Genomic DNA, 40,536 nt, shown 5'->3' with positions numbered 1-40,536 from the left:
GCTTTCGCGAGCAAGCCCGCTCCCACCGTTTTAAACCGCGCTTATTCAGCGCATTGGCGGCAAGCCGTAAGCGGCCAGATCAAAGTCCGCGAGTTTGCGGATAATCTGGTCGGCGTGCGGGTACTTGCTGTCGGCCATGGCCTCATCCGGCACGGCGATGGCGGTCATGTTGGCGGCCTTCGCGGCGGTCACGCCGAACGGCGAGTCCTCGAACACCAGGCAGTCCTCGGGCGCCATGCCCAGGCGGCGCGCGGCGGTCAGGAAGATGTCCGGCGCAGGTTTGGCAGCGCCGACTTCCGGGTCGTCAGCGGTGACGATGGTGCCGAACAAGCCAAACCACTCGCGGTGCAAGGTGGTCTTGTGGCCAAACGAATTGCGCGACGAGCTGGTGCCCACGGCAATTGGAATATTGTGTGCCTTCAAGTGCCGCACCAGCGCTTCGGCGCCGGGCATGCCCAAGGCCTTGGGAAAACGCTCGCTCATCAACGGTTCGCGAATTTCCAGGAATTCAGCCGGCGTGATCGGCAAGTCCAGCGCCTTGACCACGTAGTCGGCCAGGTCCTGGGCGCCACGCCCGATGATGTGCTGCTTGATGCTCCAGTCGTAGGTACGGCCGTAGCGTTCAGCGATGATCTGCGTGACTTCGGTGTAGATGCCTTCCGTATCCAGCAACAACCCGTCCATATCAAAAATCACGGCCTTGATCGGACCGACTGCAATACGCGGTGCATTCATCACTACAAAACCCTGCGCAAACACTAAAAGGATTCAGCACAATAGCCGTCACACTTGCCGGCAAGCAACCCTTTAGACTGTGCGCCCGTCCTTACGAAGCGTGCGCCATGCTCTACCGTCTAGCCGCCGACAGCCTGGTGCTGTTTCATCTGTGTTTTATCCTGTTCGTGCTGTTTGGCGGGCTGCTCGCGCTCAAATGGCGACCGGTGATCTGGCTGCACTTGCCCGCCGCGGCCTGGGGCGTTGCAGTGGAAGTGTTCCACCTGCCCTGCCCGCTGACGCGCTGGGAAAACCTGTTTCGCCACCTGGCCGGGCAGGATGGCTATGGCGGCGGCTTTATCGAGCATTACATCCTCACGCTGATCTACCCGGCCGGGCTGACCCCGCAGATCCAGCTGGGGCTGGGCGCGCTGGTGCTGTTGATCAATATTGCCGTGTATGTGCGCCTGATCCGGCGTTACGTACAGGCTTGAGACAGCTTCACTGGTGAAGAATCAGAGTCCCTCAGTCCGTTCACAGACGCCACCATGTCCGAAGCCTTCGAAGTCCCCAGCCCCCACGAAAAACACCTCGAACACACCACCGAACATGCCCACGGCCGCGGGGACAATTTCGCCAGCCGCATTGCGGTGATGACCGCGCTGATGGCCACCCTCGGCGCAATGCTCAGCTACCAGGCCGGGTCCACCGAAAGCGAAGCGGCGATGGACAAGAACAACGCCGCCATCATCAAGACCGAAGCCGCCAACCAGTGGAATTACTACCAGGCCAAGTCCAGCCGACAAAACCTCGCGGAACTGGCCACGCATATTCCGGGCGTGGACGCCGCGCACTACAAGGACGAGATCGAGCGCTACAAAAGCCAGAAGGAAGACGTACGCAAGCAGGCCGAGACACTGGAAGCGACCTCGAAGGCTTGGGACGAGAAATCGGAAGAGGCCTTGCACCAGCATCATCGCTGGGCCCAGGCGATGACCGCGATTCAGATTGCGATTTCGCTGGCGGCCATCACGCTATTGACCCGTAAGGAATGGTTGAAGCGTATGTCGTATAGCGCAGGCGGTGTGGCGGTGGTGTTGGGGAGTCTGGCCTGGCTGCATCTCTAGCAATTTTACTTGGGCGCACCGCCCTCAGCGCTATATAGTAAATCGCATAACGCTACCCGAGGAGACACCGGTGTCCGCACAACCCAAAGAAGCCGTGGGCGCCGCCTACAGCATTGACTCCATGCGCTACGCCCAGGCCATGACCTGGCAAGCCATCGAACAACTCGCCCAGCGCATCCGCCCCGGCATGCTTGAATCCGAAGCCCGCGAACTGGGCAAGCAGGTGCTCGCCGACCTGGACATGCAACGCATCTGGCACCCGCTGCTGGTGCGCTTTGGCGCCAACACCCTCAAGACCTTCAAGCAACGCTCCGAAGGCGACCCGGTGCTGGGCGAAAACGATATCTTCTTCATCGATATGGGCGCCGTGTGGCAAGGCCACGAAGGTAACGCCGGCGCGACCTTTGCCACCGGCAACGACCCGCAGATGATCGCCTGCGCCGGCGCCGCCAAAGAACTGTTCGACCGCGTGCAAGCGCGCTGGAAAAACCAGCAGGTCGTCGGCCTTGAACTCTACCGCTACGCCGAAGAACAAGCCCAGGCCATGGGCTGGCAGCTGAACCTCGACATCAAGGGCCACCGCGTCAGCGACTTCCCCCACGCCATCCACCGTGGTGGCGACCTGGGCGACTTCGAGCATTACCCGAATGCCGGGCTGTGGATCCTCGAAATCCAGATCGCCCATCCGACAAAGCCCTACGGTGCCTTTTACGAAGACTTGCTTGCTTAAGCGCGAATGTTTTCAATCTGTTACAGGAGCGATTAAAGTGCAGCCCCCGAGAATTGAATCTCGGGCTTTAGTCCAATGGAGTTACCCAGTGAAGTACGTCAGTAAAGTGGTTGCAGCAGCAGTTCTCGGTTTCGCCCTTGCAGGCTGCACCGGCACCGCCATCAAATCCCCGCAATACGACAGCAGCCAATACACCGTGATCGGCCACAGCCAAGCCAGCGCCACCGGTATCATGCTGTTCGGCATCATCCCGATCGGCCAGAACAGCCGTTTCGTGCGTGCTCAGGATGCGGCCATCAAAGCCAAAGGCGGCGACGCGCTGATCAATACCCAGATCCAGGAAAAATGGTTCTGGGCCTGGGTGCTGAGCGGTTACACCACCAGCATTTCCGGTGATGTGATCAAGCTGAAAACCGCACAGTAAAATCGCCGGGCTTACCCCAAAGCCCGCGACGTATCATGGGCCAACCTCTCGAGGATGGCCCATGAACCTCAGCATCGTTTACGCCCTCGCGGCAGCCGCCCTGTTCGGCGCCAGCACCCCACTCGCCAAAAGCCTCGGCCTGGGCCTCTCGCCCGTGCTGCTCGCCGGCCTGCTCTACCTCGGCAGCGGCGTCGGCCTTGCCGGTTTGCGCCTGCTGCGTGATCGCGGCTGGAAACCCACCGGCCTGACCCCCTCGGAATGGCCCTGGCTGATCGGCGCCATCGCGTTCGGCGGCATCCTCGGCCCGGTGGCCCTAATGTACGGCCTGACCCGCACCGCCGGCGCGACCGCCTCCCTGATGCTCAACCTCGAATCGGTACTCACCGCCGTCATCGCCTGGCGGGTGTTCAGAGAGAACGCCGACCGGCGCATCGTCCTTGGCATGCTCGCAATAGTGCTGGGCGGCGTGGTGTTGTCATGGGGCGGCGTCGGCGGCACAAGTCATGACTGGACCGGACCGTTTGCAGTGGCCGTGGCCTGCCTGTGCTGGGGGATTGATAACAACCTGACGCGCAAAGTGTCGGCGTCGGACGCGCTATTTATCGCAGGGGTCAAAGGCTTGATCGCCGGGCTGGTGAACTGCAGCCTGGCGCTGTATCTCGGCGCGCAGATACCGGCTATGGCGCAGCTGGCGCCTATCTTGCTGGTTGGGTTTCTGGGGTATGGCATCAGCCTGGTCATGTTTGTGCTGGCGCTGCGCGGGCTCGGCAGTGCACGTACCGGCGCCTACTTCTCGACAGCGCCGTTCCTCGGTGCGGCGGTGGCGTTGCTGGCCTTCGGCGAGTCGGTGACGGTGGCGTTCTGGATCGCGTCGGCGTTGATGGCCGTGGGCGTGTGGCTGCACCTGACGGAGCGGCACGCGCATGAGCATCTGCATGAGGCGACAGAGCACGGGCACCGACATGTGCATGATGAGCATCATCAGCATGAGCATGGGTTTGAGTGGGATCCGGCTCAGCCGCATAGTCATGTGCATGTTCATAGTGTGGTGCGGCATAGCCATGCGCATTTCCCGGATGTGCATCATCGGCATAGGCACTGAGGGTGACAGAGAGTCACCCATACTTCGAGCAGATTAGGTTTTTAAGAAAAACCAACTGATCGTCATACCTATGATGGATATCACGGCAACGAGCGGCGGTATCACCATCCAGCACTTGAGGTGTCGTGGGATTTTTTCAACGTCCTCAACCCGTACCAAACGTCTCCATTGGAGTACTTTTGGCATGAGGATGACGATAGCCATGGCGACCACACGCACGTGCCGCCCCTCACACGGAGCATTGCGAAAAATGTGCCTGTGCCCAATCACATAGTCGCTTTGCTGCACGTAGAATTCTGCTGCGTCTAGTTTTTTGAACATGACATAAAATGTGAGCGGGATACTGAGTAACATGAGGGCGCACGCGCACATGCCAATATATTCGAAGACCATTTAATCCCTCACAACATTGTAGAGAATAACTTACCTACGGTTCTTGCGACCGCTCCCGAAGGCGGCAGAGAGTCGCCACATAGCAGGAGAATGAGCGTTATATGAATAGCCAACTGATACACATACCCGAAAAGGATATGAAAGTAATAAGAACCGGTATGACCATCCAGCACTTGAGATGCCTTGGAATTTTTTCAACATCCTCAACCCGTACCAGATGTCTCCATTGAAATATTTTTGGAACAAGAATGATAATAGCCATAGCAACCAGCCGCTGAGGTCTTCCATCAAAGGGTGCATGACGAGAAATATCTCTGTGTACGACGATGTAAGCGCTGTTCTTCACATAGCGCTCTGCTGCGTCGAGCTTTTTGAACATGGCACAAAAAAATAGCGGGAGACTTAATATCATGACTGCCCCAGCGCCAATGCCAATATATTTAAAAACCATTCAATCCCTCACCACCCTGTAGAGAAATTCCCCTGTGCCTTCTCCCAAAACGCTTCCAATCTTACCTCCAGCAAATCCGCCTGCGGCACTGCCTACAATGGCACATGCCAACGCTCCGGCACCCGCTGTAGGCATGCCAAAAACAATCATGCATGCGGCGACACCTAGAGGCATTCCAACCACCCCACCCGCGGACGCGCCACCAGCCCCCAACACTAACTTACCTCCTTCAACATACTTCGCCTGCGTGCACTCTTGCTCACGCCCTGTGGTACACGCCTCCGCTATGTCCAGCGCCGTTGCCCCCACATCCAGCGCTATACCAATATAAGTTCCCTTCTTCAAAATCTGCGAAGCCTTGGCTACGCGCCTGACCCTCTCCTCATAGCCGCGAATCTCTCCATGATGCCAGTAGCTCTTACTGGAAATCCCCAGCATCTTTTTAATCGATCCTTCGTTTTTCAACCCCGTCCCAAAGCGCGCCATCCCCGATATTTGGGTATCCAGCCTTGCGAAGAGCGCTTTACGCTTGGCCAGAAATTCATCCCTCGCCCCCAGTGTGCCCTTGCTTAGATACTGCTTATGCAAATCCTCGATTTCCATAAGGGTCTTCTCGATTTGCGCCAAGTGTTTGCTCCAGACACTGCTGGCGCTCCCGATGCCGAGGGAGGCATAGGACAAAATGGCCTGCAACTGATCATAGTTTTTGACCAGGAACTGGTCGGTTGCAGAGTACGCCAACAGGGCAAGCTTAATATTCAGCGCCGAGCGCATCAGCTGTGCCTCTTCAGCGGTGCAAGATGCGGTGCGGCTATCCCCGATGATCACCAGTTGCCCAGGTAACACCACCGCGTTGCGGATATGCTGGTTGAGAGTGTCGAATTTGGTCTGTGTATGCGGATTAAGCGCCAGGCTCAGTTTAAGCAGCGGATAAGGTTGCGGTCGTTCATTGATAAATGCGTAAGGTCCCTGCATGCGTGCACCTCCAAGTGGCTGAGGTGCACGACTATAAGAAGGCGCTGCAGCGGAGGTAAGACGCGTACAGGGGTGGTTTTGACGTTTCAGAAATGGACCACTTCAATCCAGGCGCATGCCTACGATTGCGGGTTTCGGCTGACCACCTGCCCCCGATCGCTCAAGGGGATTGCATAGGTCTGAGCGAGATTAATTACTTCAGCAATGCCCTACAGCCCATTCAGAAGCGTCGACCTGCCGCTCGCACTACAAAAACCCCTGCTTTCTCTCGAAATCAGGGGTTTTGTTTGCCTGGCATTTGAGGGGATACGAGAACTAAATAAATCCGTCCCCTTTACCCGAAATAAATCCGTCCCCTTTACCCGGGAATAGCGTCGATCGACTGGATCACCGAACAGATGGGACATATCAATGGGAACATGATACCTCAGCATTACGGGACCTGGATTAATGAAGATGGCCCGGATGTAGTAGGGATGCTTCAGTTAGCATTGAAGCTTTAGTCTCCAAGGGCAGCATTCCACTTAAAAGTGAAATTACAATTTAATTGAAAGTTCTTTCCATTCATCAAAATTAGTACGCAATGGTATAGCCCAATTATATTCCCCAACACCACCGAGCTTCCTAATTCCAAGCGATCGAACTCCAGACGACTCCTCAAGTAAATCGGGAATAACTCTCCACAGATCCCCTACTACTTCTGAACTCGGCACGATACCTTCATGCGCTAAATCATTCCGCTTGCGACGTGACTTTTCAAGGACATTAAAACATGTAGAACTAATAATATTTGAGAGGTTGAGCAACTCATGCTTTGCAGAAATCGTATCAAGTCTTCGCTCTTTTTTTAGTTTCGCATGCACACTAGCAACAGCAGCGGAAAAAGTAGCTTTATCTTTTAGATACTTCTGCACCCACAAGTACTCTGTAATCTGCTCTACAGCTATCCAAAGATTGTTCAATGCATCACTGGTATTCCGGTACACCATGGCTGAGTAGCCATTCAAGAGAAAAAACGGTGAAAGATTTTGGATTTCTGCAATTACCCTTTGACCCTGGCCGTAAGCTGCTTGAATTTCTGCTGTCATGAGTACTCGAGGATACATCAGGGGTTCCAAACGATCGATTATGGATGCCATATTAGATCTCAGTTGCGAATGCAGTCCTGGCGCACCGGCGAAAAGTGTTGCTTCGTCTTTTAAGAAACCGGCTACGAGAGCTTCGGAGGAAATTATTTCAGCATGGATACCACCCAATAAAAAGCTACAAAGTAGCTCGTTCAGTTTGTTAATACCGTCTGCTCTAGTCGGAAAGTCTTCACATTGGGGAATGGCTATTCCCCCATCATAGCTAATAAGAGCAGGTATTCCGCTCGGAGTACCTAACGGCAAGCTTGCAACTACGTGAGCAAGCCTGGCGCCATCATAGGAGTTCTCATTAATCTGATCGAGCGTAATTTCCAACCCTGAATTTTGATCACGATGAACTGCCGTGTATGGGTGCAGGTGTGCGACCCATGCTGGGTTATAAGAAGGAACACTTGATACAGGATTTATGTAGCCCGGGGGAGCTTGTTCCGGCATGATCCAACCATCCTCATACCAAATGTATGAATCGTCAGGTTTCGGCTTAACTATTTCTGAAAGTACCGACGGCATATTGCGCGCACTCAGTACTATGGGATCATGGTCGTCCTCAAAAGCATAGATGTCGCCCGTTTCCATATCTTGATAATGCTTCATCTGATCCCTTCTCCATAGAGTTCCAGGTTAACGTCCCTCACTTTTTGATTAAACAGGATTCTGTCACCGGCCGCATACCCCATATCCACAAATATCGTGGGTGATTTCTATTCATCACATGATGGTTTATTGCTGCCCAACTGTGTATGGCAAGGGGAGCTATCGATCCGGCTCGCCCACTGGCCTCTAAAGCGAACAGGGGCGAAATCAGCTTTTCTGTCCCAGATCTGTTCCATATGACCATTTTTCAGGCACCAAAAACCACAAACCCCCGACTTTCTCTAGGAAAATCAGGGGTTTGCGTTTTCAGAATGTGGCGGTGAAGGAGAGATTCGAACTCTCGATACAATTTCTTGTATACACACTTTCCAGGCGTGCTCCTTAAGCCACTCGGACACTTCACCGTATCTCGTCAAACCAGTTCAGTCTGTCGAGGCGCGCTAATGTAGTCGAAAGCCTTTCTGATGGCAAAGGTTTTTTTCAGAATTTTCATGCGGTTAGAGGGGTATGCCGGGATGCGCCCGGCAAGGGGCGGCGAATCTGCCATTCTTGGGCATGGGCGGCATGCGTATGGGGCAGCTGCTGCGCCCTGCCCTGGGCTATTGGGCACTGGCTATGCGGGAAAAGTCTGACTGGGTAGTCAGTCATGGCGCTTTACCGGGCCGGGCATGCTGGGTAACGTCTGCTCATGCTCTTCCATAAACAGCCTATCTATAACAAGCCCTACAAGGAACCGCGTCATGAGTGAGTTGATCTCTTACCACCTCGAAGACGGTATCGCGACCCTGACCTTGAGCAATGGCAAGGTGAACGCCATTTCCCCAGATGTGGTCAGTGCGTTTAATACAGCGCTGGATCAGGCCGAGAAGGACCGCGCGGTGGTGATCATTACCGGGACGCCGGGGATTCTGTCGGGTGGTTATGATTTGAAGGTGATGACGGCCGGCCCTAAAGAGGCGATCGGCCTGGTGACGTCGGGCTCGACCTTGGCGCGTCGCTTGTTGTCGCACCCGTTCCCGGTGATCGTCGCTTGCCCTGGGCATGCGGTGGCGAAGGGTGCGTTCCTGCTGTTGTCGGCGGATTATAGGATTGGTGTGGAAGGCCCGTTCAGCATCGGCCTGAATGAGGTGGCGATTGGCATGACCATGCACCACGCCGGTATCGAGTTGGCGCGGGATCGTTTGCGCAAGTCGGCATTTCATCGTTCGGTGATCAATGCCGAGATGTTTGACCCGCAAGGCGCCATAGGTGCTGGTTTCCTCGATAAGGTGGTGGCGCCCGAGGAGCTGCATGCGGCAGCTTTGGAAGCGGCGCGTCAATTGAAGAAGCTCAATATGAATGCGCACAAGCACACTAAATTGAAAGTGCGTAAGGCGCTGCTGGAAGCTTTGGACGATGCGATCATCCAGGATCAGGGCCACATCCTGAGCTAACCCCTACAACCGAAATACTAAAGCCCGATCTTGAGTCGGGCTTTTTCTTACCTATAAATCCGATCCCTCCTAAACCGCTCTAGCCCGCCGATGGCGGCAGATGTTGAAACATGTACTTAAACATCGCCTATCTCCACCCTCTGTTGGGGTAATTGCTGAATACAGTGCACAACCGTACACTGCGCCACCTTTTGTCCCGATGAGCTGTGTCGATGCTTTTTCTGTTGCGTATGTTGTTGATGGGCCTGCACTTTATGCTCGCGGGTGTGCTGGGCGTGCTCGTCGGCATCTGCCGCCCGTTCAACCCGGACAACAGCCGCCTGTGTGCCCGCCTCTATGCATTGCCGGCGATGTGGATCCTGCGTTTAAACGTAAGGGCTGATGTGGATTCGCTGCGCAACAAGCCCGGTACGTGCGTGGTCATCGCCAACCACCAGTCCAACTACGACCTGTTTGTGTTGGGCAATGTGGTGCCGCATCGCACGGTGTGTATTGCCAAGAAGAGCCTGAAATGGGTGCCGCTGTTCGGCCAACTGTTCTGGCTGGCGGGCAATGTGCTGATCGACCGGGGCAATGCGCACAAGGCGCGCCGCGCGATGCTCACCACCACGCGCACCTTGCAACACGAAGACACTTCGATCTGGGTGTTCCCGGAGGGCACGCGCAACTTGGGCAAAGGCCTGTTGCCGTTCAAGAAAGGCGCGTTTCATATGGCGATTGCGGCCGGCGTGCCGATCGTGCAGGTGTGTGTCAGCAATTATGTGAACCATATGCGGCTCAATCGCTGGAACGCCGGGGATGTACTCATACGCTCGTTGCCGCCGATTCCTACCGTGGGCCTGACTTCGGATGACATCCCGGCGTTGATGCAGGCATGTCAGACGCAAATGGATGGGTGCATTGCAGCGATGGATCGCGAGCTGCAATCCGCCGCAACAATCGAACTCGCTTCACGCTAAGCTGCCCAACACCTGTCCTCCTAATAAAAAGCGATCAGCATCATGGGTAGAGTTGTTGCGGCCGCCGTTTACAGCGGCGGGAAGAAAGTCACGGATATCACCCTTGACGAAGGCGCCGCGTGGGCCGCCAAACCCGACCACTTTGTGTGGATCGGCCTGGAAGAGCCCAATGCCCAGGAGCTGGCCAACCTGCAACGCCAGTTCAACCTGCACGAACTGGCCATCGAAGATGCCCTGGAAAAGCACAGCCGCCCGAAGCTGGAAACCTTCGGCGACGCGCTGTTTATCGTCACCTACTCACCGGTGCGCGAGGACGGCAAGCTGGTATTTATCGAGACGCATATTTTCGCCGGTAACGGCTACATCATTACCGCACGCAACGGTCACTCGGCGTCCTACAAATACGTGCGCCAGCGCTGTGAGGCGCGGCCGCTGTTGCTGGAGCATGGGGAAGATTTCGTACTCTATGCGCTGCTGGATTTCGTCACCGAAAACTACCAGCCGGTGAGCGAGGCGATCCATGCCGAGATCGACGAACTGGAGCGCAACGTGTTGTGCAATTCGTTGAACGAACGCGATATCCAGCACCTTCACGGCCTGCGCCGCGACGTGCTGCGGCTCAAACGTTATGTGGCGCCGATGGTGGAGATCAGCGAGGAGTTGCAGAAGCTGAGCTTCCCGTTTATCGACAAGAACATGCGCCCGTATTTCCGTGACGTGCAGATCCACGTGACGCGGCAGATGGAAGACCTCACCACCCTGCGCGACATTGCCAGCCAGACTATCGAGATTGGTGTATTGCTGGAGGCCTCACGCCAGAGCGTGGTGCAGCGCAAGTTCGCCGCATGGGCGGCGATCCTCGCCTTCCCCACGGCGGTGGCGGGGATTTATGGGATGAATTTCCAGAACATGCCCGAGCTGCAATGGCACTACGGCTATTTTGCAGTGCTCGGGTTTATTGCGGTGGGGTGCACCAGCCTGTGGGCCAGTTTCAAGCGGTCGGGCTGGCTTTAAACCCGGGCCTCGGGCTTGTGGGCCACAAAGCGCATCATCCATTCCGCCACGGTGACGCCGTGGTGGTCTCGCTCCAGGCTCGAGACACCGTTGCTGTAGACCTTTTCGCCAAGGGTTGTCTGAAGAATCTCAAGCAGCTCGCGGGAATAGTCGCTGACAAACTCCGGGTGGCCCTGGAAGCACAGCACCTGGTCGCCGATGTGGTAGGCGGCGAACGGGCAAAAATCGCTGGACGCGATGACCGTGGCATTTTCCGGCAGCGTGGTGACCTGGTCCTGGTGGCTGATCAATAGCGTCAGCTCCTCCACTTCGGGGCTCATCCACGGCGCCTTGGCGTCGAGCTTATAGTCGTGAATGCCCATGCCCCAGCCCTGGCCGGCACGCTCGGCCTTGCCGCCCAGCAGCAGCGCCAATAATTGGTGGCCGAAGCAAATGCCCAGCAACTTGTCGCCGCGCTCGTAGCGCTCGAGCAGGTAGGTCTTGAGGGTCTGGATCCACGGGTCGGTGCCAAATGAGTCGGCCTTGCTGCCGGTCACCAGGTACGCGTCAAACACTTCGTCGTCCGACGGGTATTCACCTTGCACCACGTTGTACACCACAAATTCGGCGGCAATCGGCTGCTGGGAGAACAGGCGTTTGAACATCTGCCCGTACCCTTGGTATTGATCGATCAAGCCTGGACGCAGGATATCGGTTTCCAGGATACAGACGCGTAGCGACATAAAAAATACCTGACACGGTGATGGGAATATTGCACACCCCAGAGCCTGCCTTGAAATACCCCTCCAAGGCAAGCCCCTCCCTAATCACCGGAACACTTCGCCCTGAGCAGCTTTTTCCAGCAACAACGCCGGTGGCGAGAACCGTTGGCCATACTGTTCGGCCAGGTAGCGGGCGCGGGCGATGAAGTCGTTCAGCCCGTACTGGTTGATAAACTGCAACGCGCCGCCACTCCACGCCGCAAAACCGATGCCGAAGATCGACCCCACGTTGGCGTCTGCGGTGGACATCAGCACGCCCTCCTCCACGCAACGTACGGTTTCGATCGCCTGAATAAACAGTAATCGGTCGCGGACGTCCTGCGGCGAAATCTGTTTGGCGGGCTGTTCAAACCGGGTTTTCAGTTCAGGCCACAGGTGTTTCTGCGAGCCTGCCGGATAGTCGTAAAAACCGCCACCCGCCGCCTTGCCGGCGCGGTTGTACTCGTTCACCAATAGGTCAATCACAGCGGTGGCCGGATGGTTCGGTAGGGATTTACCTTTCGCCTGCAGATCCTTGGCCGTTTGCTGTCGGATATGGCTCATCAGGCTGAGGGAAACCTCGTCAGACACTGCCAACGGCCCCACCGGCATACCGGCCTTACGTGCCTCGGTCTCGATCATCGGCGCGGCCACGCCCTCACCGAGCATGGCGATGCCTTCGTTGGTGAACGTGCCGAACACCCGCGAGGTGAAGAAGCCACGGCTGTCATTCACCACAATCGGGGTTTTGTTGATTTGCAGGACGAAATCGAAACCGCGGGCCAGGGTTTCGTCCGAGGTGCGGGCGCCCTTGATGATTTCCACCAGGGCCATCTTGTCCACCGGGCTGAAGAAATGCAGGCCGATAAACTTGCCTTGGTCGGGCACCGCCGTGGCCAGGCCGCTGATGGGCAAGGTCGAGGTGTTGGAGGCGATCACCGCGTCGGCGCCGACTATTTTCTGCGCTACAGCGGTGACCTTGGCCTTGAGTTCACGGTCCTCGAACACCGCTTCGATGATCAGGTCGCAGCCGGCCAGGTCGGCGTCGTCCTGGGTAGGAAGAATGCGCGCGAGGGTGGTTTCCCGCTGCTCGGCGGTCAATTGCCCACGGCCGACTTTCTTCTCCAGCAACGCCGCCGAGTGCGCCTTGCCCTTCTCTGCCGCCGCCAGGTTGATGTCCTTGAGCACCACCTCAATGCCGGCGCAGGCGCTGACATACGCGATACCCGCGCCCATCATCCCGGCGCCGAGCACGCCGACCTTGCGCGTCACGTAAGGCGCAAAACCCTGCGGCCGCGAGCTGCCGGCGTTGATCTGATTGAGCTGGAACCAGAAGGTGCCGATCATGTTTTTCGCCACCTGCCCGGTGACCAGCTCGGTGAAGTAGCGGGTTTCGATCAAGTGTGCGGTGTCGAAATCCACCTGGGCACCTTCCACGGCGGCGCAGAGGATTTTCTCCGGGGCCGGGAAGCAGCCTTGGGTTTTGCTGCGCAAGATGGAAGGGGCAATCGCCAGCATCTGCGCAACTTTGGGGTTGGATGGCGTGCCGCCGGGAAGCTGATACGCCTTGTTGTCCCAAGGCTGCTTTGCCTCAGGATTGGCGAGAATCCAGGCGCGGGATTTGGCCAGCAGTTCATCGCGGCTCGTTGCCAGCTCATTGATCAAACCGGCTTGCAGGGCCTGCTGTGGGCGGACTTTTTTGCCTTCCAGCAAATACGGCAGGGCCTTTTCCAGACCGAGCAAGCGCACCATGCGCACCACCCCGCCGCCGCCCGGCAACAGGCCCAGGGTGACTTCCGGCAAGCCGAGCTGTACGGATTTGTCGTCCAGCGCGACGCGGTAATGGCAGGCCAGGCAAATTTCCCAGCCGCCGCCCAATGCCGCGCCATTGATCGCGGCGGCCAGCGGTTTGCCGAGGGTTTCCAGGCGGCGCAGTTGCGCCTTCAGCTCCAGCACGCTGTCGTGGAAATCCTTGGCGTGGGCTTTGTCGACCTTGATCAGCTCATTGAGGTCGCCGCCGGCAAAAAAGGTCTTTTTGGCTGAGGTGATGATCACGCCGGCGAGGCTGTCCTTTTCCGCCTCCAGGCGCGTAACGGCGGCGGCCATGGCCTCGCGATACACACTGTTCATGGTGTTGGCGCTCTGGCCGGGCATGTCGAGGGTCAGTACCACGATCTGGTCCTGGCCTTTTTCGTAACGAATGGCTTCGGTCATGACGGATTCCTAGGGCTCAGAGGCGTTCGATAATGGTCGAGATGCCCATGCCACCGCCGACACACAGGGTGGCCAGGCCGTAGCGCTGTTGGCGCGCCTCCAACTCGTCAAGCAGGGTGCCAAGGATCGCGCAGCCGGTGGCGCCCAACGGGTGGCCCATGGCGATGGAACCGCCGTTGACGTTGACCCGCGCGGGGTCGATGCGCATGTCCTTGATGAACTTGAGCACCACCGAGGCAAAGGCTTCGTTGACCTCGAACAGATCGATGTCTTCCACACGCAGACCGGCCTTGGCCAGGGCCTTGCGTGTAGCCGGTGCGGGCCCCGTGAGCATGATGGTCGGGTCGGTGCTGGTGACGGCCGTGGCGACAATCCGCGCACGCGGCTGCAGGCCCAGCTCCCGCCCTTTGGCCTCGGAGCCGATCAACATCAGCGCGGCGCCGTCGACAATCCCGGAGCTATTGCCCGGCGTGTGCACATGGTGGATGCGTTCCACATGGCTGTAGACCCGCAGCGCGGTGGCGTCAAAGCCCATTTGCCCCATCATCTCGAAGCTCGGCTTGAGCTTGCCCAGGCCTTCAAGGGTGGAGTCACCACGGATGAATTCGTCATGGTCCAGCAGCACGATGCCGTTCTGGTCCTGTACCGCGATCAGCGACTTGCTGAAGGAACCGTCTGCACGCGCCCTCGCCGCTTTCTGCTGGGACTGTAGGGCGAAGGTGTCGACGTCTTCGCGGCTGAAGCCTTCGAGGGTGGCAATCAGGTCTGCGCCGATGCCTTGGGGCGTGAAGTGGCTGTGCAGGTTGGTTTGCGGGTCGAGCACCCAGGCGCCGCCATCGCTGCCCATGGGCACGCGGGACATGGACTCGACGCCGCCGACCACCACCAGGTCTTCAAAGCCGGAGCGCACTTTCATCGCGCCGAGGTTCACCGCTTCCAGGCCAGACGCGCAGAAACGGTTGACCTGCACACCGGCGACGCTGACATCCCAGTCCGCCACCAGCGCGGCGGTCTTGGCAATGTCGGCGCCCTGGTCGCCCACCGGGGTCACGCAGCCGAGCACGATGTCATCGACCTGGTGGGTGTCGAGGTCGCTGCGCTGGGCCAGCGCCGTCAGCAGGCCGGCCAGCAGGTTGACCGGTTTGACGCTGTGCAAGGCGCCATCGGCCTTGCCTTTGCCCCGGGGCGTGCGTATCGCATCAAAGATCAAAGCTTGGGTCATGACGTCCTCGAAGCACTGTGCATGTGTGCCCTTACCTTAGGCCCGATTGACACGGTTTCAATGACGGATGCGCTCATTGCTTTTGACCTCCACGCTCGGACGAACGGTAGGCCTTTCGGGCAATTGCCTGATTAATCGTTTTAGCTGTCTAGCCAAGGCATTGGCGCCAATATGGCGATGAGCCTCATAACGTTTTAAGCTGAAATTATACTTAGCTGATATGAAATGGATCTAAGCCACGCAGAACGAGGGCTCTAAGGTTCAATCAGTAAGGAGTTGCTGCCAGGTTTTGCCGGAGCAGCTGTAAGAAAAGCGACACGTCATAACGGCATAGTAGATTTTAACGGCACGCATTTGACGCTCAGGAATAACAACAAAAGGCAGTCAGCCATGTTTAAACACTCGAAAGTACGTCAGGCGGGGCTCATTCTGTTCGCCACCACACTGATTCTGATCCTACCCAATTTAACCAAGGTTATTGGGTGACCACTCAACCCTCACATTCCGTGCACATACAGCATCTGGACTGCAGCTTTTGGCAGCTCCTGCCGGGACATTGCGTATAGCGGTCCTGCAGGGGCTGCCTTTTTACGCGTGTATTTCGGGTATCGTGAGCCCTAACGCCACTTCGCACCGGGCCACCGTATTGAAATCGATACTCGCGCTTTTTGCCCTGCTCATCGCACTGCCCGCTGCGGCTGCACAGTTGAGCATCGAACTCGACCACGTAAGCAAGACCTGGCAGACCGCCGACTTGCTCCAGCACCCGGACGCGCAGACGGTGCGGATCATTGATGATGTTTCTTACAAGCGCGACATGACCTACCGCGCAGTGCCGCTGGCAGTGCTCCTACCCAGGCTTAAGCCTGACAGCCATGTGCAGGCTGTTGCCCTGGATGGCTTCGCCGCCGAACTCAGCGCCGCGCCCTTGCTGGAAACCCACGGCGCCCGCGCCTGGCTGGCGGTGGAAGACCCGGCCCACCCGTGGCCCGCGCTGGCGGATGGCAAGCCTAGTGCCGGGCCGTTCTACCTGGTGTGGACTGACCCGCAAGCCGGGGCTGTCAGCCCGGAGCAGTGGCCGTTCCAGATCCGCGCGATCAAACAATTGAAGACCGTGGCCGAGCGGTTCCCGGCGTTGTTGCCCGACCCGACGTTGGCGGCGAATGATCCGGTCAACCAGGGCTTCGCGTTGTTCCAGAAAAACTGCCTGGCCTGCCACCGGCTCAATGGCGCCGGTGATGCGCAGGTGGGACCGGACCTGAATATCCCCTACAGCCCGACCGAGTATTTCGGCGGCGATTTCCTCAAGCGCTATATCCGCGACCCGCAGAGCCTGCGGCATTGGCCGCAGGCGAAGATGCCGGCGTTTGCCGCCAGTATCTTGCCGGACAGTGAGCTGGATTTGTTGGTGGGGTATCTGAAGCATATGGCGGGGCGTAAGCAGCAGCCCTAGGTATCGAGCACCTACCAGTGTGGCGAGCGGGCTTGCCCCGCGTTGGGGCGCGAAGCGGCCCCTTTGAGAGCAGAGTGCGGCCTGTCAGGCACTCCTCAGCGTATGGTTTTGGGGCCGCTTCGCGCCCCAACGCGGGGCAGGCCCGCTCGCCACAACAAACCGAGTCGCTACAACAAGCCTGCTCTCCACAAGATCACACTATTGCTGTTGCACCGAGATCACTGGCGTTGGCGCCACGAACACCTTGGCGTGCATCTGCTCGTGCCCGCCGCCACGGCGCATGCCGCGCACGGGGCAGGCGTCGAGATAGTCCAGGCCCACGGCGAGTTTCAGATGCCGCTCCGGGCGAGCAAGCTGGTTGGTCACGTCGAAGCTGTACCAGGCGTCGTCCAGCCAGGCTTCGGCCCAGGCGTGGCTGGCCAGGTGCGTGCTGTCTTCCGTGTACAGATACCCCGACACATACCGCGCTGGAATCCCCAGGCTGCGCGCGCAGGCCAGGAACGCATGGGCATGGTCCTGGCACACACCCGCCCTGCCTGCGAAGGCCTCGGCGGCGCAGGTGTCGACTTCGGTGGAGCTTGGCGTGTAGACCATCGTCTGGTGCAAGGCATGCATCAGGTCGATCAACGCCGTGCGGTCACGCCGTTGATGGCAGTGCTGTTGCGCAAAACCGCGCAGGGCCTCGTCGGGTTCGGTCAGGCGGGTGCAACGCAGGAACGGAAAGGCCGACTGGCTTTCATGCTCCGCTTCGCGCAGCTCATCGATATCCACCTGGCCCCGGGCACCGATGATGATGGCGTCGTGGGGTTCGTCCAGGGTCAGCACATGCAGGATGTTGCCGAACGGGTCGACTTGCGCACGCACCGGGCGCGGCAGGTCCAATTGCCAACTGATGACATGTTGGCGCTCGCTGTCGTGGGGCGTGAGGCGCAGGTATTGGATACTGTTGCGCACCTGGTCTTCATAGCGGTAGGTGGTTTCGTGGCTGATGGAGAGTCTCATGCGGCCTCCAGGTAGGAACTGTAGATGGCGTCGCCGAGTTGGCGCACCAAGGGGATAAACTCGGTCAGCCAGGCGTGCAGGCCTTCCTCGAGGATTTCATCGATGGCGGTAAAGCGCAGGCGCGCATCCATCTCGGCGGCCAGGCGCTGGGCCGGGCGGCCGTTGAGGCCTGGCAGGCTGGCGAGGATCTGGTCGATTTCTTCACTGCACGCGCGCAACGAGCGCGGCACGTCTGCGCGCAACAACAGCAACTCCGCGACCTGCCGGGCGCCGGGCGCGTCGCGGTAGATCTCGGTGTAGGCCTCGAACGACGACAACGCGCGCAGCAACGCGCTCCACTGATAGTAGGCGTGGGCCGTGCCGTCGGTGACGGCTTCGGCGCGGTCGCCGGCCATTTCATAGCGCGCGTCCAGCAAGCGCAGGGTGTTGTCGGCGCGTTCGATAAACGTGCCCAGGCGAATAAACCGGAAGGCGTCGTTGCGCATGATGGTGCCGTAGGTCGCCCCCCGGAACAGATGGGAGCGCTCCTTGACCCACTCACAAAACCGGCTCATGCCGTAGCGGCTCAAGCCTTGCTGGGCGATGTCGCGAATATCCAGCCAGGTTGCGTTGATGTTTTCCCACATGTCGGCGGTAATTCGCCCACGCACGGCATGGGCGCTTGCCCGCGCAGAGCCGAGGCAGCTGTAGATGCTGGCCGGGTTGGCGGCATCCAGCGCAAAGAAGTGCAGGAGCTTTTCGGCATGCAGTTCGCCGTGGCGCTCGCGGTAATCATCCAGCGTGCCGGTGATCAGCAGCGGCATGGCCAACTCATGCAGACCATCGCCGCGCCCATCCTGGGGCATCAACGACAGCGAATAACTGACATCGAGCATGCGCGCGAGGTTTTCCGCGCGCTCCAGGTAGCGCGACATCCAGTACAAATCCGAGGCAGTTCTACTTAACATATTTCAATCCTCGACCACCCAGGTGTCTTTGGTGCCGCCGCCCTGGGACGAGTTAACCACCAGCGAACCTTCGCGCAGCGCCACGCGGGTCAAGCCGCCAGGCACTACACGGGTTTCCTTGCCGGACAGCACGAACGGGCGCAGGTCGATATGCCGCGGGGCGATGCCGTTTTCGACAAACGTCGGGCACGTGGATAAACACAGGGTTGGTTGTGCGATATAGGCATGGGGCTTGGCCTTGATCCGGGCGCGGAAGGCTTCGATTTCCGCCTTGGTGGACGCCGGCCCGACCAACATGCCGTAACCGCCCGAGCCCTGGGTTTCCTTGACCACCAACTCTGGCAAGTTGGCCAGCACGTGAGACAACTCATCAGGCTTACGGCATTGGAAGGTAGGAACGTTCTGCAGGATCGGTTCTTCATCCAGGTAAAAACGGATCATCTCGGTGACGAAGGGGTACACCGATTTGTCGTCCGCCACCCCGGTGCCGATCGCATTGGCCAGCACCACATTGCCCAAGCGATACGCCGCCAGCAGGCCGGGTACGCCGAGCATGGAGTCCGGGTTAAAGGCCAACGGATCGAGGAACGCATCGTCGAGGCGACGGTAAATCACATCGACGGCTTTGGGGCCGTCGGTGGTGCGCATGAATACATGGTCGTCGCGCACAAACAGGTCGGCGCCTTCGACCAACTCCACACCCATCTCCCGCGCCAGAAAAGCGTGCTCGAAGAACGCGCTATTGAAACGACCCGGGGTCAGCACCACCACGCTGGGGTTGTCGATGGGGCTGGCGCTTTTCAGAGTGTCGAGCAGCAGGTTGGGGTAATGGTCGATCGGCGCGATGCGCTGGGCGGCGAACAGTTCGGGGAACAGTCGCATCATCATCTTGCGGTCTTCGAGCATGTAGCTGACGCCACTTGGGGTACGCAGATTGTCTTCCAGCACGTAGTAAGTGCCGTCACCATCGCGTACGAGGTCGACCCCGGAGATGTGGGAATACAGATCGCGGTGCAGGTTCAGGCCTTGCATCGCCAACTGATACTGCTCGTTGGCCAGCACTTGTTCGGCGGGGACGATGCCGGCCTTGATGATGCGTTGGTCGTGATAAAGGTCGGCGAGAAACATGTTCAAGGCCTTGACCCGCTGGATGCAGCCGCGCTCCACCATTCGCCATTCGCTGGCGGGGATGCTGCGCGGGATGGTGTCGAACGGAATCAGCCGCTCAGTGCCCTGTTCGTCTCCGTAAAGGGTGAAGGTGATCCCAGCACGGTGAAACAGCAAATCGGCTTCACGCCGGCGCTGGGCCAGCAGTTCGGTTGGCGTCTCAGCCAGCCAGCGGGCGAATTCACGGTAATGAGGGCGAACCTGCCCTGCCGCGTCGTACATTTCGTCGTAATAAGTGCGGATCATGCCGTACTCCTTGTCACCCGGACGCTAGAACCATCGCAAGGCCCGTGCCAGCGGCATAAACACTTAAATATCAGTGAGTTGAATAACCAACGAGATCTGACCGCACCGTCCTGGTGCGCAGAATGCCCAGTGCTTCGACGCGTGCTTCATCGCAAGGCGGGCTTTGGCTATCAACAGCATAGTCAGAGTTGATTTCACCGCCCGCCTACACTTGCGGATAATCGCAACCATCTGCTGAACAGGACGCGTCCTACAGCTTCAGCGAACCGATCTTCCCTTTAGGCCACCCTCTTTGGGTGGCTTTTTTTTGGTGCTGAAAAAGACCGTGCAAGTTCCGCGTATTTTCCTGCGGCACAAACAAAATCGGCCGACCCAAAGGTCAGCCGATACGCTGCGTTGCTCATAAATCCAGCTACATGGGTAACCCACGCACCTCTTGCTTGACGCCCCATCCTTCGATGATGCCGCCCAGAGGCTCGACCACCGCCTCAAAGTCCTGCTCGAAGTCTCCTATGCCGTCGTAGGTTGCGAACATGATTTTGCTCAGTTCCAGGTACCAGGCGCCATCGTCGCGCGCACTGACCTGGGCATTCAGCGATTCCCCACGAAACTCACCCGCAGCCCTGCGCGCCCGTTCCTCGTCCGGAAAAATCGCGTAGAACTCGATGGGGTGAAACCGTGAAAAGTCGAAACCGCCTTCTTTCATGCGGCGCAGAACGTTGGTGCTGATGTCTTCTTGATAGGCTGTGCTCATGAAAAGTGCTCCTCGAATTGATGGATAGACTTTCCGTGCTTCCCGAAGCCCACGCCGTACTGGCGTGGGAGCTACGGCAATGACATCACCGCTGGAAAACAAGCATGTAGCTGACAAGACCAGACCTTAGCGATTCATTCGCTGATCTCAATTGCAGAGTAGCGCGAAGCTACCACCTCCACCAGAGGCGCTTTCATTGCTGACAGAGAATGTTCAGGCGGCGGGAGAGATGTCGAGGATCTGGATGCTGTTCTGGTCTTTGAGGATCTTGACCGTTGGCTCGGGTTTACGGCCCTCAAGGTCATTGAGGTCAAGTTCGGCGGCCACGGGCACCAGCTTGTTGCGAATCATGTGTGCCGCGTCTTCGAGGCTGGGCTTTTGATCGCAGGTGAACTGCTCTACGGTCTGAACGCCGTGATCATCAACGAAGGTAATCTGCCACTTTTGCATCGGTGCCTCCTCGATAAAACCCGTGTGTGGGCTTACAACTATCTGGACCTTGAGGGCTCGTCAAACGTTCCACTCAAGGTCTGGGGCACCCGATCAACTGCGCTTATTTTTCAGCGTGTTCCTTCAGAGCTTTCAAGGTGTTGAACGGGGCGTCCACCACGAACTTGTTGGCCAACCAGGAAGGCACGCTGCCGCCTGGCTCGGTGTGCACCTGGTAGGTGACTTCGGTCTGGTTGTCGCCTTTTGGCACCAGTTTCCAGAAGCCATCAACTTGGGCGACACGAATAAAGCCTTTCTCCTCGGGCTTGTAGGTGGGCACACCCTCCAGCTTGCGAGTCAGGCTGCCGTCAGCGGCCTTAGTGGTGGTGATATGCATATAAGAATCACGAGGCGTCACCGGCCAAGGTGTATTGAACTGAGTGTAGGTCCAGGCTTCATTGCCTTTACTGTCGACCAGTTTCTGGGACTTACACTCGTGGATCCATTTGCAGGCACCGGCCACGTCCTCCTGGAGGGCGACGATTTTTGCAACAGGCGCCTTGATCGTGGTGACACCGCGATACGCCTTGTACTTGGAACCGGCGATTTCACTGAGGGACACTTTGATACCGTCTTCGTCCTTGGCGACTTGCCAATCTTCAGCCTGGGCAGTGGCAGCAAACAACACTGTAAAACCGCACAACACAGCCATTCGTTTCAGCGAACCCATTGTTGTATTCCTTATTGTTGAAGTGACCAATAGTAAAGCCCATCAAGCCGCCGTCATCTGCTCCCACCAGCCGATCAAACGGATCGCGTCGGCCTGGTCGGTGCCGCACACCTCAAGGTCTGCCTTGAAATCACTGCACACCGCCGGGCGCTCCGGTTGCCCGAACAGCTGGCACAGCTGTTCGACCGACAAGTGCAGGCAGCGTTCGCCCGCTGGTTTGCCCTGAGGCATTCCCGGCAATGGCGAACTGATGGAGGGGGCGATGCAGCAAGCGCCACAGCCTTCACGGCATTTCATGACCAGCAGGTCCTCGACGACTCAATGGGGATGGCCGGGCTAGAGTACGCCCTTAAACAGCCGTTTTAAAATGGTCTAACAGGGGTTTTTCGCACAAAACAAAAGTGACTGACCAGTCTGCGACAGGTGGTCAGAGGACGACGTCACTTTTGCGGGTAAAGTTTACTGCTTGAACTCGAATTCCAACGCGGCACCTTCCACGTCACGGCGTTCTTCGTTGCGCAGTTGCAGCTTCATTTCATTGCTGAGCAGGCGGCCGTTGATCTGGAAGGCGCTGTTGTCAGTTGGCTTTTCGCCAAACATTTGCGGCAGCAAGGGCACACTCTTCGGCTTGGGCACGGTGCCCAGTGGCTGCAGGTGCCTGACCATGTCCGATGGCAATGACAGGTCCAACTGTGCCGGTGCCAGTTGGGTCTGGGCGACTTCGCGAGACGACTTGGCCTTGGCCGCACGCTTTTTCGCGGCTGCCGAATTCTTTTTAGCGACGGGGGCTTTTTTTGCTGGCGTTGGTTTTTTTGCGGAGGTCTGCTGCGCTGTGCTGGCCGCAGGCTTGGTTTCGCTCACAGGCGTCGCCGCCAGCACCGTGCTGACGTTGCAGAGACCTAACAGGCCAATCACCAAAACAGCGCGAAAAATCTGAGTCATAGTGCCTACAGCATTAACGGCAGAGGGCCATATGCTCGCTTGTTGTGCGCGGCATGACAAGCGCGGTGATTAGCCAGCTATCGGCGTTGTCCCCTTTCAGTGCCTCAGCCGCACCTAAAAATCAGCGGCTGCCGTCTCCTGGCACAACTGGCTGGCCAGCATCCCCAACGTCATCAGCGCCCGCTCTGCCTCGCGGTTCCACGGCGTGCCGCAGTTGAGGCGAATGCAATGGTTGAACTGCTCGGTATTACTGAAGATCAGCCCTGGCGCAATGCTGATGCCCTGTTGCAGGGCACGCACGTGCAATTCCTGGGTATTGACCCGGCCGGGCAAACTGACCCACAGGATAAAGCCGCCGGTCGGACGGGTCATCTGCGTGCCCTCGGGGAAATACTGCTGCACGGCCAGTTGGAAGGCGCTGAGGTTCTTGCGGTATTCCTGGCGGATGTAGCGCAAGTGCCGGTCGTAACCGCCGTTCTCCAGGTACGCCGCAACCCCCATCTGCGTGACACTGCACGCGGAATGGGTGCTGAACATCTGCAGGCGCTGGATTTCCTGCTGGTACTTGCCGGCGATCATCCAGCCGATACGCACGCCCGGCGACAAGGTCTTGGAAAAGCTCGAGCAGTAGATCACCCGGTCCAGCCGATCATAGGCCTTGAGGGCCTTGGTGCGGCCCACTTCGAACATCAGTTCGCCGTAGATATCATCCTCGACAATCTGGATATCGAAATCCGAGGCCAGGCGCAGCAACTGTTTCTGCCGCTCCTCGGGCATGGTGCCACCCAGGGGGTTGCTCAGGCGCGTGGTCAACACCAGGGCCTTGATCGACCACTGGTTGGCGGCCAGTTGCAGGGCTTCAAGGCTCATGCCGGTAGACGGGTCGCTGGGAATTTCGATGACCTTGAGGCCAAGCAAATCGGCCAATTGCAGCAGGCCGTAATACGTCGGGGATTCAGCGGCGATCAAATCGCCTGGACGCGTCAGCACGCGCAGTGACATCTGCAACGCATCCACGCAACCGTGGGTGATCACCACTTCCGACGGGTCCACCACCACGCCGGCGTCGCGCATGCGGATCGCCACCTGGCGGCGCAGTGGCTCGAAACCTGGGCTGAACATGTAACTGAAGGCGCGCGGGCTCTGGAAGCGCGTGACCTTGGCCAACTGCTGGTGCAGCGCGCGCACCGGCAAGTAGTCGACGCTCGGCACGGCGGCGCCCAAGGGAAACACACCTTCACGGCGCGACTCGCCCAATACCTGCTGAATGATGCTGCTGCGGGTGACCAACCCCGGGCGCTCTACCCGTGCGATGTCCGGCGTGGGCGCGGTCAGCGCGGGCGTCTGGTGCACGTAATAGCCCGACTGCGGCCGCGCCCGGATCAGCCCCTGGTCTTCCAGGTTGGCGTAGGCCTGCAACACAGTGGCGTGGCTGACGTTGAGCTGGGAGCTCATCTTGCGCACCGAAGGCACGCGCTCACCCGGTTGATAGACACCGCGCCGGATGTCCTCAGCCAGTTGTTGGGCGATACGTTGGTAAAGCAACAGATTGGTCATGACGCAGCACTCGATTTCACGGGTATTTTATTTTTGTGTGAAACATACCGGCACAGTTTAGAAGTGTACGGGGACAGTTGCCAGAATAGTCGAGCGTAGCGGGCAGTGATAGCAAAAACTGTAGGGGTATACGCAAACAAATGTGGGAGGGGGCTTACCCCCGATAGCGGAGTGTCAGTCACCCAAGAGGTTGACTGAACCACCGCCATCGGGGGCAAGCCCCCTCCCACCTTTTGATCCGCGCAACGTCCCTATCGAGCAGCGCCCAGCTGGCCTTTTTCGTCGGAGAACACAATTTCAACCCGACGGTTCTGCGCGCGGCCGCGTTCGGACGCGTTGGCTTCTACCGGGTATTGGTCGCCATAACCTTCGACCTGGATGCGTTTTTCGTCGATGCCCAGGTCCACCAGCACATCGGCCACCGATTGCGCGCGGTCACGGGACAGTTTGAGGTTTTCCTGTTCGCCACCGGTATTGTCGGCGTAGCCCTCGATCCGCACCACGCGCTTGGGGTTCAACTGCAGGAACTGCACGATCTTCAGCACCGTGCGGTTGGCCGAATTTTTCAGCTCAGCGTCGCCGGTGTCGAACAACACGTCGCCCAGGGTCATCACCAGGCCGCGATCGGTCTGGGTAGTGGCCAGGCTGGCGATCTGTTCTTCGAGCCATTTGCCCTGCTGCTGCACACTGATCAACTTGCTTTCACGCAGAGCCAGTTGCAGGCGCTGGCGCTCCAGTTCGAGCTTGGTGCCGCGCTCTTCGTTAAGCGCCTGCTCGGTGTGTTCACGGGCGATGGCACTGTAGCGCTGGCTCAGGTAGGCGTAATGCACCACGTCCGCCCCGCTCCCCCAGTAGCTGGAGAGGCGATCGGCACGCGCCAGGGATTCACCCGCGCGGATCACATCCTTGGGCGCGAAGCGCAACACGTTGGCGTCTTCCTTGACCTTCTGGAAGTCGCTGCCGGCCTGTTGCAGGGCCTGCTCGCCATTGGGATGGCTGGCGCAGCCGCCCAGCACCGCACTGCCCAACAGTACGGCACAGCTGAAACCACGGATCATCCGGCTCATTGGGCTTCCCCCAACTGCAATTGTTTGCGCAGGCGCGTGATACGCGTGTTGAGCACGTTGAGTTGTTCCTGACTCTTGCGGGTCAGCACTTTGGCCTCGGCCAGGCGCGCGTCCAGCTCGGCCTGTTCAGCCCGCATGCGCGCGTCTTTGTAGGACTCATCGGCCATATCGGCCTTGGCCTGGGCGAATTTATCTTCGGCCAGTTTCAGTTCGGGCGATTCATCGGTGTTGGCACCCACGGCATTGGCTTGTTCCAAGGCTTGCTGGGTGAGGCGTATTTGTTCATTCGGCGCAGGATCGGCTGCACATCCCGCCAGAGCGACAACGGCGAGGGCCGCGAAAAGAGGTCGAAGAGTCACTGAAAATCCCTACTTTGTTGGGGTGCCGACGGGTTGTTGCAGTTGCGCTTTCCAACGTTCGAGATTGCGCTGCAGCGCGGCTTCCGTCACACCAGACGCGGGCAATTCTGTCATCTTTTTGGCGAGCTGTCCGCGCAACCACGGATCATTGCAGGCCGAGTTATGCGAAATCGCCAGGTACAGGCCAGGCCGGTCGATGGGTACATCGCGCGCCACCAGGTCGTTGCTCATGCCCAGTGTCTGGGCCATGGCCATGCCGGAGTAACGCCCGGCCAACACGTAATCCACTTCACCCAGCAGCAGTTTCTGGAAAGCCGGTGTCAAGGTCGGGAAGCGTTGCAGGGTGAGTTGCTGGCTGGCGAGGGTTTCGAACTCGCGACTCAGGCGCGCGCGCTCCGAGACCGCCCCCTTGAAACCGTGCAGGTCGGCGGCGGTGGCGTAGGCCAGCGCCGAGTCCTTGCGGGTCCAGACCAGGTAATCGGTCTGCATCAAGGCGGGGTGGATGTAGTCGAGGGTTTCCAGCTCGCCCAGGTTCAGCGGGGCGTCGGCGAGCATGTCCATGCGCCCGCTGCGCACTTCGTCCAGGGCCACGGAGCGCTTGCCGCCGTAGAGCAGGTCGATTTTCACGCCGAGGTCCTTGGCCACTTGTTGCAACACATCGGCGGTGGCGCCGATCAGGTGCGTGGGGTCCTGGGGGTCGCGCCAGAGAAGGGGCGGTGCGTCCGGGCTGCCGGTGACCACCAGGCGATCACATTTGCCGGCGGCCAGCGACAAGGTCGGCAGCAGCAACAAGGCCAGCAATACGGGACGCAGTTCCATGGCGAAGCTCCAACAAGTCAAAAAAAACCCGGTCGCAAGGACCGGGCTCTTTATAAGTGAAGCGGCTGGATTAGACCAGCTTCTCCAGCTCGGGTACGGCTTCGAACAAGTCCGCCACCAGGCCGTAATCAGCCACCTGGAAGATCGGTGCTTCTTCGTCCTTGTTGATCGCGACGATCACTTTGGAGTCTTTCATACCGGCCAAATGCTGGATCGCGCCGGAAATACCGACGGCGATGTACAGCTGCGGCGCAACGATTTTGCCGGTCTGGCCGACCTGCATGTCGTTGGGTACGAAACCTGCGTCGACGGCCGCGCGGGAGGCGCCGACCGCAGCGCCGAGCTTGTCGGCCAGGGCGTACAGGTGCTTGAAGTTGTCACCGTTCTGCATGCCACGGCCGCCGGAAACGACGATCTTGGCAGCGGTCAGCTCAGGGCGGTCCGACTTGGCCAGCTCTTCGCCGACAAAGCTGGAAGTGCCAGCGTCGTGGGCAGCGGAGACGGCTTCAACGGCAGCCGAACCCCCTTCGGCGGCAACCGGGTCGAAACCGGTGGCGCGTACGGTGATGACTTTTACCGAAGCGTTGGACTGTACGGTCGCGATAGCGTTACCGGCATAGATCGGGCGCTTGAAAGTGTCGGCGCTTTCTACCGAAACGATCTCGGAGATCTGGTCAACGTCCAGCTGCGCAGCAACGCGCGGCAGGATGTTTTTGCCGTTGGAAGTAGCGGCAGCCAGGATGTGGCTGTAGCCAGCGCCCAGCTCTGCAACCAACGGAGCAACGTTTTCCGGCAGCTGATGCGCATAAGCGGCATTGTCAGCATTCAGGACTTTGCTCACGCCAGCGATTTTTGCAGCGGCTTCAGCCACGGCGCCAGCGCCTTGGCCTGCTACCAGCACGTGGATGTCACCACCGATTTTAGCGGCGGCGGCCACGGTGTTCAGGGTGGCCGGGGCCAGCACCTTGTTGTCGTGTTCGGCGATTACGAGGATAGCCATGATCAGATCACCTTCGCTTCGTTTTTCAGTTTCTCGACCAGTTCAGCCACCGACTTGACCTTGATGCCCGCGCTGCGTGCAGCCGGTGCTTCAACCTTGACGGTCTTGTTGGTGGAGGCGGTGGAAACGCCCAAAGCATCCGGAGTCAGCACTTCGAGAGGCTTCTTCTTGGCTTTCATGATGTTTGGCAGAGACGCGTAGCGCGGCTCGTTCAAACGCAGGTCGGTGGTGACGATGGCCGGCAGCTTCAGGGAAACTGTTTGCGCGCCGCCGTCGATTTCACGGGTTACGGCGACGCTGTCGCCGCTCACTTCGACTTTGGAGGCGAAGGTGCCCTGGCCGTAACCGGTCAGTGCAGCCAGCATCTGGCCAGTCTGGTTGTTGTCGCTGTCGATCGCCTGTTTGCCGAGGATCACCAACTGAGGCTGTTCCTTGTCGACAACAGCCTTGAGCAGCTTGGCCACGGCCAGGGAGGTCAGCTCTTCAGCGGACTCAACCAGGATCGCGCGGTCGGCGCCGAGCGCCAGGGCGGTACGCAGCTGCTCTTGAGCAGTGGCAGGACCGATGGAAACCACGACGATTTCAGTCGCCACGCCTTTCTCTTTCAGGCGTACGGCTTCTTCCACAGCGATTTCACAGAAAGGGTTCATCGACATCTTGACGTTAGCAAGGTCGACGCCGGAATTGTCCGCCTTGACGCGAACTTTCACGTTGTAATCGACAACGCGTTTGACAGCTACAAGAACCTTCATGGATTCCTCGTTACTCTCCGGTGAAAAGAAAGTCGCCTAGGCGAACCTGGCGGTTGATGCTCATCGGCGCACAAGGGCACCTCCAAAAACCTCGGCGTGTGACCTTGCTCACGGGAAATGACGACCGTTCGTCAGTGGTGACTGAGAGGTCATTCTTTATCGCGGCGTGTAAACTGCGCGCCATCGTTTGAGCGCGCATGCCTTTAGCCTGTCTTTGGACGTGCTCTTGAAACCTGCTGTCTGCCTACGGTAAGCGCAAAACCGACCGTATATTGACCGGAACGCCTATTCTGGTCAATACGGCAAAATAGCCAGTCATAAGCCGCGTTGCTTTGATTTACCTAGCCTGCGGGCGATTCAAACAAACGTTTGTATTGGACGCTGCCGGTGGTCTATATATAATGCGCCACCTAGAGAGAAAGGTGGGTCGCGCCTTGGCGCCAGACCACACCGAACCTCCACCCATTAGAAAAAAAGCCTGTTGAGCCTTGAGTAGGAGATAGCCTGTGGAACGCGAATACATGGAATTCGACGTGGTCATCGTCGGCGCTGGCCCGGCGGGCCTGTCTGCCGCCTGCCGACTGAAGCAGAAGGCCGCCGAAGCCGGTAAGGAAATCAGCGTCTGCGTGGTCGAAAAAGGCTCCGAAGTCGGCGCTCACATCCTTTCCGGTGCCGTGTTCGAACCCCGCGCCCTGAACGAACTGTTCCCGGACTGGAAAGCGCTCGGCGCTCCGCTCAACACCCCGGTCGTGCGCGATGACATCTATGTACTGCGCAGCCCCGAAGCCTCCACCAAGGTTCCCGACTTCTTTGTGCCCAAGACCATGCACAACGAAGGCAACTACATCATTTCCCTGGGCAACCTGTGCCGCTGGCTGGCCCAGCAGGCCGAGAACCTGGGCGTGGAAGTCTACCCAGGCTTTGCCGCCCAGGAAGCGCTGTTCGACGAAAACGGCGTGGTCCGCGGGATCATCACCGGTGACCTTGGCGTCGACCGCGAAGGCAACCCGAAAGAAGGCGTCTACACCCCCGGCATGGAGCTGCGCGGCAAGTACACGTTGTTTGCCGAAGGCTGCCGTGGGCACATCGGCAAGCAGTTGATCGAGCGCTTCAACCTGGCCAGTGACGCCGACGCCCAGCACTACGGCATCGGCCTCAAGGAAATCTGGGAAATCGACCCGGCCAAGCACCAGCCAGGCCTGGTGGTGCACACCGCCGGTTGGCCGCTGGACATCATGAGCAACGAGAACACCGGTGGCTCGTTCCTCTATCACCTGGAAAACAACCAAGTGGTCGTGGGCCTTATCGTCGATCTGTCCTACAGCAACACCTTCCTGTCGCCGTTCGATGAGTTCCAGCGCCTCAAGCATCACCCGGTGCTGGCCCAGTACCTGGCAGGCGGCAAGCGCGTCAGCTACGGCGCGCGCGCCCTGGCCAAGGGTGGCATCAACTCGTTGCCGAAGATGGTGTTCAAGGGCGGCGCATTGATCGGCTGTGACCTGGGCACCATGAACGTGGCCAAGATCAAAGGCAGCCACACCGCGATGAAGTCCGGCATGCTCGCCGCCGACGCCGTGGCCGAGCGCCTGTTCGCCGAATCCGAAGGCGGCGACGAACTGACCAACTATGTCGACAGCTTCAAAGCCAGCTGGCTCTATGAAGAACTGTTCGCCAGCCGCAACTTCGGCCCGGCGATGCACAAGTTCGGCCCGATCATCGGCGCCGGCTTCAACTGGTTCGACCAGAACATCCTCGGCGGCAAAATGCCCTTCACCTTGCACGACACCAAGCCGGACTACGCCTGCTTGAAGCTCGCCAAGGACAGCAAGAAGATCAACTACCCCAAGCCAGACGGCAAGTTGAGCTTCGACAAGCTGAGCTCGGTGTTCATCTCCGGCACCAACCACGAAGAAGAGCAGCCGTGCCACTTGAAGTTGAAAGACCCGAGCATCCCGATCGGCACCAACCTGCCGCTCTACGATGAACCCGCGCAGCGCTACTGCCCGGCCGGCGTGTATGAAGTCATCACCAAGGAAGACGGCGAGAAGCGCTTCCAGATCAACGCCCAGAACTGCGTGCACTGCAAGACCTGTGACATCAAGGACCCTTCGCAGAACATCACCTGGGTCACGCCGGAAGGCGCAGGCGGGCCGACTTACCCGAATATGTAAGTCATTGGCTTGAGCAAACAAGGCTCCCGGATAGGGAGCCTTTTTTATGCTTGAAACGCGTCAAAGTTGGGAGGGGGCAAGCCCCCTCCCACATTGAATCTACGCCGCGCGCTCTTCGCCGGGGTTACGCAAGAAGTAGCGCTTATACTCCCGACTGAACTGCGACGTACTCTGATAGCCCACGCTGTGCGCCGCCTGCGCCACGCTCATGCCCTCCACCAGCAATAACTGCTGAGCCTTGAGCAGTCGCAAGCGCTTGAGGTACTGCACCGGCGACAGCAAGGTGCAGCGCTTGAAATGCTCATGAAAAGTCGACGCACTCATGTGCGCATAACCGGCGAGGGTCTCGATGTTCAGCGGTTCGGCGTAATGGGCATGCAGGTGATTCAACGACGTGGCGATCCGTGAAAACTGCCCTTGCTGTTCCACCAGCGCGCGCAGCACATCGGCCTGTGGCCCGCGCAACGCCGTGAACAACAATTCGCGCACCCGCGCCGGGCCCATGATCCGGCTTTCCAGTGGATCGTGCAGGCACTGCAACAGCCGCTCCACGCACCCGCGCATGGCGTCGTCGAGCACCACCGAACTCATCGACTCCAGGGTCTGCGCGGCCGGCGGCGGGCCTGCCTGAATGCCCATGGCCATGACCAGTTCGCCAAGCACCACGCGATCTATACCGACCGTTACGCCATACAGCGGCGCATTCGGCAGGGCAAAGGTCTCGCATTCGAACGGCACTGGCATCGCCTGGATCAGGTAATGCCCGGCGCCGTATTCCAGGGTGCGCGGGCCCAGATAGGCGACTTTGCTGCCCTGGGCGACGATCATCAGGCTCGGCTCGTAAATCTGCGGCCCACGCGCCACGTCGCAACTGGCGCGCAATACCTTTACGCCGGGCAGATGGGTCGGGGAGAAACCGTCGCGGGGCGTAAGCCCCTTTATCAAGGCAACCAACGCGGCATTTGCGTCGAGATGGCGGGTCAACAGCATGGCAAAAAACTTCGCGAAAAAGGGATGCGAACATCATCGCAGATCTGGCAGCCGGTAGATCCAAACCAGGGGCACTCCCGGACGAATAGGCATGAGGTTCGGAGCAATCACCATGGCCGCATCCGGGGGTGGCGCGGAGAATGGCCCGCCTCACTTGTCACTGCTTTTTGCGAGGTTTCCCATGTACACCGCTATCGGTTATGCCGCCCAGTCGGCCACCACTCCCCTCGCCCCCATGTCCTTCGAACGCCGCAGCCCACGCGCCGATGACGTCGCGATCGAGATTCTCTACTGCGGCGTCTGCCACTCCGACATCCACCAGGCACGCAACGAATGGGGCATCGCCGTGTACCCGCTGATGCCGGGCCACGAGATCGTCGGCAAGGTCACCGCCATCGGCACCAACGTCACCGCGCACAAAATCGGCGACCTGGTCGGCGTGGGCTGCATGGTCGACTCGTGCCGCCACTGCGAAGCGTGCAAATCCGACCTCGAGCAATACTGCCTCGAAGGCCCGACCATGACTTACGCCACCCCGGACCGCGTGGACGGCAGTAACACCATGGGCGGCTACTCCGACAGCATCGTGGTCAGCGAACACTTCGTGGTCAAGATCCCGGCCAAGCTCGACCTGGCCAGCGCCGCGCCGATCCTGTGCGCAGGCATCACCACCTACTCGCCGCTCAAGCACTACGGCGTCAAGGCCGGCGATAAAGTCGGGATCCTCGGCATGGGCGGCCTGGGCCACATGGGCATCAAGTTCGCCAAGGCGATGGGCGCAGAAGTGACCCTGTTCACCCGTTCCGCGAGCAAAGCTGAAGAAGGCCGTCGCCAGGGCGCCGATCACGTGATCGTGTCCACCGATGCCGAACAGATGAAAGCCGCCGCCGGTAGCTTCGACTTCCTGCTCGACACCATCCCGGTGCAGCACGACCTGAACCCCTACCTCGACGTGCTGCGCTTTGACGGCGTGCACATCCTGGTCGGTTTGATCGAGCCGGTAGACCCGCCGGTCCACGCCGGCAAACTGGTGATGAGCCGCCGCGTGCTCGCGGGTTCCTTGATCGGCGGCATTGCCGAAACCCAGGAAGTCCTGGATTTCTGCGCCGAGCATGGCATTACCTGCGACATCGAAATGCTCGACATCCGTCAGATCAACGAGGCTTACACCCGCATGATCGCCGGTGATGTGAAGTACCGCTTCGTCATCGACATGGCGACCTTGAAGGCCTGATCAGGCCTTCGCGCCCAACTCCGCTGACAGCCGTGCTGCGACCTGTTTGACCACAGGGATCAGCTCGGCCATTTTCTCCAGCGGCATGTAGGGCACGGTACTGGCGATGCTGATGCCGGCGACGATGCGCCGGCTGGCATCGCGCACCGGTGCCGCCACGCAACGGATCGACGGTTCGTTGTCTTCCAGATCGAACGCGTAACCGCCCTCCACGTATTCACGCATGCGCTGCTCGAACTGCGCCCAGGATTGCTCCGGGTGCTGCGGCCATTGCAGGTTTTTCCCACCCGCCGGCAGGCTGACTTCGTACAGGCGCTGCCACTCTTGCAGCGTGTCATCCAACAGCAATGCCTTGCCGATACCGGTACGCGCCAACGGCATGCGATGGCCGACCCGCGAGCGCATTTCCGGGCCATTACGGCCGGGGTTCTTGTGCAGGTACAGCACGTCGTCGTATTCGCGAATGGCCAAGTGGATGGTGTCGCCGGTCAGCGCCGACAGTTCATCCAGATAGGGGATGGCCAGGCTCACCAACGGCAGTTCTTCGCGCGCCTGAAACCCCAGCTCGATCAGCTTGGGGCCCAACAGGTAACCGACTTGCGGCACCACGCGCAGGTAACGCTCTTCCACCAGGCAACTGGCCAGGCGGTGGGTGGTGCTGCGGGTGGTGCCGATGCGCTTGGCGATCTCTTTCAAATCGCGCGCACCGCCCGCCACCGCTTGCACCACGCCCAGGCCACGCAGCAAGGTCTGGGTGCCGGTGGGCGCGGCGTCTTTGACGGGAGTGTGGGCGTTTTCCTGCATATCGGGCCTATTGGGAAGTACGAAAACGGCGAGCATTATGATCTCTGGTGCCTTCTGTGGCGAGCAGGCTTGCCCTGCGTTGGGCTGCGAAGCAGACCCGGTAAAATCACCGCGAAATGTCTGCTAAAACGCGGCGCCTGGTTTTAGGGCCGCTTCGCAGCCCAACGCAGGGCAAGCCTGCTCGCCACAACAAGCTGGTCAGCAGCAAACGTCAACGCTGCTTCATGCGGTCGATGATCACCGCCAGCAACAGGATCGAACCGCGGATCACGTACTGGTAGAAGGTGTCGATGTTCTTCAGGTTCATCGCGTTTTCGATGATCGCCAGAATCAGCACACCGGCGATCACATGGCGGATCATGCCGACGCCGCCGCTCAGCGACACCCCGCCCAAGACACAGGCGGAAATCACCGTCAGCTCAAAGCCCTGGCCGATCATCGGCTGGCCCGAAGTCATGCGCGATGCGAGGATCACCCCGGCCAACGCGCCGATCAGACCGTGCACGGCAAAGATGATGATCTTGGTGCGATCAACGTTTACCCCGGCCAGTAACGCCGCTTCCTGGTTGCCACCGATGGCCATGGTATTGCGCCCATAGGTGGTGTAATTGAGCAGCCAGCCAAAGAACACGAAGCACACAATGGTGATGATGATCGGCACCGGCACGCCCAGCAGTTGGCCGTTGCCGAACACAAAGAACCTTTCGTCCATCACGCCGACGGCCTTGCCGTTGGAGAAAATATAGGCCAGGCCGCGCACGATCTGCATGGTCGCCAAGGTCGCGATCAACGCGTTGATTCGCAGCTTGGCGATCACGATGCCGTTGATCAGCCCCACCACCAGGCCCATGGCCAACGCCGCCGACACCCCGAGCACCACGCTGTCGGTGTCGCGAATCACAATCCCCGCTACCACCCCGGCGCAGGCGATCACCGAGCCCACCGACAAGTCGAAGTGCCCCGATGCCAGGCAGAACAGCATGGTGCACGCGGCGATGCCCACAGTGGAAATCGCCAGCCCCAGGCCACGCATGTTCAGCGGCGAGAGAAAGTTGTCGATAAACACCGCGCTGAGCACAAAGATGCTTAACGCCGCCAGCAGCATCACCCAGTCATCAAGGAACTTGCGCTGGTTGAAACCCGGCCAGAAGCCCTTTGCAGTTTTTACCTCGGACATACCCAAACCCTCTTGTTCTTCAAGCCCGCGAACGCGGGAGCGCCAGTTGCAGCAGGCGTGCTTCATCCGCTTGATCGCGGGTCAATTCGCCGGTCAGGGCGCCTTCGCTCATCACCAGGAGGCGATCGGAAATCCCCATCACTTCCATCAGGTCGCTGGACACCACGATCACCGCAATGCCGCTGGCCGCCAGGTTGTGAATGATCTGGTAGATCTCCGACTTGGCGCCGATGTCGATGCCACGGGTCGGCTCATCCAGCAGCAGGACTTTCATCGGCATCGACAGCCAGCGACCCAGAATCGCCTTCTGCTGGTTGCCGCCCGAGAGGTACATGATTTTCTGCTCGGCACTCGGCGTCTTGACCTTCATGGCCTTGATTTGCTGGTCGGCGTTGCCCTTTTCCCAGCCTTCGCGCAGCAGCCAACCAAAGGTGGAATGCGCGCCACGTGCACTGATGTTGATATTCTCGGCGACGCTGGACAGCGGGATGATGCCCTCCTTTTTGCGGTCCTCCGGGCACAGCAATACGCCCGCATCGATGGCATCGCGCGGCGAGCGCAGGGGCAGGTTTGCGCCGCAGAGTTCCAACTGCCCGGCGGTGAAACGCGTCAACCCGCTGAGCAGCCGGAACAGCTCGGTACGCCCGGCGCCGACCAACCCGAACAGCCCGAGAATCTCGCCCTTGTGTACCTGAAAACTCACCGGCTCGCGCAAGCCTGGGCCGAGCAGGCCCTGGACTTTAAGCGCGACGTCGCCGTGCGTGCGCGGGCGATAGTCGTAGATGTCCTGAATGTCGCGGCCGACCATGCAGGTCACCAGTTGGTCGTGGGTCAGCGCGGCCATGTCGTCAAAGGTGCGCACGAAGCGGCCGTCCTTGAACACCGTGACCGCGTTGCAGATGCGGAACACCTCTTCCATGCGGTGGGACACGTAGAGCACCACTTTGCCCTCGTCGCGCAGGCGCGTGATGATCGCCATCAACCGGTCGATTTCCCGCGCCGACAAGCTGCTGGTCGGTTCGTCGAAGGCAATCACGTGCGCGCCGCGCGACAGTGCCTTGGCGATTTCCACCAGTTGGCGCTGGCCGAGGGACAGGCGCCCGAGCTTCTGGTCCGGGTCGATTTCATCGGCCAGGCCCTTGAGACACGCCAGCGCCTTCTTGCGCAACAAGCTGCGATTGACCACACCGAAGCGCGTCGGCAAATGCCCCAGAAACAGGTTCTCCGCCACCGTCATTTCCGGCACCAGGTGCAGCTCCTGGTGGATCACTGCCACGCCGCTGGCGATGCTGTCGGCGGCGGACTTGAAGTCCATGGTCTGCTCGCCGATCTGCACCGTGCCGCTGCTCGGCAGGTAGGCCCCGCCGAGGATTTTCAACAGCGTGGATTTGCCCGCGCCGTTCTCGCCCATCAACGCGTGTACCTGGTGCGGCCGCGCTTCAAAGCTGATCTGCGCCAGGGCTTTCACACCGGGAAACTCCTTGCCGATGCCGTTGAAGCGCAGGGCCGCGCCGCTCATTTCCACAGCCCGATTTTGGTCAGTTCCTGCTGGAAATTGGCGCGGGTAATCAGGGTCACTTCGTCCATCGCGGTGTACTTCGCGGGCTCCTTGCCGGTGGTGACCCACTCGTACATCGCCAGCGCCGTGTTGTAACCCTCGATATGCGGGCTGGGCAGCATCGAGCCGAAGAAACCGCTGTCGGCTTTCTTCAATTCGCCGATGGCGTCGGTACCATTGATGCCGATGCCGATCACGTTGGCCGCTTTAAAGCCGGCACTTTCGGTGGCGCGCACGCCGCCGAGCACGGTGTTGTCGTTCATGCCGCCGATGATCAGGTTTTTCGCGCCGCTGGGCAGCTTGACCAAAGCCGAGTTGGTCGCGTCCATGCTGCCGGGCACATCGAGGGTTTTCAGCGCGGCGGTGAGGATGTGATCCTTGGGAATGCCGGCCTCTTCGAGGGACTTGATCGAGCCGTCGGTGCGTTTTTTGCCGGTATCGAGTTCGTTATAGGTGTTGATCACGGCGTAGGTTTCTTTCCAGTCCCAGCCGCGTTTCTTGGCTTCGGCGGCCATCGCGGCGCCCTGCTTCTGGCCGACTTCAAACGCGGCCATGCCCAGGTACGGCACGTCCTCCATAAAGTTGCCTTTGGCGTCGACAAAGCGGTCGTCCACCGCCATTACTTTCAGGCCGTTGGCCTTGGCCTTGGCAACAATGGCCGGGCCCAGGGACACGTCCGGCGGGCAGATCACAAAGCCCTTGGCGCCATTGGCGGCCAGGCTGTCGATGGCCGAGAGGGTTTTTTCGCCATCCGGCACGGCGATCTTAATCACGGTAAAACCGTGCTCCTTGCCGGCTTTTTCGGCGAAGGCCCATTCGGTCTGGAACCAGGGTTCTTCAGCCTGCTTGACCAGGAAGCCGATCTTTACTTCTTCGGCAGAGACAAACCCGCTGAAGGCTGCGGCGAGCGCCAGGGCGCCCAGGGTTTTCTTAAGCATGAACCACCTCTTGTTGGATTTAGTCGTGGTACATCACAGACCGCCCGCCATCGATCATCAGGCAGGTGGCATTGATAAAGGGCGCCTCATCGGTCGCCAGGAACAGCGCGCTCATCGCCACCTCGACCGGCTGGCCGATGCGCTTGGGCGGGTGCAGGTCGAACGCGCGCTGGCGCTCGGCGTGGGGGTCGGGGAAACCGTTCCAGTAGTCGACGTTGAGCTGGGTTTCGATATAGCCCGGCGCGATGGCATTCACGCGGATGCCCTTGGGCGCGTATTCGATGCCGAGGGCGCGGGTCAGGCCGAGCAAACCGTGCTTGGCCACGGGATAGGGAAAGCAGCCGGGGATGATGTGGCTGGAATGGGTAGAGGCAATATTGATGATGTTGCCGATGCCCTGCTCGATCATGTGCGGCAGCACCGCGCGGCAACCGAACCAGGCGCCGTCGAGGTCGATGGCGAAGCAACGGCGCCAGTCTTCGTCGGTCATTTCCAGCGGGTCACGGAACACATTGACCCCGGCGCAGTTGACCAGCACGTCCACGCGGCCAAAGCGCTCGACGGCCAGGTTGACCAGTGACTGCCATTGCTCTTTGGAAGTGATGTCGACCGCCTGCGCAACAATCTCGGCGCCGCGTTCGCGCCAGTGGGCCGCGACGTTTTCGACTTTTTCGCCCTGGATATCGGCGATGACCAAGCGTGCCTGCTGGGCCTGAAAACACGCGACGATCGCCTCGCCAATACCCTGGGCGGCGCCGGTGATGATCACCACTTTGTTTTTCAGCCGTTCGCCATAGGTCGGCTCGGGCACAGCGGGTAACGACAACGGTTGGGGCTGCATCGCTTCACCTGTTTTATTTTTAGTAGTGAGTGCTGATGCAGCCGACTATAAACCCAGAACTTCGAATATCTCAATATATAAATTTGCGTCCCATATACTGAACAAATATCAAAAAAATGTGGGAACAGGTTTGCTCCCACATCTTGATCTTCGGTGTTTACAGATGGAGTGACTAGCCGAGCGCGAAGTCGCGCAGCGCATCGCCTTCCATGCGGTAGCGCACCCATTCTTCCTGCGGTTGGGCGCCGATGGATTTGTAGAAGGCAATCGCCGGCTCGTTCCAATCCAGCACGCTCCATTCGAAGCGCCCGCAGCCGTTGTCGCAGGCGATCTTGGCCAAGTGCCGCAATAACTTCTTACCCGCGCCGCCGCCACGTTGCTCCGGGTTGATGTACAGGTCTTCGAGGTACAGGCAATTGCTGCCGAGCCAGGTGGAATAGCTGAAAAAGAACACCGCAAAACCGATCGGCAGGCCGTCGCGCGAGCAAATCAGGCCATGGGCCGTGGCGCCTTCGCTGAACAGGCTGCGCTCGATATCCACCACACTGGCGATCACTTCATGCCGGGCTTTCTCGTATTCGGCAAGCTCGGTAATAAACGTCAGGATCTGCGCAGCATCGCTGGGCACGGCGGGGCGAATCTCGATGGACATGGGCGAGCCTTGGGCAATTTCAAAGCACACATACTAAGGCGGTTTGATGACGGATTGCAGCGCAATTTCGCGAGTGCTCACACACAAAATCTTACAGGTGCCTTTCTACCGTTCGTCGGCATCAAGGCACGAACGCGCGAGCCGGGCGGACCAATAAAGGGTAAGGACATTAATCATATGGAGACACCCCCATGAAGAATTCCAAGTTTGCCGCCCTCGCCCTCACCGGCCTGTTGTCTGCTGCGTCGCTGAGCGCCGTTGCCGCCAGCTCGACCACCGGGCCGACCGATCCGACGCCTAATGCCACCACCGAATCCCAGAAATCCATGGGCACCGGCATGGACACCAATGGCGGCGCAGTTATCGAGCCAGGCGCCGACCCGCGCACCCAGGGCAACGACACCCAACGCCAGGCACCCGCTGCCGTAGGCAATGGCAAGATGGGCCCTTCGATCAACCAGCCCAACATCAACAAGGGCGATGACTCGAACGTCCCAGGCGCGCCAAAACAACCTGCGCCTTGATGCATTGACCGCACCACCTACACCCGATCATTTCCCAGTGAAGAGGTACGCATGAACGTCGACAGAAACCTTGAGAAAGAAGTCCTGACCCGCCTGCTGCACGCCCACCCTACCGGTTTGGGCAAGGAGGTGCTGGATAACTACCGCGGTGAAAAAGAAGTCGCCAGTGTCTTGGCGTTTCTCCAGGACCGTGGGCTTATCAAGGATGGGCATGTGACCACCGACGACGCCGGTGAATACTCGTTGAACTTGCCGATCAAGCTGACCGCATCCGGTGTGGATGAGGCGCGCAAGCTGGAGGGTGAAAGCGCTCAATAGCGCAGTCATCCGTTGGATTGAGGCGTTGAAAAAGGCCAATTGAACGAAGATCCAAATGTGGGAGGGGGCTTGCCCCCTCCCACATTTTTGCTCAGCATTTATTCGGCGAGCAATGCGTCGACTTCAGCGCTGCCCGGCGAGGTTGCCGGCCCCCAACGGGTTACCGCCAGCGCCGCTGCCGCATTGGCACGACGTGCTGCGTCGGCAGGTTTCAATCCGTTGGCCAACCCGGCAATCAATACCCCCGCGTGCGCATCCCCGGCGCCATTGCTATCAACTGCCTGCACCTTGAAGCCGGGCACATGCTCGACCTCATCTGCACGTCCCACCCAGCATCCATTGGGTCCGTCGCGCACCACCAGCAGCGTCTGTGCGGGCAAGTGTCGATTGAGTTCGGTCAATGCTGCAGCGATATCCTGCGCGCCGGTAAACGCCAGGGCTTCCGGGCCGTTGCTGGTCCAGATGTCGATACGCGGCAGCAAGGCGACCATCAGCGCCGAATCCGGCGCCTTGACCAGCGGGCCCGGGTCGAACACCACCACGATTTCCCGCGGCAATGCCAACAGCCAGTCGATCAGCGGCTGCGCCTTGCCCTCGAGCAGCAGGCTGTAGCCGCTGACATACACATAGTCGTCAGCCTGGGGCCGCACGCAGGCCAAGTCTTCGGCCGTCAGCTCGCCCTCGGCGCCGATATGGGAAATGAAGGTGCGTTCGGTGGTTGCCTCGGTCAAGGACACGCACAACCCCGTGTCCTTGCCACTGCGGGCCGCCAGGCTCATTTCAACACCCTCGGCCTGCATCGCCGCACGCGCCAGGTCGCCGAAGCGCCCGCTGCCGTGGCGGCCGAGGTAAACCACCGGCAAGC

Annotated in this window: 41 protein-coding genes, 1 tRNA gene and 1 pseudogene; 14 read left to right on the top strand and 29 right to left on the bottom strand. The window is 59.4% G+C overall.

Annotation, left to right across the window (positions count from 1 at the left end; all coding sequences use genetic code 11):
* Positions 1 to 45: 45 nt before the first annotated feature.
* Positions 46 to 735 (bottom strand): HAD-IA family hydrolase, encoded by a 690-nt coding sequence (locus WBR57_RS17545; protein WP_424085047.1) that lies wholly within the window; start codon positions 733 to 735, stop codon positions 46 to 48.
* A 107-nt stretch (positions 736 to 842) separates the two neighbouring features.
* Between WBR57_RS17545 and WBR57_RS17540 the strand changes: the two genes are divergently transcribed.
* From WBR57_RS17540 to WBR57_RS17520, 5 genes are all read left to right on the top strand, one after another.
* Positions 843 to 1,208 carry a DUF2784 domain-containing protein gene (locus tag WBR57_RS17540; RefSeq protein WP_424085045.1) on the top strand — a complete coding sequence of 122 codons (366 nt, stop codon included), beginning with the start codon at positions 843 to 845 and terminating at the stop codon, positions 1,206 to 1,208.
* 54 nt (positions 1,209 to 1,262) lie between these two features.
* A complete protein-coding gene (locus tag WBR57_RS17535) occupies positions 1,263 to 1,841 on the top strand; it encodes a DUF4337 domain-containing protein (protein ID WP_424085043.1) in 579 nt (192 codons plus the stop codon).
* 70 nt (positions 1,842 to 1,911) lie between these two features.
* Entirely contained in the window at positions 1,912 to 2,571 is a 660-nt protein-coding gene (locus WBR57_RS17530) for a M24 family metallopeptidase (RefSeq protein ID WP_424085041.1), read from the top strand.
* Between the two features lie 88 nt (positions 2,572 to 2,659).
* A complete protein-coding gene (locus WBR57_RS17525) occupies positions 2,660 to 2,995 on the top strand; it encodes a hypothetical protein (RefSeq protein WP_122543782.1) in 336 nt (111 codons plus the stop codon).
* 61 nt (positions 2,996 to 3,056) lie between these two features.
* Positions 3,057 to 4,097 carry an EamA family transporter gene (locus WBR57_RS17520; protein ID WP_424085039.1) on the top strand — a complete coding sequence of 347 codons (1,041 nt, stop codon included), beginning with the start codon at positions 3,057 to 3,059 and terminating at the stop codon, positions 4,095 to 4,097.
* An 844-nt stretch (positions 4,098 to 4,941) separates the two neighbouring features.
* Here the strand turns inward: WBR57_RS17520 and WBR57_RS17515 are convergent.
* Entirely contained in the window at positions 4,942 to 5,916 is a 975-nt protein-coding gene (locus tag WBR57_RS17515) for a hypothetical protein (RefSeq protein WP_424085037.1), read from the bottom strand.
* Positions 5,917 to 6,272: 356 nt separating this feature from the next.
* Between WBR57_RS17515 and WBR57_RS17510 the strand changes: the two are divergent.
* Positions 6,273 to 6,419: pseudogene (locus WBR57_RS17510) on the top strand (site-specific integrase); the annotation flags it as partial.
* A gap of 33 nt (positions 6,420 to 6,452) precedes the next feature.
* On the opposite strand, the gene WBR57_RS17505 reads toward WBR57_RS17510, so the two are convergent.
* Together WBR57_RS17505 and WBR57_RS17500 are read right to left on the bottom strand one after the other, a co-directional pair.
* The gene (locus tag WBR57_RS17505) at positions 6,453 to 7,658 is read right to left on the bottom strand and encodes a hypothetical protein (RefSeq protein ID WP_424085035.1); all 1,206 of its coding nucleotides are present in this window, start codon (positions 7,656 to 7,658) and stop codon (positions 6,453 to 6,455) included.
* A gap of 314 nt (positions 7,659 to 7,972) precedes the next feature.
* Positions 7,973 to 8,062, bottom strand: a tRNA-Ser gene (locus tag WBR57_RS17500).
* Between the two features lie 336 nt (positions 8,063 to 8,398).
* On the opposite strand from WBR57_RS17500, the gene WBR57_RS17495 reads away from it, so the two are divergent.
* The 3 genes from WBR57_RS17495 to WBR57_RS17485 all read left to right on the top strand — a co-directional run bounded on the left by WBR57_RS17495 (position 8,399) and on the right by WBR57_RS17485 (position 11,064).
* Entirely contained in the window at positions 8,399 to 9,091 is a 693-nt protein-coding gene (locus tag WBR57_RS17495; protein ID WP_424085033.1) for a crotonase/enoyl-CoA hydratase family protein, read from the top strand.
* A gap of 212 nt (positions 9,092 to 9,303) precedes the next feature.
* Positions 9,304 to 10,050 (top strand): 1-acylglycerol-3-phosphate O-acyltransferase, encoded by a 747-nt coding sequence (locus tag WBR57_RS17490; protein ID WP_424085031.1) that lies wholly within the window; start codon positions 9,304 to 9,306, stop codon positions 10,048 to 10,050.
* 42 nt (positions 10,051 to 10,092) lie between these two features.
* Complete coding sequence (locus WBR57_RS17485; RefSeq protein WP_424085029.1) at positions 10,093 to 11,064, top strand: magnesium and cobalt transport protein CorA; 972 nt, start codon at positions 10,093 to 10,095, stop codon at positions 11,062 to 11,064.
* On the opposite strand, the gene WBR57_RS17480 is transcribed toward WBR57_RS17485, so the two are convergent.
* The 3 genes from WBR57_RS17480 to WBR57_RS17470 all read right to left on the bottom strand — a co-directional run bounded on the left by WBR57_RS17480 (position 11,061) and on the right by WBR57_RS17470 (position 15,240).
* Entirely contained in the window at positions 11,061 to 11,786 is a 726-nt protein-coding gene (locus WBR57_RS17480; RefSeq protein WP_424085027.1) for an amidotransferase, read from the bottom strand. The two genes, WBR57_RS17485 and WBR57_RS17480, sit on opposite strands and share 4 nt — an antisense overlap.
* Positions 11,787 to 11,870: 84 nt before the next feature.
* On the bottom strand, positions 11,871 to 14,018 hold the full coding sequence (locus tag WBR57_RS17475) for a 3-hydroxyacyl-CoA dehydrogenase NAD-binding domain-containing protein (protein ID WP_424085025.1): 2,148 nt from the start codon (positions 14,016 to 14,018) through the stop codon (positions 11,871 to 11,873).
* 16 nt (positions 14,019 to 14,034) lie between these two features.
* On the bottom strand, positions 14,035 to 15,240 hold the full coding sequence (locus WBR57_RS17470; RefSeq protein ID WP_424085023.1) for an acetyl-CoA C-acetyltransferase: 1,206 nt from the start codon (positions 15,238 to 15,240) through the stop codon (positions 14,035 to 14,037).
* A 646-nt stretch (positions 15,241 to 15,886) separates the two neighbouring features.
* Between WBR57_RS17470 and WBR57_RS17465 the strand changes: the two genes are divergently transcribed.
* Complete coding sequence (locus WBR57_RS17465; RefSeq protein WP_424085021.1) at positions 15,887 to 16,693, top strand: c-type cytochrome; 807 nt, start codon at positions 15,887 to 15,889, stop codon at positions 16,691 to 16,693.
* Between the two features lie 198 nt (positions 16,694 to 16,891).
* Here WBR57_RS17465 and WBR57_RS17460 read toward each other — a convergent pair whose 3' ends face one another.
* From WBR57_RS17460 to WBR57_RS17395, 14 genes are all read right to left on the bottom strand, one after another.
* Complete coding sequence (locus WBR57_RS17460) at positions 16,892 to 17,695, bottom strand: transglutaminase family protein (protein WP_424085019.1); 804 nt, start codon at positions 17,693 to 17,695, stop codon at positions 16,892 to 16,894.
* Positions 17,692 to 18,642 carry an alpha-E domain-containing protein gene (locus tag WBR57_RS17455; protein ID WP_424085017.1) on the bottom strand — a complete coding sequence of 317 codons (951 nt, stop codon included), beginning with the start codon at positions 18,640 to 18,642 and terminating at the stop codon, positions 17,692 to 17,694. The genes WBR57_RS17460 and WBR57_RS17455 overlap by 4 nt, the downstream gene beginning before the upstream one ends.
* A gap of 3 nt (positions 18,643 to 18,645) precedes the next feature.
* The gene (locus tag WBR57_RS17450; RefSeq protein WP_424085015.1) at positions 18,646 to 20,055 is read right to left on the bottom strand and encodes a circularly permuted type 2 ATP-grasp protein; all 1,410 of its coding nucleotides are present in this window, start codon (positions 20,053 to 20,055) and stop codon (positions 18,646 to 18,648) included.
* 412 nt (positions 20,056 to 20,467) lie between these two features.
* Positions 20,468 to 20,809, bottom strand: a complete 342-nt coding sequence (locus tag WBR57_RS17445) for a ribonuclease E inhibitor RraB (RefSeq protein ID WP_015885395.1) — start codon at positions 20,807 to 20,809, stop codon at positions 20,468 to 20,470.
* 213 nt (positions 20,810 to 21,022) lie between these two features.
* Positions 21,023 to 21,259, bottom strand: coding sequence for a hypothetical protein (locus WBR57_RS17440; RefSeq protein WP_424085013.1), 237 nt, complete (start codon positions 21,257 to 21,259; stop codon positions 21,023 to 21,025).
* A gap of 103 nt (positions 21,260 to 21,362) precedes the next feature.
* The gene (locus WBR57_RS17435; RefSeq protein ID WP_424085011.1) at positions 21,363 to 21,968 is read right to left on the bottom strand and encodes an START domain-containing protein; all 606 of its coding nucleotides are present in this window, start codon (positions 21,966 to 21,968) and stop codon (positions 21,363 to 21,365) included.
* A gap of 42 nt (positions 21,969 to 22,010) precedes the next feature.
* Positions 22,011 to 22,265: a YkgJ family cysteine cluster protein gene (locus WBR57_RS17430; protein WP_424085009.1), complete on the bottom strand. Its 255-nt coding sequence runs from the start codon at positions 22,263 to 22,265 to the stop codon at positions 22,011 to 22,013.
* A 162-nt stretch (positions 22,266 to 22,427) separates the two neighbouring features.
* A complete protein-coding gene (locus WBR57_RS17425; protein WP_424085007.1) occupies positions 22,428 to 22,910 on the bottom strand; it encodes a translation initiation factor 2 in 483 nt (160 codons plus the stop codon).
* A 114-nt stretch (positions 22,911 to 23,024) separates the two neighbouring features.
* Entirely contained in the window at positions 23,025 to 24,467 is a 1,443-nt protein-coding gene (locus tag WBR57_RS17420; protein WP_122543767.1) for a PLP-dependent aminotransferase family protein, read from the bottom strand.
* Between the two features lie 251 nt (positions 24,468 to 24,718).
* The gene (locus WBR57_RS17415) at positions 24,719 to 25,534 is read right to left on the bottom strand and encodes an OmpA family protein (protein WP_424085005.1); all 816 of its coding nucleotides are present in this window, start codon (positions 25,532 to 25,534) and stop codon (positions 24,719 to 24,721) included.
* A complete protein-coding gene (locus WBR57_RS17410; protein WP_424085003.1) occupies positions 25,531 to 25,893 on the bottom strand; it encodes a DUF4398 domain-containing protein in 363 nt (120 codons plus the stop codon). Before WBR57_RS17410 ends, WBR57_RS17415 begins: the two co-directional genes overlap by 4 nt.
* 9 nt (positions 25,894 to 25,902) lie before the next feature.
* Positions 25,903 to 26,712, bottom strand: a complete 810-nt coding sequence (locus WBR57_RS17405; protein ID WP_424085001.1) for a substrate-binding periplasmic protein — start codon at positions 26,710 to 26,712, stop codon at positions 25,903 to 25,905.
* A 70-nt stretch (positions 26,713 to 26,782) separates the two neighbouring features.
* Complete coding sequence (locus WBR57_RS17400; RefSeq protein ID WP_424084999.1) at positions 26,783 to 27,712, bottom strand: electron transfer flavoprotein subunit alpha/FixB family protein; 930 nt, start codon at positions 27,710 to 27,712, stop codon at positions 26,783 to 26,785.
* 2 nt (positions 27,713 to 27,714) lie between these two features.
* A complete protein-coding gene (locus tag WBR57_RS17395) occupies positions 27,715 to 28,464 on the bottom strand; it encodes an electron transfer flavoprotein subunit beta/FixA family protein (RefSeq protein WP_058412323.1) in 750 nt (249 codons plus the stop codon).
* A gap of 506 nt (positions 28,465 to 28,970) precedes the next feature.
* Between WBR57_RS17395 and WBR57_RS17390 the strand changes: the two genes are divergently transcribed.
* Positions 28,971 to 30,635 carry an electron transfer flavoprotein-ubiquinone oxidoreductase gene (locus WBR57_RS17390; RefSeq protein ID WP_424084997.1) on the top strand — a complete coding sequence of 555 codons (1,665 nt, stop codon included), beginning with the start codon at positions 28,971 to 28,973 and terminating at the stop codon, positions 30,633 to 30,635.
* Between the two features lie 99 nt (positions 30,636 to 30,734).
* On the opposite strand, the gene WBR57_RS17385 is transcribed toward WBR57_RS17390, so the two are convergent.
* Positions 30,735 to 31,625 (bottom strand): AraC family transcriptional regulator N-terminal domain-containing protein, encoded by an 891-nt coding sequence (locus WBR57_RS17385; RefSeq protein WP_424084995.1) that lies wholly within the window; start codon positions 31,623 to 31,625, stop codon positions 30,735 to 30,737.
* A gap of 181 nt (positions 31,626 to 31,806) precedes the next feature.
* Here WBR57_RS17385 and WBR57_RS17380 point away from each other — a divergent pair, with 181 nt between their 5' ends.
* Positions 31,807 to 32,859, top strand: coding sequence for an NAD(P)-dependent alcohol dehydrogenase (locus tag WBR57_RS17380; RefSeq protein WP_424084993.1), 1,053 nt, complete (start codon positions 31,807 to 31,809; stop codon positions 32,857 to 32,859).
* Here WBR57_RS17380 and WBR57_RS17375 read toward each other — a convergent pair whose 3' ends face one another.
* The 6 genes from WBR57_RS17375 to WBR57_RS17350 form a co-directional block, all read right to left on the bottom strand.
* Positions 32,860 to 33,663 (bottom strand): IclR family transcriptional regulator, encoded by an 804-nt coding sequence (locus WBR57_RS17375; RefSeq protein ID WP_424085049.1) that lies wholly within the window; start codon positions 33,661 to 33,663, stop codon positions 32,860 to 32,862. It abuts the gene before it with no gap.
* A gap of 211 nt (positions 33,664 to 33,874) precedes the next feature.
* Positions 33,875 to 34,840 carry an L-arabinose ABC transporter permease AraH gene (araH, locus tag WBR57_RS17370; protein ID WP_424084991.1) on the bottom strand — a complete coding sequence of 322 codons (966 nt, stop codon included), beginning with the start codon at positions 34,838 to 34,840 and terminating at the stop codon, positions 33,875 to 33,877.
* Between the two features lie 19 nt (positions 34,841 to 34,859).
* A complete protein-coding gene (gene araG, locus WBR57_RS17365; protein ID WP_424084989.1) occupies positions 34,860 to 36,359 on the bottom strand; it encodes an L-arabinose ABC transporter ATP-binding protein AraG in 1,500 nt (499 codons plus the stop codon).
* Positions 36,356 to 37,336, bottom strand: a complete 981-nt coding sequence (locus WBR57_RS17360; protein WP_424084987.1) for a substrate-binding domain-containing protein — start codon at positions 37,334 to 37,336, stop codon at positions 36,356 to 36,358. Before WBR57_RS17360 ends, araG begins: the two co-directional genes overlap by 4 nt.
* A 19-nt stretch (positions 37,337 to 37,355) precedes the next feature.
* Positions 37,356 to 38,177 carry an SDR family oxidoreductase gene (locus WBR57_RS17355; RefSeq protein ID WP_424084985.1) on the bottom strand — a complete coding sequence of 274 codons (822 nt, stop codon included), beginning with the start codon at positions 38,175 to 38,177 and terminating at the stop codon, positions 37,356 to 37,358.
* Between the two features lie 172 nt (positions 38,178 to 38,349).
* Entirely contained in the window at positions 38,350 to 38,829 is a 480-nt protein-coding gene (locus WBR57_RS17350) for an N-acetyltransferase family protein (protein WP_424084983.1), read from the bottom strand.
* A gap of 191 nt (positions 38,830 to 39,020) precedes the next feature.
* On the opposite strand from WBR57_RS17350, the gene WBR57_RS17345 reads away from it, so the two are divergent.
* Both WBR57_RS17345 and WBR57_RS17340 read left to right on the top strand, forming a co-directional pair.
* Entirely contained in the window at positions 39,021 to 39,353 is a 333-nt protein-coding gene (locus tag WBR57_RS17345; protein WP_424084981.1) for a hypothetical protein, read from the top strand.
* Between the two features lie 51 nt (positions 39,354 to 39,404).
* Positions 39,405 to 39,671 (top strand): hypothetical protein, encoded by a 267-nt coding sequence (locus WBR57_RS17340; RefSeq protein ID WP_424084980.1) that lies wholly within the window; start codon positions 39,405 to 39,407, stop codon positions 39,669 to 39,671.
* Between the two features lie 98 nt (positions 39,672 to 39,769).
* Here the strand turns inward: WBR57_RS17340 and WBR57_RS17335 are convergent.
* Positions 39,770 to 40,536: PfkB family carbohydrate kinase (locus WBR57_RS17335; RefSeq protein WP_424084978.1), on the bottom strand; the 767-nt coding region annotated here is incomplete at its 5' end.

The sequence above is a fragment of the Pseudomonas sp. genome (assembly GCF_049590575.1).
Lineage (GTDB): Bacteria > Pseudomonadota > Gammaproteobacteria > Pseudomonadales > Pseudomonadaceae > Aquipseudomonas.
Note: the sequence above shows the minus strand (reverse complement) of the source record. Positions and strands in the feature narration are given on the sequence as shown.

Bases quoted from the DNA above. Each gene is read 5' to 3' on its own strand.
- WBR57_RS17545 (WP_424085047.1), bottom strand. From the start codon at position 735: ATGAATGCACCGCGTATTGCAGTCGGTCCGATCAAGGCCGTGATTTTT.
- WBR57_RS17540 (WP_424085045.1), top strand. From the start codon at position 843: ATGCTCTACCGTCTAGCCGCCGACAGCCTGGTGCTGTTTCATCTGTGT.
- WBR57_RS17535 (WP_424085043.1), top strand. From the start codon at position 1,263: ATGTCCGAAGCCTTCGAAGTCCCCAGCCCCCACGAAAAACACCTCGAA.
- WBR57_RS17520 (WP_424085039.1), top strand. From the start codon at position 3,057: ATGAACCTCAGCATCGTTTACGCCCTCGCGGCAGCCGCCCTGTTCGGC.
- WBR57_RS17515 (WP_424085037.1), bottom strand. From the start codon at position 5,916: ATGCAGGGACCTTACGCATTTATCAATGAACGACCGCAACCTTATCCG.
- WBR57_RS17505 (WP_424085035.1), bottom strand. From the start codon at position 7,658: ATGAAGCATTATCAAGATATGGAAACGGGCGACATCTATGCTTTTGAG.
- WBR57_RS17495 (WP_424085033.1), top strand. From the start codon at position 8,399: ATGAGTGAGTTGATCTCTTACCACCTCGAAGACGGTATCGCGACCCTG.
- WBR57_RS17490 (WP_424085031.1), top strand. From the start codon at position 9,304: ATGCTTTTTCTGTTGCGTATGTTGTTGATGGGCCTGCACTTTATGCTC.
- WBR57_RS17485 (WP_424085029.1), top strand. From the start codon at position 10,093: ATGGGTAGAGTTGTTGCGGCCGCCGTTTACAGCGGCGGGAAGAAAGTC.
- WBR57_RS17480 (WP_424085027.1), bottom strand. From the start codon at position 11,786: ATGTCGCTACGCGTCTGTATCCTGGAAACCGATATCCTGCGTCCAGGC.
- WBR57_RS17475 (WP_424085025.1), bottom strand. From the start codon at position 14,018: ATGACCGAAGCCATTCGTTACGAAAAAGGCCAGGACCAGATCGTGGTA.
- WBR57_RS17470 (WP_424085023.1), bottom strand. From the start codon at position 15,240: ATGACCCAAGCTTTGATCTTTGATGCGATACGCACGCCCCGGGGCAAA.
- WBR57_RS17460 (WP_424085019.1), bottom strand. From the start codon at position 17,695: ATGAGACTCTCCATCAGCCACGAAACCACCTACCGCTATGAAGACCAG.
- WBR57_RS17455 (WP_424085017.1), bottom strand. From the start codon at position 18,642: ATGTTAAGTAGAACTGCCTCGGATTTGTACTGGATGTCGCGCTACCTG.
- WBR57_RS17450 (WP_424085015.1), bottom strand. From the start codon at position 20,055: ATGATCCGCACTTATTACGACGAAATGTACGACGCGGCAGGGCAGGTT.
- WBR57_RS17445 (WP_015885395.1), bottom strand. From the start codon at position 20,809: ATGAGCACAGCCTATCAAGAAGACATCAGCACCAACGTTCTGCGCCGC.
- WBR57_RS17440 (WP_424085013.1), bottom strand. From the start codon at position 21,259: ATGCAAAAGTGGCAGATTACCTTCGTTGATGATCACGGCGTTCAGACC.
- WBR57_RS17435 (WP_424085011.1), bottom strand. From the start codon at position 21,968: ATGGGTTCGCTGAAACGAATGGCTGTGTTGTGCGGTTTTACAGTGTTG.
- WBR57_RS17430 (WP_424085009.1), bottom strand. From the start codon at position 22,265: ATGAAATGCCGTGAAGGCTGTGGCGCTTGCTGCATCGCCCCCTCCATC.
- WBR57_RS17425 (WP_424085007.1), bottom strand. From the start codon at position 22,910: ATGACTCAGATTTTTCGCGCTGTTTTGGTGATTGGCCTGTTAGGTCTC.
- WBR57_RS17420 (WP_122543767.1), bottom strand. From the start codon at position 24,467: ATGACCAATCTGTTGCTTTACCAACGTATCGCCCAACAACTGGCTGAG.
- WBR57_RS17415 (WP_424085005.1), bottom strand. From the start codon at position 25,534: ATGAGCCGGATGATCCGTGGTTTCAGCTGTGCCGTACTGTTGGGCAGT.
- WBR57_RS17405 (WP_424085001.1), bottom strand. From the start codon at position 26,712: ATGGAACTGCGTCCCGTATTGCTGGCCTTGTTGCTGCTGCCGACCTTG.
- WBR57_RS17400 (WP_424084999.1), bottom strand. From the start codon at position 27,712: ATGGCTATCCTCGTAATCGCCGAACACGACAACAAGGTGCTGGCCCCG.
- WBR57_RS17395 (WP_058412323.1), bottom strand. From the start codon at position 28,464: ATGAAGGTTCTTGTAGCTGTCAAACGCGTTGTCGATTACAACGTGAAA.
- WBR57_RS17385 (WP_424084995.1), bottom strand. From the start codon at position 31,625: ATGCTGTTGACCCGCCATCTCGACGCAAATGCCGCGTTGGTTGCCTTG.
- WBR57_RS17380 (WP_424084993.1), top strand. From the start codon at position 31,807: ATGTACACCGCTATCGGTTATGCCGCCCAGTCGGCCACCACTCCCCTC.
- WBR57_RS17375 (WP_424085049.1), bottom strand. From the start codon at position 33,663: ATGCAGGAAAACGCCCACACTCCCGTCAAAGACGCCGCGCCCACCGGC.
- araH (WP_424084991.1), bottom strand. From the start codon at position 34,840: ATGTCCGAGGTAAAAACTGCAAAGGGCTTCTGGCCGGGTTTCAACCAG.
- araG (WP_424084989.1), bottom strand. From the start codon at position 36,359: ATGAGCGGCGCGGCCCTGCGCTTCAACGGCATCGGCAAGGAGTTTCCC.
- WBR57_RS17360 (WP_424084987.1), bottom strand. From the start codon at position 37,336: ATGCTTAAGAAAACCCTGGGCGCCCTGGCGCTCGCCGCAGCCTTCAGC.
- WBR57_RS17355 (WP_424084985.1), bottom strand. From the start codon at position 38,177: ATGCAGCCCCAACCGTTGTCGTTACCCGCTGTGCCCGAGCCGACCTAT.
- WBR57_RS17350 (WP_424084983.1), bottom strand. From the start codon at position 38,829: ATGTCCATCGAGATTCGCCCCGCCGTGCCCAGCGATGCTGCGCAGATC.
- WBR57_RS17345 (WP_424084981.1), top strand. From the start codon at position 39,021: ATGAAGAATTCCAAGTTTGCCGCCCTCGCCCTCACCGGCCTGTTGTCT.
- WBR57_RS17340 (WP_424084980.1), top strand. From the start codon at position 39,405: ATGAACGTCGACAGAAACCTTGAGAAAGAAGTCCTGACCCGCCTGCTG.